This window comes from Lysobacter sp. CA199, from assembly GCF_052078715.1.
Taxonomy (GTDB): Bacteria; Pseudomonadota; Gammaproteobacteria; order Xanthomonadales; family Xanthomonadaceae; genus Lysobacter.
Window position 1 is genome coordinate 12819 of record NZ_JBQJIL010000016.1, and the last position, 53504, is coordinate 66322.

Genomic DNA, 53504 nt, shown 5'->3' on the forward strand with positions numbered 1-53504 from the left:
GCAAGCCACGACCGGACGGTCGCAGCTCGCGCAGCTCCTACCCCAAGACATCGCCGCATCGACGCGCCTCGCCGACCCCAACCCCCGCCCCTTGTAGGAGCGGCGCAAGCCGCGACCGCGAACCCACCCCCACCAACGAAGCAAGCCACGACCGGACGGTCGCAGCTCGCGCAGCTCCTACCCCAAGACATCGCCGCATCGACGCGCCTCGCCGACCCCAACCCCCGCCCCTTGTAGGAGCGGCGCAAGCCGCGACCGCGAACCCACCCCCACCAACGAAGCGAGCCGCGACCGGACGGCCGCAGCTCGCTCAGCCCCTACACCTACATCAAAACATTCGCATCGGCGACCGCCCCACTCAGCCGCGCTGTTGCCGACGCAGACCGAAGAACTGCAGTTCGGCGAACACCGCGACCACCGCCGCCTGCGCCAACACGAAGGCCATGCCCAGCGCGTTGGGCGCGATCGCGCCTTCCACCAACACCAGCACCGAGGCCGCGATCCATGCCAGGTTGACGCCGATGATGGTCCACACCAGCGGCGCGCCGATCTCGCGTCGGCTCAGCGTCCACAGCAGAAACGCCAGCCAAGCCATCAAGATCCAACCGGCGCCGCGCAGCCAGCCGGCGTCGATCGCCAGCCAGCCCGACAAGGGCCCGGCGGCGGCGAGTTGCAAGAGCCCGGCGGCGCCGGACACTACCGCGTCGGCGAGAATCACCCGGCGCAGCAGTTGCGAGGCGGGGGCATGAGTGGCGATGGCCATGATCGTTCTCCTGTGATCGTTCGTTGTTTAGGTCGAAGCCATCACACACCCGCCCGCACGGCCGGTCGATTACCCCACAGGTAATGCCACCGAACGCGGCGCTGGGCTATCTTCGCGGCATGAACGAACAACGCCCCGTGGGCGAGCTGCTGCGCGATTGGCGCCAGCGTCGCCGCCTGACCCAGTTCGATCTGGCCGAGTTGGCGCAGATCTCGACCCGCCACGTCAGCTTCATCGAGACCGGCCGCTCGCTGCCCAGCCGCGCGATGCTGCTGCGCCTGGCCGACCGTCTGGACGTGCCGCTGCGCGAGCGCAACCAGTTGATGACCGCCGCGGGTCTGGCGCCGATTTACGCCGAGCGCGCACTCGACCATCCGGCGCTGCGCGAGGCGCATGCGGCGATCGAGCTGGTGCTGTACGGCCACGAGCCGCACCCGGCGCTGGCGGTGGACCGGCACTGGAATCTGATCGAACACAACCGCTCGCTGGTTCCGCTGCTCGCAGGCGTCCCCGACTTCCTGCTCGCGCGCCCCTCCAACGTGTTGCGCGTCGGCCTGCACCCGGAAGGCCTGGCGCCGCGCATCATCAATCTGGGCGAATGGCGGGCGCATCTGCTGCATCGCCTGCGCCATCAGATCGACGCGACCGGCGATCCGGCGTTGTCCGAGCTGTACCAGGAATTGGCCGCCTATCCCGCGCCGGACGACTTCGACGACAACGACGTGCCCGCATCCAGTCTGGTCGCGGTGCCGTTCCAGGTGCGCAGCGAACTCGGCGACCTGTCCTTCATCAGCACCACCACCGTGTTCGGCACGCCGATGGACGTGACCTTGTCGGAAATCGCGATCGAGTCCTTCTTCCCCGCCGATGCCGCCACCGCACGGGCGATGCGCACGCTGGCCGCCAGCCTGGAACCCTCGCCCACCGCTTCGCACTGAGGCCGGCGCGTGCGGCGGAATATCGACGCGTCCACTCGCGAGCGCTTGCTCTAAGCGGCGAGCGGCAGATCGGCGCAACCACGGCCGCATCACCGCGATCGATCCGCCGTACCTGTTCAGTTACACCTGGAGCGAAGACCACGACGCGCCCTCGGAAGTCAGCTTCGAACTCAGCGCCCAGGGCGCGCAGGTACGGCTGGTGGTCACCCATCGCCGCCTGGCCGGCCGCGACGAAATCATCAGCGTCTGCGGCGGCTGGCACACGCACCTGGGGATTTTGATCGCACGCTTGTCGGGACAAACCCCGGACGGATTCTGGCGCACCCACACCCGGCTGGAAGCCGAATACGAACAGCGCATAGCCTGATCCGCCAAACCAGCGTAGCCGCCACCCCACTCCCACACCCCCGACTGTAGGAACGGCGCAAGCCGCGACCGCGCCCTGCCCACCACCGCGCAACTCCGAAGTCCCGCCACACGGCTTACCAGCGATCCAACGCGTCACAACCGCTAAGCTGTGCGCCTGATCGATCAACCCTGCGAGGCCGCGCGTGTCTTTCCCTAGTTTCCGCTCCCGCGATCCAAATCCGGCCCGTTCGCCCTCGGCGTTGCGCCGCACCGTCCGCGCAGTGCCGCTGGCGCTGGCCTTGGCCGCCTGCGTCTTGAGTCTGTCCGCCTGCGACAAACCCGCCGCGCAAGCCGAACAGGCCGCCGCGCCCAAGGTGCTCAACGGCCGCATCGCCCAGTTCCAGACCATCGACGAACGCGTCGGCACCGGCGCGGTCGCGCAGCCGGGCCAAGAAGTGATCGTCCAATACAACGGCTGGTTCTACGACGAGAAGGCGGCCGACAAGCGCGGCAGCAAGTTCGACAGTTCCTACGACCGCGGCAAACCTTTCAGCTTCCTGCTCGGCGCAGGCCGGGTGATCCGCGGCTGGGACGACGGCGTGGCCGGAATGCGCGTGGGCGGCAAGCGAGTGCTGATGGTGCCGCCGGACCTGGGCTACGGCGCCGCCGGCGCGGGCGGCGGAGCGATTCCGCCGGATGCCTCGCTGGTATTCGAAGTCGAACTGTTTGGGATTGTGGGGCAGTGAAGTAAGGCTCAGAAGCGAATCCCCCTGCCCCCTTTTTCAAAGGGGAACAGCAACAGCTACTGCCAAGGAGGGGGCGATGGCTGGGCCGCTCGCTCGCGGACCGTTCGCCCTGATCCCTATCGGGATAAATGGAAGGGAAGTTAGGGGATAACCCGGACTAGGCCGGATGAAACCGGAAGAGAACGGAGGCCAAATTGTAACGGCGTTACACTATCCGAAATGCCGAGAGAGCCGCAGGGGAAGGGAAGCTCATGACTTGTGAACCGCATTGGACCGCCTACGTCTCAGCGATCGCTCAGCCCATTGTCGCCCTGCTGGTCGCTTGTCTCGCGGCTTGGATCGCGTATCGGCAGTACCGTACTGCACGTAACAAGTTAAAGCTCGATCTGTTCGACAGGCGATTTCTGGTGTACGAGGCCGCCCGAAAGGCTTTAACCCAAGCTTATGGCCACGGAAAACTAGAGCCAAGTCAGCAATTTGAATACCTCAGCAGCGTTCAGGCGGCACGGTGGCTTTTCGGTCCCGAGGTGCAGGAATACTTGGAGACGACGCTTTGGCACAAGTTCGTCGATCTCGAGTTGTACAACTCGTTTCCCCCGGCCAAGTATGCAAGTGAGCGCGCGAAGTTAATGAAATGGCTCATCGTCCAGCCTCAAGAACTCAATAAAATATTAGGTAAGTATCTGATACTTACGGATTGACCCGGTATTTTACTGCGCGGCCACATACCGAGAAGCGCGGGCCACGCTTGACCACGAGGACCGGGTCTCGGTTGACCTCGCGGCAACTGCATTAGCATCCGCCAGATCGCGCCGGGGAAGAATCGGGTAGCCTTTCGCGAGGCTAGTCAGCGGCGCAAATTTGAGTTGAGCCCAGGAGGGTCTTATGCGAGCCACGGTTCTAACGATAGTTCTTGCTGCGATCTCCGGCCCACTTAGCGCCGCTGATCTCCCGGACTACGCCGGCATGTACCAGTCATGCATTAATCGATTTGGCGGATCGAGCAGAGTCGCAGACGGCAATTGCTCTGTGGAGGTATCAGACCAAGCCAAGCTTGAGATCACTTACCTGTACAAGCGGTTGCACGCCCAACTGTCCAAGGAAAACCCGCAACTTCTCCCAAAACTGGAGTCGTCACAGAAATCTTGGATCAAGTATCGAGACGAACATTGCAAGCTTGAATCATCGCAGACGACGGCCAGCGGGGAAACGTGGAAATGCGACATGCGCCTTAACGTGGACCGCGCAAGAGAACTTCGAGTGTTCTTCTAACTAAGGTCAGCGCTCTATTCGTCTGGCGGGCCAGATCGTCTCTGCTTCCGCTTAGCCAACCAGAGTCCGATTCCCATTCCCAGCACCAATACGATAGAAAAGGTCGCGGGATCGGTGACCAGTGCAATATCCAAGCGGCGGACCACCGCCAACAACAAGACGCTAGCAAATCCAATAATCGCAAGCATTCCGAGTGATTTCAGGAAGTGGCGTAGGAACGGTCGCTCGCCAAACGCTAGGACGGCCGCGATTACAGGGAGAAGCAACAAGCCGAGAGCGTAGTTGTCACCGGCATGGCCGGAGGCGGCCGATGCGGCGCCTGGGGTAGCGCCGAGAGTTACCAGCAGTAACCGTGAGACCTTCATCGAACGTTGCCCCATTTTGCCCCCAGGAATGGCAGAGGTTAGCCATACCGCCACTGGCGAAACAAGGCCGGGCGCCTATGCTGAGAACAGGCCGCCGTCCACCCCGTCAAAGAGGTCCGGCTGCGTCCGGTCCCGGCGCCGCATGCGCTTGATGACCTGATAGACCCACTGGATGGACAGCCCGTACTCACGGGCCAGTTCCGGGGCATTGCGCCCGGTGAACCGCCGGTAGATTTCGGCGTGGATCGGCAGCACGCGCAGGGCCACGCCCTGGGGTACGTACAGGCTCTGGCCGCCCCAATGCTCGGCCATGCGCTGGCCTAGTTCGTGACCGATCAGCCGCGCCGCCTCTTCATTGCAAACGTCATGCTCCAGCAACAGGCCGCGCGCCTGCGACGCCACGTCGCTGAAAAAATCTAATGCGTTTGGGCCGCGATCACCCTTGGCCATCGCTCACCCCGCTCGTCCTGTGCAGCCATGCTTTCAATTCCTCGATTACCCGGCTGGCCTGCTCCGTGTTCAGCCAATTTAGCGTGTCGATCCCCGTCATGCGCTTAACGAACGCACCAAGCGCGGCTTCGGAGGAATTGCGGACAGCGCTGACCGCATGCAGTTGAAGCCACAGTGATCGGATTTTCCGGGATTGCGGATCGTTGGCCTGGCGGCGATCGTCGCCGGATCGGCCGCTCCGAGCCACGAAGCCCCGAGAGCGAAAATGCGCGAGGGCTCGCTTAAGCCCCGCATCGGTCATGTCCGCGCACGATGCGTGCCCGCCGCCGGTGACCAACGCCATGCGGTAGGTCTCTTCGTCCAGCTTGAGCTCACGCTTGGCCACGTGGATCAACGTGATCAGTTGCTTGCGGCTGAGTTGTTGGGTCGGGCGGGTCATAGGCTGCTCATCAGTACCGGGCTACCACGCCCGGCAGACGTCGGGGGCGCGCGGCCCCCGACGTTTCGCGATTCACGCCACCGCGTCTTTCAAACCCTTCGCAGCCGAGAACACCGGTACCGTCTTTGCGGCGATATCGACGCTTTCGCCCGTCTGCGGGTTGCGGCCCTGCCGGGCGTTGCGGCGCTTGACGCTGAACTTGCCGACGCCGGGGATCGACACCTCGGCGCCGTGCTTCAGGCTGTCATGCACGGTCGCGACCAGGCCATCGAGCAGACGACCGCAATCGGTCTTGGTCAGTTCGGTGCGGTCCGACAGGGCATTGATCAGGTCTTGCTTGGTCATGGGAAATACCTTCTTGATGTGGTGCTGGGGGAAGGGAGGCCGGCGGCGCAGCACCACGTCGCCGGCGGTAACTTAAAAACCGTGTTTCTTGGGCGCCTCGGCCCGTAGCCGTTGGGCGTCCTGTTCGCTGATCTGCTCGAACCGAAGGCGATGGGCGATGTCATACAGCTCGTTTTCCAGCGCTTCCCGGCGCGCTTGCGCATCGGACGTCTTGGGCTTGGGCTGCGCGACGGCGTCGGGGCGGCGCCCTTCGCGGACGCGCTGCTCGCGCTCGCGCTCGTTTTCTGCGTCGGCGCGGTCGGCCAGGCCGAACACCACCTCCAGCAAGTAGCCGTGGCCTTTCAACGGCAGCCGCAGGCTGCTCCGCCCTTCGAGCATCTGTTCGATCGCCTGTGCCCAGACCGCGAGCGACGCCGGCCGCGACACGCCGTTGCGCCGAACTTCTCCGCTGGCGACCAAGTCGCCAATCTCGACGGCCAACGTCAACGCCTTGTGCTGCGCCAGCGCCCGCTGTGCCGGCTTGTGCAGGCGCAGATACCCGAACAACACGCGCACCAGGTCCGCGTCCATGACGCCGAGCGCCGCCGCCAGGCGCTTGCCGTCCGCCTCGACCAGCCCGGCCTCGACGGGAAATTCGGCGAAACAGCACGGGCACGTCATCTGCACCATCACCGCGCGCCCGTCTCGCTGGCACGCATGCGCTGGTAACCGTCCAGCCAGGCGGCGCGCAGGCTTTGGTGCAAGCGATTGCCGACGCCATAAGGGGCGCGTTCCGGCATTCCCTCGCATCGGGCCACCGCACCACCGCGAAACGCATGGCGATGCGCCCGATTGCGATAGCCGACGCCGAACGTCCGATCAGCGACCCGCAACAGATAGAGCGCGGCAGAGCCTTCTGTCATTCCGCGATCTCCGGGAAGGTCACGCGGTTTGCATGGACCGGGTGGCATCGCACCACGCCGCGAACTTGCAGGTAGCGCAACGCGACGTCGATGAGTGCGCGATCGCACTCAAAAAACGCGTGGTCGGTGTCGTACCAGGTCACGCCGGCCGGGTCAGTCACGAAGCCGCAATTCACTTCGATATCGCTTCGGGCCGCGCTGTCGGCGATCTGGATGGCCAGTCTGCGCAGTTCCGACGATTCGGCGCCGTCAACGTCGGCGTCGGTCGGAGGTCGAGACAGCGGCCCCGGCTTCGATCGGGTATCCGTGGGCGTGATGGCGTGTGGCTTCTTCAACGCGTCCCCCTCAAGGCGGTCAGCGCCTCGCACACGGACGCCACGTCGCGATCTATCTCGACCGGGTTTTCGTCGGGCCAACGGTGGGCCAACGCGGCGCGGATCGCGCCGCGTTGGACATCGCTGACCGGCGGTGCCAGCCGTTCCGCCGCTTCGCGCAACAAGCGGGCAGCGGTATCCAGGTTCGAGGCTTCTCGCCCCATCTGGCTGACCACGGACTGACGATCCGGTGCGACGCGCTTAGCACGGGCCGCGACGGCATTCGCCTGCAGCGTAACCTTGGTGGCGTAGACGCCGAGCAGCTTGACGAAGGAACGGCGAGCGTCGGCCTGAGCGCCACGCAACAGCGAAGAGTTACGGATCAGCATGACGATCGCCCTCCTGCTCCCGGCGCTGGATGCGCTGATAGATTTCCTCGCGATGCACGGCCACGCTCTTCGGCGCAGTGATGCCGATACGTATCTGATTGCCGGTGACGCCAAGCACAGTCACGGTGATTTCATCGCCGATGTTCAGCGTCTCGCCGACGCGGCGGGCCAGGACTAGCATTCGGAATTCTCCTCGGTGAGGCCGGCGTCGCCGCGCAGCGCTTTGATGAACTTGTCCAGATCGGTGTCGGTGGCGCGGATGACGACGTCGTCGCCGGCGCTGACGATTTCCACGCCGATCTTCTTTAACGTGGTCGCGTCCAACTGCTGCAATGCGTCTTTGACCGGCTTCTCGGTGACGCGGATCAATGCGTCGGCTTGGTCGGTGAGGTGCTTGCGGATCAGCTTGACCGTCCGCGTTTCGTCCTGAATCGACAGGCCGCCCTTGCCTTTCTGGAAGCCGACCTTGATGCCGTGAAAAATGCGAGTGCGCGGCTTGCCGAACAGTTCGTGCGCGTTGCGCAGCAGCGTGTGCAGTTCGTCCTCGGCAGTGTTGAAGTCGTGCAACGCTGCGCGCACACGATCGAGATACTTTTCTTTGATTGCGTCGAACGCGGTGTTCATGGTGCCGATCGCTTCGCCGAGATCGTCGCGCAGGGCGGCGTATCGGCGGGCGGTCTCTTCGATTTGGGTCATCGTGGTCAAAGGGCGAATCCTTCCGGGGTGAGGCGGCGCAGTGCGCGGTTAAGGTCAAACGCTGCAGCGGTGAGGTGCTTGAGAAATTGCGGGGACACGCGGGCGTCGAAGGAGTCCACGACCAGGGCTTCGACGTCATCCAGCACGGCGTCGAAGCGAGCCCGCAGGCCCAGCGGATCGGGCGGCGGGTCGCATTGGCTCGGCGAAGTGACGGGCGCGAGGACGGCGGCGACGGCGGCGATGGTCTCGGCCGAAAGCACCACATGCGGCTGCGGGCGATTGAGCTTGATGACCGCCGGCGGCGACGGCTTCCACCACACCCAGCGTCCGTTACCGTCCGCTTCGCGATCTGCGTCGCCGCTGCGATACATCGCGAGCAATGCCGAACTCACGCGCGTCGCCGAGGCCTTGACGCTCAGCCGATCGCGCACTGCGGCCGCGGTCAATCGCTCGCCACCGGCGAGGATGAGTCGAACCTCGCCAGCCAGCGTGATCGCCTTCGGATCGCGAGCGACAGCCGGCGCGACGGTCGGAGTCGTCGCGGCTTCGGTTGCGCCCGAAGCCTGCAACGCTACGGGAGCGGTATCCGCCGCATGCGTGGACCGTGCAAGGCGATACGTCACCTTGCCGTCGTCAAGGCCCGATACCACCGCCCCGGAGTCCCACAGGTCCGTGAGGCACTTGGACACGTCGCGGCGTTGCGCATCCACGTAGTCCAGGACGCCCAGGATGTCATCGAGGGTCGCGGCACCGTGGCCGAAGCCCGTCAGTGCCTTCGTCACGGCTTGCGTTAGCGCAGGCTTAGCCATTCGCCGTCTCCCCGCCGCCGTGTGCCGCCGGTTCGGAAGGCAACTGCGGGAACACCCGCAGGGTAGAAGCCACCTCAAAGACGATGTGCGTAGCGCGTAGCGTCGTCGCTTGACTCTGCGCGTGACGCAACGCAGCGGTCGGGGCCGCGAACGATTCGGTGTCCACAACCCGCGCGGCGGGCAGCACTACGAAGATGTTCTTAGACATAGAGCGCACTTCCGCGCAGGCGACGCGGCTCAACCCACTGGACCCGGCAACCGGCCAGTTCAAACCCGCGCTGGATGCCGAACAGGCGATAGCGCCGATAGGTGAAGCCACACGCCGATTTCGGCGTGCGCAACGGGCGGGATCGAAGCGTGATGATCGGGCGCTGTTCGGTGATTTCGACGTGCGCAACGCTGGCGTCGGCGTCACTGAGGGCGAACAAGGCGCCGATGACGTTTCGCGCCTTTTCGTAGACCCGGTGTGTGCTGGGGTTCATGGTGAGGATTCCTTGAAAGAGGCGGCCCAACCGCCTCGGAGGGAGACAGGGACCGGCCGCGTGATCGATCGGCCGGTCGTGGCAATGCGGGTCAGATTTCGCGCACCACGTCGGCGGTTACGCGCGGGGCGCCGATCTCGGCGGCCAAGTTCATGCTGGCGGTCAGCAGGTTGTTGATCGCCAGCGGATACAGCATCGAAGTGCTGTCGCGCCCGCCCACGCTGCCGTTACGCCGGCCGGTAGAAACCGTCAGCCGTTCGCGCAGTGCATTCAGGCCACTTTCGTCGATGACGTCGCCCAACGGCTTGCCGAGGCGATCGAACTTGAATTTGAGGTATTCCTCCATGCGCGCGTCCAACGGCGCCAGTTCGATCATTTCGCAGCGCTGCACGACTTCGCGCACCTGGGGGTTCCGCTCGTCCAGCTTCAAGCGAAGTTCGTTCTGGCCAATCAGGATGATGCCCAGCAGCTTCTTGAATCCGTCCTCCAACTCGAAGAAGCGCTTCAGGTGTTTGATCGTGACGATGGGAAGGCTGTGCGCCTCTTCGATGATCAGCACATGCGATTTTCCGGCGCGGCTGGAATCACGTAGTACGCGGTGCAATTGACGAAAGCGCGCCTCCGGGCTGGACTTCGCGCCTTCCAATGGCGCGGCGCTGTTCAAGGCCGCTTCGGCGATATGCGTGGCCTTGAGCGTCTTGCCCTTCATGTCGTTGTCCTCCATCCCGAGGACATACGGCTCGATGATGACAACGTCCAACTGCTCGCGGTTGACGCGATCCATCAGGTCGCGGCGCAACGTGCTTTTGCCGGCGCCGCTTTCGCCGTACACCGCCAGGAAGCCGCCGTGTTTGGCCGTCTGGAAGATGGCCTCGCGGACGTATCGGATATCGGGGCTGACGAACACGTCGTCGTGACAGGTCACGTCCGCATCGAACGGATCACGGAACATGCCGAAGTGCTTCTTGGTGGCGGGGAACAGCGTTTGATGGCGAAGCAACATGGGAGGCTCCTGATTCGTGGTGTCGTCCGGGGTCGCGCTGCTTTGCGCTGTCGGCGTGGTCTGGAAAGCTGAGCGGATATCGGTCGGACTGGCGCCGTTGGCCAGCAAGAAGGCATTGGCTTTTTGGATCAGCGTGTCGCGCGGCGTGCGCTTGGGCCAAAGTTCGTGATTGACGATCTGCGCCAACGTCCCGCCCGAGAGACCCATCGCGTCGGCGAGCTTCTGCTGGGACACGCCGAGACGTTCAACAAGTGCTTTGATGTTCAGCACGGTTCACCCCCTGCTTTGACCAGGCGCAGCGGCGCGGCGACCCGGGTCGGTTTGGAAAGTTCGGTCGCGATGGCGGCGATCGCGTCCGCCGGCACACCGTCCGGGTATCGCTGCTGTAGCCAGCCGAAGTGTTCGCGCGTCCACGCATCGCCCAGCGCGGTTTTAAGTTGCTTCGCCGCGTCGATATGGTTCAGCGGCGCCAATTCGCGATGGCGGCCGTCGAGCCCCAAATCGCGGCCACGGCGCGGCAGGTACTCGGGCAGTGCCGTCTGATCCACGTCGGCCATGACGTCGAACTGTCCCTCGAACGCCGGCTTACGGACTTTGCGGGCGGCGTCCACCTCGCGCTCGGTATCAACCCCGTAGGCGTCGCGGTTGATCCGCGTGCGGCTGCGATCGGTGTCGGATTCGGGCATGGCGCGGTAGCGCTCGCCAATGACCGGCGCCGACAGCGGGAAGCCGTGTGTATCCCTGGCGATCGGCTCGACCGTGTAGAGACTTTCCTGACCTTTGGAATCGGTCAGCACGACGTCGATCGCGGGTGCCCGATAGGGGTTCACGACCACCTGAACCTTCTGCTTCGGGGCAACGCCTGGAATAAAGCGCAGGTCGTAACTGTTGCGACCGAACTGCTTGAAAGCGTGGGTGACGGTCAGGTCACCGCGCACGGTGACTTCGACCGGACGGGTCGTGACCAGGTCGCGGCAAAACTCCATCGGTGGCGCCAGGCGCAGCTGCTCCTCGCGAATCATGAGCCACGCGGCGTTGCGTGTGCGGCCGTGCCTGGTGTGCTTGGCGTGGCTGCAAAACGCCTTACGCCATCGCGTCGCCAGGGCGTTCAGCTGATCCAGTTGATCCACGCGCTGAAATGCGAGGCGGCCCTCAAATCCGCACTCGATCACGTCCTGGTGCTTTTCGACCTGGCCGTTTGCTCGGGGATTGCCCGGCAAGTGCGGGATATCGATCACGTTCAGCCGCTTGAGCAGATTGCGAAACAATCCGCTGGTGTTGGCCGCGCCCATGTCCATCATGAGGATGTGCGGAACGCCGTGGAACGGATCATCGGCGCTGCGGTACTGAATCGCGTTGAGAAACACTTTGATGATGTTTTCGGCCGTCTCGGCGCCGAGGACGTACTCCAGATAGAAGTTGCTGCTGGTGTGATCGGTGATGACATAGCGAATGACGCGGTCGCGCTCGATCCGGGCCACGTTCTGCGGCTTGTTCTTGTAGAACTCCTTTTCCTCCATGATCCGCACCCCGCCACGCGGCAGGTAAAAGATCACGCACACTGAGGCGTCGATCTGCCAGACATGGTTCGGATGCAGGCTGCGTTGGACCGTATGAGCGGACGGAATCGCCAATTGCGACGGATGGCAGTCATACAACCGCATGGCCCGCGCGAGCGTCGTCGGCGAGACGTTGATGGGGGTGACTTCCCCGGTCGCCGTATCTACGGCGCCGTAGCCGTTCGCCTGGAGGATCGGCAGCGTGTCTTTCATGGTCAGCGTGCGCTTGCCGTTGGCACGCTGCGCCATGCGCACCAAACCAGCGGCTTTGCGCGCAACTTCCTCGGGAACCGCGGTCGTGCCGCGATCGGCGCGCGTCTTGCGGTCGGGCGCGAGTCCGGCGTCCTCTAGCTTTCGATACACCTGTTTCACGCTGCACCTCAAGAAATTGGCGGCGGCCTCGACCAGCCCGCGTTTCGTTCCGTGTTTGGCCTGGCCCAACCGCTCGGCCAGTCCCCGCAGATAGTCCAGTTCGGCGAGGTCTGTCCGCATGGCGTCAGGCCCCCGCTGCGGCGCGGCTGTTCGGGGATTGATTCAGCAGATCGCCCATCCACGAAGGCGTTACCACTTCGGCGAAATCGACCGGGATCGTGTGCGCTAGGGCCACTTCGTTGATGCGCTGGAACAGCCACTGCACCGTCGTGGTCACCGCTGTGGCGAACGATTCCGAGGGGGCGCCTTCCAAGCAGTCGGCGACGTCCTGGGCAAATGGGGTGATCTCGCCGTAAAGCTTCATCGCGCTGTTCTGGAGCTTGGCCAGCAGCGCGCTCTCGGCGTCCTGGCGGTCGGCCTCCTGCCTGTTCGGCGCGCGTTTGGCGGTATCGGCTTGGGCGAGCTTTCGATCAAGCTGATTGATGCGCTCGTCCTTTTTGGCGAGCAAGCGGCTGTGCGTATCTTCGGAATCCTTTTCGGATTGGCGAGATTTTCGCAGAGCGGCACGAAGCTCGCTCACGGACATACGCTCGACGTCGTCCAGCTTTAGGCCGGCGACACTTCCGCCGCTCGACAGCGCGTCAAGATCGTCATCGTCCAACACCATCAACTCGAATAACTTCGATTTGGACTTGGCGGCCTCGACCAAATGCGTCGACGTCGACGCATTCGAGAACCGCACCGCTGCTTGCATCATGCGTTGGCTGAGCCGAGGCTCCATGCCAAGCGACTGCAGGCACGTGAGAAACTCGCCGTGCGGCTCGCATTCCTTCATGACCAAAAGGCAGCGGCCTACTTCCAGCGCTTCTTCCGCGCTGCGCTGCATGTGCCAGCGGGCTTTCTCGATGTAACGGCTGCGATCATAGGGAAGTCCGTCACCGAACTCCTCCGCGATCTGGCCGGAAATCACTGCCATCTGATTTTGTTGCTGGGCCGTTTCCGCCAGGGCGGTCTGAGCCGGCTCGATCGCTGCCACGGTTGGGTTTTTGGTGCGTGCCATATGGGATTCCTTCAACGATTGAGGCCGGCAGCAAGGCGCTGCTGGAACTCAGAAATGCGGGATTGAATGCGTTCGACGGCGCTGGCGTGTGCGAACGCGATCTGCAAGGTCTGCACGGAATGGGCGAAGCGGCCGTTGTCTAACTTGATGGCGAGCCCTTCTTCGATCAGGGTCGCGAGTGCTCGGGAAACGTTGGCCGGACTTTCGTTCAGACCACGTGCCAGATCGCCGTTGCTAATGCCTTCGATGGAATAGCCCTTGAGAGCTTTGAACACCCGGAGGACACGCTGCCCGGCGCTCGAAATTCCCGAAGTGCTGGTTTTATCCTTCGCCACAGTTGCGAACTCCTAATAAGGGGTGGTCAGATGGCGGCTTAGGACTGGGGCTTCAGGCCGAGTGCGACAGCGATCTCATGGGCCTTGCCGTAATTGGCAGGCGATCGACCGTTGACGACTCGGCTGACCTGGTCCGGCTTAAAGCCGTTCTGACGAGCCCAGTCGGAAAAGGTCCGGCCCTCACGGCGGAACTTGGCCTTCAATTGCGATGGGGTCATTTCGTTACCTCAGATGTTCAATTAATCCCGAAGTGGTAATTTAATTACCACCAAGGGAAGTGTCAAGGGGTCTTATGGAAGATTTTTTGAGCCAGTTGCTGCGGCTGAAGCAGCAGTTGTCCGTTCGGTCGGACAAAGAAGTCGCCGAGTTGCTAGGGCTTTCAGCCCGCGCATTTCACGGACGCAAGGAACGGGGGGCGTTCCCGAAGGAGGAGTTGCTCGTCCTAAAGCAGCGAATGCCGCAGTTGGATGTCGATTACGTGCTCTACGGCACAACTGCGGCCGAGCGGCTTGGGAACACCGAGCGATTGCTCGACTTCGTCAAGTTGGCTACCGACACCGTGACCACGCTTGATCTTCCCGTCGAAGATCAACGATCGCTGCAACTGGTGCTGTTCGCGATCGCTACTAAGAATTCGGCGATGGTTCGCGACGAGTTGGCGCGCTTGCGCGCAGAGGGCGAAGCGAGCGCATCACAAGTCTTCAATGAGCGGGTTGGTCAAGCGGCCGGCCGCGACATCACCAATCACGGCAAAGGAAAGAAGAAGTGAGCCAGATATTCAACGCGCCGGTCGGCCAGGCGGCCGGAAGAGATATCAACAACGTCGATGTGCATCACCACTCGCTGCACGCTTGGCAAGCGATGGATGGTCAAGAGCTTGCGGAAGAGTTGAGGATCAAGCGCAAGTCGTTGCGGACTGTGCAATATCGTTACTGGATGAATCCACAAATCTGGACGCCGATAGGCGCCGGCATGTTCATCGGTTGGGCGATCCTAATGCGCCTTGCGGAAGCGCAGCCCCAGGACCTCATGTTCTTGCTGCTGTTGATTCCAGTCCTGGCGTATGTCGTTTGGGACCGGGTGCGGCACCTTTGCAAGCAGGAACGATCTGCGATTCTTCGATTCCAGGACGATATCGCGCTGATCGAGAACGAGCTCTATTGCCGCAACGTTGAACGGCAGCACCGGAGGCGCGCATGAAGCCGGCGATCTTGTGCGCGTTGGTCCTGGGCCTTTCGGGATGCGGTGCTCAGACGCAATCAGCGCCGGAAGTTCACCAGGCCGGTGAGAACCCCAGCAGCGTCGCGACAACGGCAGCGCGAAGCGCGCCCGAAGCGGCGCCGGACTCTGCGCCGAGGGAGCAAGCCAGGCCCAACGCGGCAGAGACTGAAGCCTTCGTCAAAGAGTTGGACGGCGTCGTCGCTGAGTTTGGGTCAGTAGCGTCGAGCGGAAATCTTGGCGATACGGCCACGCTGAACGCACGCGTGAGCGCAGTCCGACAACAGTCACAACGATTCGGCACGCTGCTCGATGAAAGCCCTTATGCGGAATGCGTGCGGGCCTCAACGTTAGTTGAATCCAGCTGGCGTCACATAGAGATGCTGGCGAGCAACGGCACCTATTCTGGTTGGCGTGAAGCGATAGCCGACGATCAAAAGCAATACACAGCGGCTCGCAAGGAATGCCTGGCCGCACCGGAGAAACAGACGCAAGGCAGCGCTTAGTCTCTAAAGCGGTTTAGAGGAAGCCGCCCCAGGTTCCCCGCATCGTAGCGGGGAACTCCACAAGGGGGCGGTGATGCCGCGCAAGATCGACCACATTGTTATTCACTGTTCGGCGACGCCGAACGGCAGTCCGCTATTCCGTGGCCTGCCGGGGCAGCCCGGCTACATGGCCCCCGTCGATGTCATCGACGAAATGCACCGCACTCGCAAACCGCCGTTCAAGCGCGGCATGGAATGGCGGCGCCGCGTCAATTCTCGCTTGGGTGCGATCGGCTACCACTTCATCATCTACACCACCGGCGCCGTCGCGACCGGTCGTCATCTGGACGAAGTCGGCGCACACGTCGCCGGCCACAACGAGCGATCCATCGGCGTCTGCCTGCTCGGCACGAGCGGCTACACCCAGGCGCAATGGGACGCGCTAGCTACGCTCATCGCAACCCTACGCCGCGACTATCCCGCCGCGCGCATCTGTGGCCACCGCGATCTGTCCCCGGATAAAAATGGGGACGGTCGGATTACGTCGATCGATTGGCTGAAGACCTGCCCAGGTTTCGACGTCGCCCGGTGGTTGTCTCAGGGCATGACACCGGACGCGGCGAACATCCTGAACGGAGGGCTGTAAGGAATGACGGCCTCATCAAACGTCACTGCGCTCAAGAAGCCGTGGCATCGCAGCTGGACGTTGTGGGTGAATTTATTGGCTGCAGTATTGGTGGCGTTGGAAACCGGACTGGATGTGCTGCGCCAGATCGTGCCTGGCAACTTCTACCTATACGTCGCGCTCGTCCTTCCTCTCATCAATGCCGCGCTGCGCGTCGTAACCACGCAAGGTCTGCATCTGCCCGCCAACGTGAACACCTGGGTAGCGCGGCTCTCCGGTCGCCAGGAGGATGCGCCGTGATCGGTGTCGTCCTTTCCTGGTACGGCGGCTTGCCTGCCACCGTGCGTAATCGGCTCGGGCGGGCGCTGCGCTCGCTCGCAGTCGTGCTGCTAGCTTCGGCACTGTTGGTTGCGGGCTACCTGATCGCCTTCCGTGATGGTCAGGCGTCGGGTCGCCGCGAACGGGCGGCCGAGATCGACGCGCTGAACGCCGATGCCGCTCAGCGCGAAGTCGTTCAAGTTCGCGCGCTGGCCAAGGCTCACGCACAAGCCTGGACCGACTACAGCGCACAAGTCGAGCGCGGCAACCGCCTGGATGCGCGGCTGCAAGAACAGAAAGACTTCGCTGCGCGCGACCGCGCCCAACTCCTTCGGAGAATCGATCGTGTCACCCGTGAATATATCTCGGCACCTGGTGCCGCGCCCCAATCCCTTCCCGCTGCTGTTTTTACTGCTGGCTTCGTGCGCGACTACAACCTCGCCCTCGGCGTTTCCGCCCCGGAAGCCATCGCTGCCGCCGGCATTGGCGACGCGACCCTCCGCGCCGCCGGTGCTGATGCCGAACTACTGGCGACCGCGCTTCGACCCGAAGACATCCTCGCCCACATCGCCGACTACGGCGAACGCTGCCGAGGTATCGAAGGACAGGTGAATGCCCTGATCGACGCGGCGCAGCCCCAAGAGGTGAAGCCGTGAACTCGACCGCAATCGGTTTCTTTGTCGTCGGTTCCCTCTTTATCGCGGGCGTCGTCTGCGTTGCGATCTTCGCAATCTGTGACTGGCGGATGTGCCGGAGCATTGCCCGCATCCCGGTCAGGTACTCCGAACCCGTGGCGGGCAATCCACGCCCGGCCACCTACGAACGCGCTGCTGTCGCCGATACCGGCGCCGGCCCGAGCGACCCGGTGTTTGCCTCCGGGTCCTGGCCGCATACGCAATCAGCCGCCTGGTGGCCCGTCTATGCCGATCACAGCGTTGAGCCGTGTTGTGTGGCTAGCGACAGCAGTAATTGCCGGGCATCAGAGCCGCCGCCTTGCCCGGAGATCGGATCGTGAAAGTCGAATTCGACATCGGGCATTTGATCACCCTGGTGATCTTCATCGTCGGCTCGTATGGCGCGATCGCCATGATCGCCCTGAAACAGGCTGAGCGTTGGCTGACCACGCGTCTGAGCGCGATCGACGAAAAGATGGGCGACCGCTTCGACACGCTGTCCGAACGGATGGACGGCTTCGAGACGCAAAGTAATCGGGACCGAGATGAATGGCGTCAGATCGAGCGCGCGTTCCTTGAATTCAAGGCCGACCTACCCATGCGATATACGCAACGCGAGGATTTTATTCGCGGGCAAACCATCATCGAGGCAAAGCTCGACGCGGTGATGAGCAAAGTCGAGCTGGTGCAGATTCAGGGGGCAAGGAATGGCAATTGATCACGCGAAGGTTCGACGCGAAGGGCTGCGTTGGCTGATTTTATCGGTCCTTGATCGGGGCCGGCCGGTGGGCGCACCGGAGGAGATGATCCTGGACATCGTGCGCGAAATGTACTTCGACACGAACCAGCTGGAAGTGCGTCGGGAATTGGACTATCTGGAAGATCGCAAGCTGATCGAGATCGAGCGCAAGCCAATCGGTCGCTGGCACGCGGCGCTGACGCATCAGGGCGTGGACTGCGTCGAGTATGTGGACGAGTGCGGGCCTGGCATCGCGCGTCCGCCGAAGTATTGGGCCAGCTGACCCATGCCTAAGCGAAAGAAGGTGTTGAGCTGGCCCAAAGAGGTCAAGCAATGGCTGGACTCGGCCCTGATCGGAAACAACTTCAGCCGCTATCAGGAGTTGTGCGAAGAACTGCGTGTGCGTGGTTTCAGCATCAGCAAGTCGGCATTAGCCGACTACGGCAGCGACTTCCAGCAGAAGCTGGAAGCCGTGAAGCTGGCGACCGAGCAGGCCAAGGCATTCTGCGACGCCAGCCCCGACGAAGAAGGCGCGCTCGATGCGGGCCTGGTTCGTATGCTGCAGACCGAGTTATTTACGATTCTGCGCGAAATGAAAGGCGTGGATCGAAAGAACGTCAACCTGGCATCGATCACCAAGGCAGTCGCCCAACTGGTTCGCGCGTCGATGGAGCAGAAGAAGCACGCCCGTCAGGCGCGCGACCAGGCGCTGCGCGAGGCGGCCGACGCTGTCGGTGATGCCGCACGCGCTCAAGGCATGGACGAATCGCAGGTTGAGTTCTGGCGGACCAAGGTGCTGGGCGTCGGCTAATGGCAGCCGTCGCCCCTCTCAAAAGCACCTTACGAATTGTCGAATGGGATGAGCTGCCTGCGCGTGCGCGCGAGGTGCCCGCCGATCTGAATCCGCTGGCCGATGGCGTTTTGATGGCGCACCAGCGGGAATGGCTCGCGTTGAGGGCGGGCCTGAAGGTCTGCCCGAAAGGCCGCCGCACCGGCATCACCTTTGCCGAGGCCCTGGACGACACGATCCTCGCCGCGTCCCGTAAGTCCGCCGGCGGCAAGAACGTGTTCTACATCGGCGACACCAAGGAAAAGGGACTGGAGTTCATCGGCTACTGCGCCAAGTTCGCTCGGGTGATCGCCCAGGCGCAGGGTCAGGGCGTGTCGTCAATCGAAGAGTTCCTGTTCCAGGATCAGGACAAAGACGGCCGTACGCGGGAAATCACGGCGTACCGCATCCGCTTCGCATCAGGCTTCCAGATATCGGCGCTATCGTCACGTCCGGCCAACGTGCGCGGCTTGCAGGGCAAGGTGGTGATCGATGAGGCCGCGTTCCATGTCGACGTCGAAGGCGTCCTGGACGCGGCGTCGGCCCTGTCAATTTGGGGTGGCGAGATCGTCGTCATCTCCTCGCACAACGGCAAGAACAACGCGTTCAATCAGTTGGTCAAAGACGTTGAAGCGGGCAAGTACGGCGACGACGCGGTGGTGTTTACCGTGACCTTCGACCAGGCCGTGGCGAACGGGTTGTACGAGCGCGTCTGTTTCATGCTCGGCGAGCAGCCAAGCGCCGAAGGCAAAGAGCATTGGTACAAGGATATCCGGGCGAAGTACGGCCCGCGAAAGTCCGCCATGCGCGAGGAATTGGACGCGATACCGCGCGATGGCAACGGTGTCTGCATCCCCGGCGTATGGATCGACGACGCCATGTTGGAAGCGCGTCCGGTATTGCGATTGGTGCTCGATGATGGCTTCGTGGAAAAGCCGGAAAGCTGGCGCCGCGCCTGGTGCGAGGACTGGATCAAGCGCTATCTGTATCCACTGCTGGCACTACTCGATCACGATCATCGGCACGCCTTCGGGCAGGACTTCGCTCGTCATCGCGACTTCAGCGTGATCTGTCCGATCGCGATCCTGCCCGATCGCCGCCGCAACGTGCCGTTCGTGATCGAGATGCACAACGTCCCGACGCGCCAACAGGAACAGATCCTGTGGGCGATGATCGAGCGGTTGCCGCGATTCGCCGGTGGCGCAATGGACGCCGGCGGTAACGGCGAAACCCTGGCCGAGTACACCGCCGATCGCTTTGGCCGTGGGCGTATCCATGAGATCAAGTTAAGCCGCTCCTGGTATGGCCAGTACATGCCACGAATGATTGGTGCTTTTGAAGACGGGGTGATCGATCTGCCGCGCGACGAAAACCACGCCGCCGATCTTCGCGACCTGGTGGAGGTGGACGGTATCCCGATGGTGCCGACATTGCGGCGCGACGACTTGAAAGACCCGGACATTCAGCGTCACGGCGACTTCGTCATCGCGCTCGCGTTGGCCTGGTACGCCACGCTTGAACTGAACAAGGGACCGGCCAAGGTGCGCTCGCGGCGCAAGCGCCAGGTGGTCCAACTGCTGAAGGGGTACGCATGAGCGCCAAAGGTTTATTCATCTCACCGCACGAATTCGTCAGCTTCGCCGACCTGAAGCGGCCCAACAGCGGCGAACTGGCGCTGCGCGGCCGGGGTGCGGCTGCGATTGGCAGCGGCGGTCATCTGCCCAATCCCGATCCTGTGCTGAAGAAGCTCGGCAAGGACGTGACGGTTTATCGCGATCTGCTCGCCGACGCCGCCATCGGTGGATGCGTGCGGCGTCGAAAATCCGCCGTGCGTTCGCTGGAGCGTGGCATCGATCGCGCCGGGACCAAGAACCGTGTCGCGAAGGTCATCGACCAGATGCTCGATCGGCTGGGCATGTCGAAACTGATTTCCGAGATTCTGGATGCGACCCTCTACGGCTATCAGCCGTTGGAAGTGATGTGGGCGGCGGAAGATGGCTTATGGCTGCCGGTTCGGGTCGTCGGCAAGCCGCCCGAATGGTTCACGTTTGGCCGCGAAAATGAACTGCGTTTGCGCACGTCGAGGGAACCGGCGGCCGGCGAACCGGTACCCGATCGGAAGTTCCTGGTGGCAACGCAGGAAGCCAGCTATGCGAACCCCTACGGCTTCCCCGATATGTCGCGCGTGTTCTGGCCCGCCGTGTTCAAGAAGGGCGGCCTGAAGTTTTGGGTGGCTTTCACCGAGAAGTACGGCTCGCCGTTCTTGGTAGGCAAACAGCCGCGCGGCACCAATGACGAAGAAACGGATCTGTTTCTCGATCGCCTAGCTGACATGGTGCAGGATGCGATCGCGGTTATCCCGGACGACAGTTCGGTCGAGATCATGGACGCCAGCGGGAAGGGCGCCAGCGCCAGCGTCTATCGCGAGTTGCTGGAGTTCTGCCGCTCGGAGATCGCTATTGCATTGCTTGGACAAAACCAATCCACCGAGAAGGACAGCACGCGGGCTTCGGCCTCCGCTGGCCTGGAAGTGACTGAGGACATCCGCGACGGCGATGCCGAGATTGTTTGTGAGGTGATGAACGAACTGATCGGTTGGGTGGTCGACGTGAACTTCGGCGACGCTGAGCGCCCGAAGTTTGATATGTGGCAGCAGGAAGACGTAGACGTGCGCCTGGCCGAGCGCGACGAGAAGCTCACCAAGGCGGGCGCCAAGCTAACCAAGGTCTATTTTCAGCGCCGCTATGGCCTGGCCGACGATGAAGTCGAGATCGCAGCGCCCGCGCTGCCGGCGTCCAGGCCGGCGCTGGACTTCGCTGACGTCGAGACCTTTCCCGATCAGGATGCCTTGGACGCCGCGCTCGATCGTGTGATTGCGGCCGATGACTTCGCCCTGGCGATCGAGCCGGCGCTGCAGCCTTTGCTGGACGCGGTCGATGGCGGTCTGAGCTCGACGGACTTGGAGGCGCGCTTGGTCGGGCTGTATCCGGCAATGGATGGTGCCGAACTGCAGGAGCGCGTCGCACGAATCATTTTCGTCGCGAATGTATGGGGCCGGTTGTCGGCGGACGCGGAAGCGGCTGAGGGTTGATCAATGCCGAACGCCACCACGCTCGCTGCCTGCATGGCCCTGCCACCGAAGGAAGCCATCGCGCTGCTCCGCAAGAAGGGATTCAAGATCAGCTTCGATTGGGAGGAGGTTTGGCAGGACGCTCATGCGACGGCATTCACCGTCGCCAAGGCGACGCGGCTGGATATCCTTGAGGACATTCGTGGCGCCGTGCAGCAGGCGATCGAGAACGGCCAGACCTTCCGCTGGTTCGAGAAAGAGCTGACGCCGGTGTTGCGGCGCAAAGGCTGGTGGGGCAGCAAGATCGTGACGGCACCGAACGGCGAACAGCGCAGCGTCCAGTTGGGCAGCCCCTGGCGATTGTGGACGATCTACCGAACCAATCTTCAAGCCGCCTATCAGGCGGGGCGTTACCAGCAACAGATGGCGAATGCGGACGATCGGCCCTATGGCCGGTACGTCGCGGTGATGGACGCGCAAACCCGCCCCGAGCATCGCGCCTTGCACGGAACCGTTGCGCTGCTGGCCGGCGACTTCTTCCGCAGCTACTACCCGCCCAACGATTTTGGCTGTCGCTGCCGTGTTACTGCTTTGACCCGCGATGAGGCGGAAGCGAAGGGAATCACCGATATGCGCGGCCGGCTCGGTACGACCCGGAAACTCGTTTCCCGCCGCACCGGTGAATTGCGCGAAGTCGCGACATACCGCACCCGCGATCCACTCACCGGCCGCGATACGACCATTTCTCCCGGTGTCGGCTGGAGCTACAACCCGGGCGCCGCGCATTGGACGGCGGACCCGAATCGCTACAGCGGCGATCTCGTTGATCTGGCCGGTCGGGAATTGGAGCGGTGAACGACAAGTGGCTCGACGCGCGGATTGACGACGGCCGTGTGATCGAAGCACTGGATCGGCTCGAACGCGCGGGCCTGGATCGGACGCCAGCAATGCGCAAGATCGCCGGCACCCTCGCGGCGGAAACCGAGAATAATTTCGAGGCTCAAGGACGGCCCGACTGGCAGCCGCTCGCGGAGGTTACGCTGCAGAAGCGGGCCGACCGTATCAACAACGGCTTGGATGGAAAGCGCCGGCGGCGCAAACCCATCGAACCTGACGCGGGAAACTTCGCGATGCTTCAGGAATCCGGTCAGTTGGCCGCGTCGGTTACGACAGACTTCGATGCAAATACCGCCATCGTAGGTAGCAACAAGGTCTACGCGGCGATACAGCAGCTAGGCGGCCAGGCCGGACGCAATCGCAAGGTCACGATACCGGCGCGGCCGTATCTTCCCGTGCAAGCCGATGGCAGCTTGCAGCCCGAGGCCGAACGCGCGGTCCTCGACACGCTGTTGCGTCATCTCGTTTCGGCGGTCGACTAGAACGCGCTACAAGGCGCGTGCAGCCCCGGGTACGAACGGCGTCACCGCCGGAGGGGCGCGTCGCGCTTAAAAACCCTTTGCAAAGCTTTTCGTCGCCGTTCTACTCCGGCGACGTCGCCCTATCCGCCGATCGATTTGCCACTGAGTCACGTCGTCGGCTATTTGCCGAGAAACACTTCCATTGGAATTCTCGGAGGGGGCTAGCCGCTGCAATGCATCGACCAACGCGACCGCGTCGATGCCGCCGACTCGTTGGTTTCTGAGGATCAGTCGCTCGGCTTCGAATGCGATAGGGTCTACCTCGCCCTGATCGTCCGTAGCAGCGAGCAGTGCAGCGATGTCGCGGGTATCCACCCGATCTGGCGGGCTATTCATGATGAGTTTCTTTACCGAAATTCGGGGTAGTCGCGGCGTAGGCGCGCCTCTGCAGAAACGACGAGCGGTTGGTCGAGTGCTGTTGATAGATCGCTAACCACAGACCACGGCGTGTCCACAAGGTTGTGCCCGGTTTGAAACTCCGGGAGGTGATCTCTGCGGCGCAGAGCCTGCACGGCGAGAAGTTCCACCGGGAACACACGGTCGAACGGGGCATCGAACTCATACGTCACATGGTCTGTGCTCTGTCGGCTGCGTGTGAGATGAAACTCTGCCGCTGCCTGCATGGATGCACGATAGATCGCCTCATCGTTGGTTCGCCATGCGTCTAGTAGAGCTTGGTACTCAGGAGTCAACGCGTTAACGGGCTCGTATGTGGTGCTAATAGCGAAGGCATCCGAAAACAGCCGGATCACAAATGCTTCAACTGTGCCCCGACCCCATCCATCACGAAACGATTCCCTCGGGTTGACCCGCTGATCTTTCTCGCCGAGGGCGATCAAGACGCGGGCGCAGGTTTCCGCCAGTCGCCACTGCGACAATATTGCAGGGCCAGCGGCGGATAGGCTGGGATGTTGGTGGATATAGAAAGGCTGCTGATCGCTCGGAAACGATCTTCCGGCTAACGATCGAAACTCCAACGCCCGAAATGCAACGCTCTCCTGAAACGCTTGCGAGAACTCAGGTGAGCTTCCTGTCTGAGCGAGGATGCACGCCTGAATCTCTGATCCGAGGGAAATCAATGGAAGGGTTAAAGGCCCAGGAGAAAACGATCCGGGCGCGTCGATGGAACGCTGTAATTCGCCAAGTCTTTTGGTGACATCCCCCCGCTCGCTGAAATGAACGGCCCACCATCGCTCGCACTCTTTGAACACCTTCTTCAACGAGGGGTGCCAGGCAAGATCGCTTTTATTCTTCGTTCTTTTTTCGGTCATCAACCCATCCTCGGGCCACCGCGACCCGGATCATCCGGCCCGCGTTGCAGCGCTTCTTGTTGTGCAATCGCTTGCTGTTGGTTGATCTGCTCAACCTGCGTCAGGTTCTTTTCCGCTGGCTCCTGGGCGGCTTGTTGGGCGTTCACATGAACGTGGAAGTGCGGGCCTTTATCTCCGTGTGGGGAGTACACCGCGAAGACGTTCGTCTCGCCCGTAGGAGCGTTTCCAAAGGCTACGGAGTCGATGCGCTTCATGAGCGGATCGGCCGTATATGAGCGCAACAGCGCGGCGGTTACGTTCGCGCACTGCTCTTCGTTACCTCGCCCATCAGCAAGCACCGCCTTGTGAATCTGCTGGAACTCGGCGTGATCCTGAAAGCGCTCAAGCGCAGGCGCTTGGCCGGTGTGCCTAGGGCCCGGAACAACCCAATCTTCGACCTTCCGATCGAACAGAATCTTGCCGGTGCCGGGCTCCAGGCTCATGTTCATCTGAACCCACTTGGCATTTACAGAGACCGTCCCATCCGGGCTTGTGATTTCCCCTCGAAGCTTGGCCGCAAGTTCCTGCGTCCCAGGCATTTGGTTGTGAGCTGCCCATTTCTCCAGACCCTCGACTGCGCTGTCCAATCTGGAAGCAATGAATTGAGCTGGATCGCCATGCTGTGCAACGGCAATTCCCTTGGCCGATGACTTAACCTCAAAGAACTCCAGATCACCGCCTTTGTTACGTCCGACGATGTCGATTCCGTGGCCGGAGTTGTTCTTGATGGTGACGATGTCGGTATAGCCATCCTCCACCATCTTGTAGGTCTGAATGGCTTCCGCGATATCGCCTAGTAACTTACGCGGCGTCAGCTCACTTAGGTGTGTTACGCCCTGTGCCTTTGTGATGCCTTCGGTACTCTGCTTAAGAGCCTCCTCGAATTTAATTTCACCGTCGAAAACCGTCTTGTCCATCTTGAGGACTTCGGTCAAATCCTTCGGCGATAAATGGCCGCTCCGCAACAGCCCTTGGACATTACCCGTTGCGTGCGCTGCCTTAACGATTCCTTCGAGTTTGCCGTGTTCTCGGGCTCGGCCAATCAATCCTTCGGCAATGTCGTCGGCGCCTTCCGCGAGTTGACCGCCTTTCTTCAGGCCCCGATTAACATCGGCCAGCGTTTCACCTAACGCGTGGATCGCTTCCGCAGAATGCGCGACGCGCCCCGCATCGTCGCCAAGCGCGCGGGCGCCCTTCGCGAGATCCCCGGCTTTTCCGACTACATGGACCTGCACCCCGCTCGGAGTTACTTCACCTAGCGCATGCGTTAACGAAGCCGCGTGCTCGGGAACGACAGCGTCTATCGCGTGCAAAGCCTTCGCAAACTTGCCAAGTTTCGCCGGAGGAACCGCAAGCGACACAATTTCGACAGCCGCGGCACCGGCAGTGCCGCCCACATACTCATCGACCTTGCCTTGTTGGCGCGCGGACTCGTATCCGGCTTTCCATTTGTCGATCGCATCACCGACCGCCTGGGAAATATCGTTTCCAGGCTTGCTAGGGTCGGCTATCACGTCGGCGGCGTACATTTTCGCCATGCCGAAAACGATCTTGCGGTAGTTCTCGTCGGTCGCCATCTGCTCGCCCATCTTGGCGAGATCGATGAAGCCACCCAACATTTCCCCGGTATGTACCACCGCACCTTTGGTGGCGCCGTAACCGAATTGCACTTCACTAGCCAACTTCGAGGCGGCGGCTGCCGCTGCTCGTTCTGCCGTCGAGGCATTGGGGTCGTTGGCCGATTCGTTAGCCCACTGTTTGGCGACGGATAGGCCGTCGCTTGTTGCTTTGTCCAGTCTCTTGACGAGTTCTTCGCCTGCTCGCACTAGTTCAGCTGTGCGCTCCTGAGCCTGCTCGGCTATCCGTTCTTGCCAAGAGTCTGTGATGTTGGCGGCATCCAAGGCCTCCGCGAATCGGCGCTTCTCGGCAGGTGTTTCCAAGCGGCTATCAATCGCGTCCAAGAAACTATCGCGGTTGAAATGTCGGTAACCGGGGGCACGCTGCAAATCGTTGACGAGTGCTGCAGCATCGACGCCGCCGACCCGTTGATTTCGCAGGATGAGGCGTTGGGCCTCGAATGTCAGGGGGTCATACTGACCCTTCTCATCAACAGCCGACAGTAGGGCTGTGACATCGCGGGTATCTGTGCGGCGCAGGGGCGTTGCCATCTGAATGTCCTTATTCGGTAAGACTCACCCCGAGAATAGCAGGGCCGGCGAAACGCCAACGTGCCCGGGTTCACCCCCTGGAAATGTGACTGTTCGCAATTAAACCCGGGCGTTTATCGAGTCGGCTTGCAGCGCCTTTTCGGCACCGTTTCTGAGCCAAACATGACACTTGGCCGCCCGGATAATCTCTAAATCAGTTTAGGGGAAAGGGCGTCCGCCGCCGACGATAGTGGCGGCCATGAGCAAATCCCTGCAAATCATGACCCCGGGCCACAAGACCGATATGAGCGGTCAGCCCGTCCGTTTCTCCGACGACGATCTGCGCCGTTCGGCCGAGGCCTACGACCCGCAGAAGTACCGCGCCCCGTTGGTGATCGGCCACCCCAAGCACGACGACCTGGCCTACGGGCACATCGCCGGCCTGTCGTTCATGGATGGCGCCCTGGAAGGCCTTCCGGCCAAGGTGGACCCGCAGTTTGCCGACGCGGTTGAAGCCGGCCGGCTGCTGTCGCTCAGCGGCAGCTTCTATCACCCCGAATCCCCGAGCAATCCGGTCCCTGGTGTGTATTACCTGCGCCATGTCGGGTTTCTCGGCGCAGCGCCGCCGGCGAACAAAGGCATGCGCGCGCCGGACCTGAGTGCCTTCGCCCAGGGCAAGGTCGAGTTCGCCGACAACGAGACCGGCATCGTCCACTTCGGCGATTACGCCCACGGCTACAGCGCCGACATCTTTCGCCGCCTGCGCGATTGGGTTCTGACCAAGTTCGGAGCCGAGGACGCGGATCAGATCGTGCCGAACTGGCTCATCGAATCGTTGCGCGAGGCCGCGCTCATCGAACCCAACAGCGGTCCCGCGTTCTGCGATCCGCCCCGCATCACTCCGCAGGAGACCACCGTGACCCCCGAACAAAAGGCCGCCATCGAGGCCGAGAACACGCGCTTGAAGGCGCGTGTCCAGGAACTCGAACAGCGCGACGCCGGCACCGCGCAAGAGACCCAGCACACGCAGAACTTGAGTTTCGCCGATGGCCTGGTCACCGGCGGCCGGCTGCCGCCCAAGCACAAGGACGTAGTCGTGGCCTGGCTTGACCACAGCAGCGGCGGCGAGCAGACGCTCGAATTCGGCGAAGGCGAGGCCAAGCAGCCGCTAGCCGACGCGGTCAAGGCGTTTCTGTCCGATCTGCCGCAAAGCGTGAGCTTCGGCGAGACCGCCACCAAAACCGCCGTCGCCAAGGACGGCCCCGTCAATCCCCTGGTCGCCGACGCCGAGCGTCGTAGCGAACACCGTACGCGCTGACAGAGGCCCGCATGACCACCTTCACCCAACCCAAAACCCTGACCGATCTGCTGCTTATCGAAGTCGCCACCGGCTGGACCAAACAGCGCGGCACGTTCGCGGCTGGCGCCGAGATTCCGCTCGGCACGGTGCTGGCCCTGGTGAACGGCCAGTACCAGGCCGTCGATCCGGCATCGGCGGATGCCGCCGCCAAGAGGACGAACGCGATCCTGGCTGAAACGCTGGCCGCGAGTGCGGCAACGCGCAAGGGAACCGTCATCGCACGCGGCGCCACGGTCAACGAGGCCGCATTGCTGTGGCCCGCCGCGATCACCGCACCGCAGAAGGCCGCAGGCGTGGCCGAACTCGAAGCGCGCGGCATCGTCGCCCGCGCCGTCCTCTAAGGAAACCCGCCCATGAATCTGCAAGACCTTTTCACCACGGCCGCGCTCACCGACGCGATCAACAAGCTGCCCGCCGTTCCGACCAAGGTCGGCGCCAGCGGCCTGTTCGAGGACAAGGGCATCAAGGACACCACTGTCGTGATCGACCAGCGCGATGGCCGCCTGGTCCTGGTGCCGAACATCTCGCGCACCGCCGATCCCGAGCCCGCCGGCAAAGGCAGCCGTGTCCGCCGCACGTTCCAGACGCAGCACCTTCCGCTGTCCGGCAATGTGGCGCCGGTCGATATCCAGAGCGTCGCCGCGTTCGGCTCCGACGACGCGGTCGAGGCCCAGGCCGCCGTTATCAACGATGAACTGGAACGGCTCAAGAACAACATCGACGCGACCCGCGAATTCCAGCGAATCGGCGCACTTCGCGGCAAGATTCTCGACGCCGATGGCTCGGTGATCTACGACCTGTTCGATGAGTTCGGTGTCGCCAAGAAAACCGCCACGATTGCATTCGGCAACGAGGCCACCGACGTGCGCAAGGCGTGCCTGGACGCCAAGCGCTATTCCGAGAAGAAGCTCGGGGCCACACTGGTCACCGGCTTCCGCGCGTACTGCGGCCCGGCTTGGTTCGACGCCATGACGGCGCACAAGAACGTCAAGGCGGCATTCGAGGGCTGGCAGGCCGCGCAGGATCGCCTCGGCGGCGATCAGCGTTCGGGCTTTACCTTCGGCGGAATCGAGTTCATCGAGTACGACGTGACGGTTGGCACTCAGCGCTTCATCCCCGAAGACGTGGCCCAGGTTTTCCCGGTGGCACGCGGCGTGTTCAAGCTCTACAACGCGCCGGCCAACTACAACGAAGCCGTCAACACGCTCGGCAAGCCGTTCTATGCCAAGGCCGAAGAACGGCGCATGGGCAAAGGCTGGGAGCTGGAAGGTCAAGCCAACCCGCTCGCGCTGTGCCTGTTCCCCGAGGCGCTGTACGAAATGAAAGCCGGCTGATCTCCGATGCGCTATTGCACCTTCGCCGATCTGCAGCGCGCTATCCCGGCGCGCACGCTGGTCGAACTGTCCAACGACGACCCCACTGCTGACGCGCCGGATATCGCGATCGTCGAGGGCAAGATCGAAGGCGCCGAGGAACTGGTCGATTCGTACCTGCGCGGGCGTTACGTACTGCCGCTCGCGCCGGTACCGACTGTCGTCAAAGACGTGACGATTCATCTGGCGCGGTACGAACTGTATGCGCGTCGCCCCGAAGGCAACGATCTGCCCGACGCGGTGGTTCGTACCCACAAGGGTGCGATCGATCTGCTTGAGGAGATTCGCGACGGCAAGGTCACGATCGGCCACCCGGACACGCAGGCGGCGACGCCGGAGCCCGGGCAGACCAAGGTGCGCGCGCGCCGCCAAGCGTTCCCGCAAACCCTGCTGGATCGGTACTGATGGCGGCGACCCGCGAAATCCTCGACGCCTATGTTCAGCGGCTCCGATCGCGCATGCCGGGATATGCGGGTGAGTTGTTCCCGGAGGCGCCGAGCCAGTACCGCCTAAACCATCCGGCCGGCGCATTCCTGATCGCCTACGCAGGGAGTCAGTTTCAAGCTCCTGCGGACACCGAGTTCGTTGCGCAGCCGCGCGATCTGCGCGTCACGGTAACGCTGGTGTTTCGCCAGTTGCATGGACGCGACGGCGCGATCGATGCGCTCGACCAGGCGCGGCGGCATCTGCTGGGATTTCGCCCACCCGATTGCCGCAAGACCCGGGCGGTCGGCGAGAAGTTCATCGGCCAAGTCGAGGGGCAATGGCAGTACGCCCTCGACCTAGCCACCCAAACCGTTGCGATCGAGGACGCGATTCCCGACGTCGGGCCACTTCTGGTTCGGACCCATTACGAGGAAACCCCATGAAATACCGCTACAACGGCCCCACCAGCGGCGCCACGTTGTTGATCGATGGCGAACCGCACGAGGTCATGCTGTTCGATCAGCGCGACGTGGAATTGCCGGAAACGCATCCGTACACGCTGGGTCTGATCGCGCAAAAGCGCCTAGCCCCGGCCCCGAAGACGCCGGCCGCCAAGGCCGAAACGAAGAAGGAATCGCCGTAATGGCCGCTAATTTTCTGCACGGCGTCGAAACGATCGAGATCGAACGCGGCCCGCGCCCCGTGCGCGCGATCAAGAGCGCTGTCATCGGTCTGGTCGGCACCGCACCCGGTGGGCCGGTGGGCTCGTTGACGCTCACCCTCAACGAACGCGACGCGGCGCAGTTCGGCGCGCAGTTGCCCGGCTTCACGATCCCGCAGGCGCTCGACGCCATCTACGACTACGGCGTCGGCACGGTCCTGGTGGTGAATGTGCTGGACCCAGCGATTCACAAATCGACTGTGGCGACCGAACTCGCGCGATTTGACGCACGCGACAGACTCAAAACCTTGCACCCGGCGCTGATTAGCGTAGCGGTCAAGAGCAAGAATGGTCAGACCACTTACAACGCGGGTGTGGATTACAGCGTCGACAAGGCCACCGGTGAAATCACGCGACAGAAGGGTGGCGCGATCGTCGCCGGCGCGGATGTGGCGCTGGACTATGATCATGCGGACCCGGCGCGGGTCACCGCGGCCGACGTCATCGGTGCGGTAAACGCGGCGGGCATTCGCACCGGCTTGCTCGCGCTCAAGGACGCGTATCAGCTCTACGGATTCAGCCCGAAGATTCTGATCGCACCGGCTTACGGTACGCAGGCCAGTGTTGCGGCCGAGTTGGCCGGGATCGCGCAGCAATTGGAAGCCGTCACCTACATCGACGCGCCGATCGGAACCACGTTTGACCAGGCGCTGGCTGGTCGCGGCCCGTCCGGCACCATCAATTTCAGCACCAGCAGCGATCGCGTTCGTCTGTGCTATCCGCACGTCAAGGTTTACGACCCGGTGCTCAATGCGGAACGGTTGGAACCGCTGTCCCAGCGCGCCGCCGGCCTGCGCGCCTGGGTCGATCAGGAAAACGGATTCTGGTGGTCGAGCTCCAATCAGCAATTGGCCGGTGTGATCGGACTGGAACGCCCACTGTCCGCGATGATTTCCGACCCGCAGTCGGAAGTGAACCTGCTCAACGAAGTCGGCATCACCACCGTGTTCAACAGCTTCGGTACGGGATTCCGGCTGTGGGGCAATCGCACGGCGGCATTTCCGACCGTGACGCACCTGCGGAACTTCGAGAATGTTCGGCGAACCGGCGATCTCATCAACGAAGCCCTTCGCTTGGCCAGTCAGCCCTTCATCGACATGCCGATAACCCAGGCCCTGATCGACAGCATGACGGAATCGGCCAATGGATACGGCCGCAAGCTCATCGGCGACGGCGCGTTGCTGGGTTTCCAGTGCTGGTTCGATCCCGCTCGCAATCCCGACACCGAACTGTCGGCCGGTCATTTGCTGCTTAGCCTTCGCTACACCCCGCCGCCGCCGATGGAACGTCTCACCTATGAGACCGAGATCACCACCGAATTCCTCGCCACTTTCAAAGGTAGCTGATCATGCCGGGCAAGATTCAGATCAACCGAATCACCAACGCAAACCTTTACGTCAACGGCAATTCGCTGCTCGGTCGGGCCGAAGAGGTCAAGCTGCCGGACATCTCGGCGATCATGCAGGAGCATAAGGGCCTGGGCATGATCGGCAAGACGGAACTGCCCGCCGGATTCGACAAGCTTGAAGGCGAGGTGAAATGGAATTCGTACTACGAGGATGTCGGCCGCGCCGTGTCCAATCCGTTCCGAGCAGTGCAGTTGCAGGTCCGGTCCAACGTTGAGAGCTACGGACCGCAGGGGCGTCTTGAACAGATCGCCCTGGTGACATTCCTGACGGTGATGTTCAAGAAGCTACCGCTGGGTACGTACAAGCAACACGAAAACGCGGAATTCAGCAGCGCCTTCTCCGCGACCTACATCAAGCAAGTCATCAACGGTCGCGAAGTGCTGGAACTTGACTATTTCGCCAACATCTTCCGCGTCGGCGGTGTCGACCAGTTGGCCGAGTACCGAGCCAACATCGGCGGATAACCATTGACGACAACGTATGTAAAAACGGCCCGCAATTGCGGGCCGTTGTCGTTCAGCGGGAACTGCGCAGTTGCTGACATATCCTTTTTTTAGCTGCAGCAGCCGTGAATTCCTGCCAGGAGTCGAACGGAGTTTCAGTACGCGCCAGCGCATCGAGCCTCGCGCGCGCGATGTCCTTGAACTCCTCAGGCGAGTCGAAATTGATGCCGCCAATCTCGAACATCTCGCCAATCGAGACGAACCGCGTGTATTCATTTACAACAGGGTTGTATAGGTCGGAGTAGGGAATTCCGTAGGTAGCCATTTTCGTAATCCTCAGGTGATAGTGAGTGCTGCGGGGCCAGTTAAAGTCTCGATCGCGAAACCCGTCAAGTGTTTTCTGCAAGCTTGTAACGAGCCCATTACGACGGAGTACCGGCAGCGTTACGACAGCGTGGCGTAAGCGTTATGGGGCGACGCTTCTAAAGCGCTTTAGCTGATTGCTTTGCGCAGCTAAGCGACATTGACGCTCGAATCTTTCAATCACTTCGAGACGACGATATGACCGGCAACAACCCCAGCGACAACGCCGTGACCGCCGCGCTGACCACCTCCGGCACTACGGCCGTGCAATCCGATGCCACCATTTCGACCACGCCGGCGGCACCGACCGGGCCGAACAAGCTACCGCTGAAATTTCCGTTCACGACCGCCGGCGGCGTACAGATCAGTGCGCTGAACCTTCGACGCCCGAAGGTTCGAGACCTGAAGCAATCGCAACGCGACGGCGGTACGCAGGGTGATCAGGAAGTAGCGCTGTTCGCATTGATCGCCGGCCTGACGCCCGAGGACATGGACGAGATGGACGCGGCCGACTACACGACGCTGCAGGCGCGATTTCAACAGATGCAGAGCGGTTCGATCCTCTGATCTATTCGACGGCGCCGAATTGCTACTGGTGGCGTACCGCATACAGCCGGACGTAACCGAGGCTATGGATTTTGCCGACTTCGAGGAATGGTGCGAACGCGCCGCGCGAGAAGTAGAACGTCGCGCCAACGCCTATCGAAATGGGGATTAAATGGCATCGCGTGAACTAGCAGTTGGTGTGGTGATCGGGGCGACCGTCAACGGTGCCTTCCGATCAGCGTTTGCCGGCGCCAAGACGGTGGTCGGAGGCCTCGGGCGTGAGGTCGAAGCCCTGACGCGGAAACAGGACGCCTTCGGCGCGTCCATGAAACGCGGAATGCGGTCGCTATCCGATGGTTCGTTGGCGGCCCTGAATCGCGACTACGTGCGAATCGGCCAGGTGATCGATCAGGTACGGGCGAAACAAGAGCGCTTGGCCGCATCGATCGCGCGGGGCCAGCAACTGGGCCAGCAGCGCCAGCAAATAGGCGGGCAATGGATCGGCCTTGGTGCAAGCTCGGTCGCGTTCGGCGCCCCACTGTTCAAATCTCTGAACCTCTCGGGTGCGTTTCAAGAGCAGCTACGGGACATTCGCATCACCGGGCAGATGACGGCGGCGGAAGAACGCCGAGTCGCGCAACTTATTCGGAAGTCATCCAGCCGCTGGTTGCAACTGCAAGAGGAAGTTGCGCGCGGTACGTCGGTGCTGGTGGCAAACAACGTTCAGGAGGTTAAAGACCTTGAGTTCTATATCCCGTTGCTCGGTAAAGCGGCGACCGCAACGGGCGCGGGCATGGATGACCTGGGCGCGGTTATCGTCGCGGCAAAGAACAACCTCGCCATTGCGGCCGAGGATACCGAGCGGACCCTAAACATCCTCGCCTATGCGGGAAAGAAGGGGTCGTTCGAGATTCGCGATATGGCGCGTTGGCTGCCGATGCTATCTCCCGCTCTTGCCAGTATGGGAATGACCGGTAAGAGCGCGGTCGCCGAACTCGGTGCCGCGTTGCAAATTGCCCGCGTTGGTGCCGGCAGCAGCGATGAGGCCGCGAACAACTTTCGCAACTTTCTGAACAAGATTTTCGCCCCGGACACGCTGAAGGACTTCGACAAAGCCGGCATAAACCTGAAGGGTGAAGTGAATCGTCTGGTCGCGACCGGCATGTCCCCCATCCAGGCGATGCTGGAGATCGTGGATAAGTTCGTAAAGGCGAAAGGCCCGGGGGCTTCCGCCGCACTGGACCGCGCGATGTCTATCGCTGACGAAGATCAGCGCGGGACGGCACTTAGGCAGATTGGGCAGTCGTACAAACTCGGCACGCTGTTCCAGGACCAGCAGGTGCTGAGCTTCCTTCGCCCAGCGTTAGCGAATCGCGACAAGATGACCGAGATCAAGACCGGCGCGCTGGGCGCAGCAAACTCGGACATGTTGGGGCAGGACTGGAAGCTGCGAACTGAAACCCCAGAAGCAAACGCGCGCAAGTTCCGCATCGGCATGACCGAACTTGCGATCACCGTCGGTGACGCACTGCAGCCGGTCCTTGTCCAGTTGAGCAATGTCGTTACGCCGTTGATTGCGAAGTTCGGCCAATGGGCAGAGAAGAACCCCGGCGTGATCCGGGGCGTGGTGACGCTCGTTGGCGGACTGCTGGCCGCGAAGGGCGTTGTGCTGGGCCTGCGTTCGGTATGGGTCTTCGGCGTGCTGTCACCGCTCAATGCGGCAAACACCGTGTTCACGACGATCAGCGGCAAGGTCACCTTGTTCCGCTTGGCGATGGCCAGCAGTGGCAGCGGTGCGAATGCGTTCTTCCGCGTGCTGGGATTCGGCGAAGGCGGCGCCGCGCGCCTGGCCGCCGGCATCGGTCGCGTTGGCGCTTTTCTGCGCGGCCCGTTGCTGGCCGGGCTACGGCAGGCCGTTCCGTGGATCGGCCGTCTGTTCCTCGGCAGTAACCCGGTCGGCTGGATCATCACCGCCGTGATCGCGGTGGCGGCGGTGGTCTACAAGTACTGGCAGCCGATCAAAGCCTTCGTGATCGGCGTGTGGCAAGGCGCAGGCGCCGCGCTGCGGCCGGTGTTCACCGAATTCGCCGCCGTGGGCAAAACGCTATGGCAAGCCGTTGCGCCGCTGAAACCCGTTTGGGAGGCGATCGGCAACGTCCTCGGTAAGGTGTGGCGATGGGTCTCGGAACTGTTCACGCCAGTGCAATCCACCGCGCAGGAACTCAAGGGCGCTACTCAGGCCGGTCAGCGCTTCGGCCAGGTGCTGGGCGCTGCGATCGGCGTGATGCTGTTGCCAATCCGCACGTTAGTGCGCGGTATCGGTTGGGCGGTGGAAGCGACCGCCGGACTTCGCGCGGGAGCTGTCGCCTTCGTCGGTGAGGTTCAGCAAGCCTTTGCCGGCGGTATCGGTGGCATCGGCCGATTGCTACTGCGGTGGTCGCCGCTGGGCCTGTTCGTGCGCGCCTTGCAACCGGTGCTGTCGTGGTTCGGCATGCTATGGCAGAAGTTCACCGGCTTCGGCCGGCGGATCATCGACGGCCTGATCGGTGGTATCACGCAGAAAACAGGCGCCTTGAAGGACAGCGTGACGCGCCTGGGCAGTAGCGTGTCGGGCTGGTTCGCCCAGCGGTTGGGTATCCGTTCGCCGTCCCGTGTGTTCATGGGATTCGGCGCGAACATCGCCGAAGGTGCAGCGCTCGGCATTCGCAACCGCAGCCCGCAGGCCGCCGGCGCAGCCGATAGCTTGGCCAGGCGGGTGGCCACAGCCGCCGCTACCGCCCGCACGATGGCAGGCGCGTCCGTGCCAGGTGGAATGCAACTGACCTTCAGCCCACAAATCCATCTACCGCCAGGCACACCGGCGCAGATGCGCGGCGATTTGGATGGCGCACTGCAACTGTCGTTTGAGCAGTTCAAACGCTGGTTCGAGCGCGTCGAACACGACCGCAAACGACGGAGCTTCTAACGTGTACGCGCTGCTGGGCGATATCCAGTTCGAGGAACGCGCAACGCTGCAAGGGTTCGACACCCAGGCCGGCGCGGATTTCGCCGAACACGCGCTGATCGGCGCCAAGCCGAGCCTGCAGCACACCGGCACGCGTTTGGAGGAGCAGCAATTGCGGATGGCGTTCCACACCCATTTCTGCGATCCGGGCGCCGAACTGGCCAAGCTCCGCGCCGCGTTGAGCGCGCATGAGGCAATGGCCCTGGTAATGGGCAACGGCGATTATTTGGGCTGGTACGTGCTGACCGAACTGAGAGTGACTCGCCAGCACACGCAAGGCGACGGCACCGTCATTGCGGCCGAAGCTGAGGCGACGTTGCGTGAGTTCACCGGAGACCCGGCCCGGCCACTGCAACCCCCGGCCGTGCGGCCCAAGCTCCCGCCGACTACCGCCCTACAGGCCGCCGTCGCGCCGTCCGTGCGCGATGTCACCGGCGCCGCCGCGACGCGCCAGGCGCTGGGCGCGGCGGTTACGCTGGCCACGCAGGCGCGTTCTGCGCTGCGCGTTGCCGGTGACGCGGCCCGGTTCGCCGGCTCGTTGCGCGCGAATCCCTTGGCCGCGTTGGGCCAATTGCCCGACTTGTCCCGATCGCTGCGCCAGGCCGTTACGCCGCTGACCGGCGGCGCCGAGGCTTTTGGCCGGTTGCTCGGCGTGACGTCGGATGCCGGGCCGGTGCTGGCCGCGATGCAGGCCGCCCAGGCGGCGGTCCAGAACGCGCGGGCGGCGCTGGACGGCGGCGTCAACGCCGGCAACGTCGCCGGCGTACTCGACGTCGTCGCCGGCACATTGGGCACCGCTTCGACGGCTATCGAGACGGCCTCGCCGAACTTGAACGCCATTACGTCCCGCCTGATCGTTCGAGGCCCCTGATGTTTCTGACCCATATCACCACTGAGGGCGAGCGCTGGGACCAGCTGGCGTACCGCTATTACGGCAATGCGTTGCAGTACGAGCGCATCATCGCCGCGAATCCGGACGTCGCAATTACCGCCACCTTGCCCGCCGGTCTGGCGCTGTCCATACCGGTGATCGAACAGCAGCCACTGCAAACGGAGTTGCCGCCGTGGATGCGCTGATCGATCGAACGACGGCCGCTGTTCCTGCACCGGCATTCCGGCTGATCTACGGACAGAAAGACATCACGTCGGACGTTTCGCCGTATTGCGAGCGGGTGACCTTCATCGACCAGCTCAGCGGCGAATCAGACGAGCTTGAGGTCGAACTGGACGACACCGCCGAGCGCTGGATCGGTCCTTGGTACCCGGGAAAGGGCGACCGCCTGACCCTGGAAATGGGTTACGCCGGTGCGCCGCTGCTGCCGTGCGGCGTGTTCGAGATTGACGAGATCGATTTCCGCCGGCCGCCGACGACGCTATCGATTCGGGCCTTGGGTGCGGGCGTCTCCAAGCCGATCCGCACGCGCGCCAGTCGCGCGTTCGAGGATATGACGCTTGCACAGATTGCCGAGCGGATCGCCCGTAAAAACGGATTGACCGTCGTTGGCGACATCCGTTCGGTTCGCATCGATCGGGTAACGCAGTACCACGAACGTGATCTGCAATTCCTGGACCGGCTTGCGCGCGAGTACGGCTATGCGTTCAAGGTCAAAGGCGATCGTCTGGTGTTCACGGCGCTGGCCGCGTTGCAGGGGCCATCGGTCGTGCGAACGCTGGCACCGGGCGACCTAAGCGGGATCTCGATCAAAGACAAGATTCGGGGCGTCTACGTCGCCGCACGCAACCGTTACCACGACCCGAAGCGCCGGCGCCTGGTCACCGACACCAGCGAGAATCGCGGATCGACCAGCGCCGATACGTTGGAACTGTCGCGTCGATCGACCAACCGCGACACGGCCAAAGCCCGAACCGAGGCGGCGATTCTAGACAGCAATGCCGATCGCACGACCGCCACTCTGACCTTACCCGGCGACCCAGTTTTAGTCGCCGGCAACGGCGTCGAATTGACCGGTATGGGAAAGCTGTCGGGGATTTACCTGATTACGACGGCCCGCCATTCGATCGAGCGCAATGCCGGCTATGTCACCGCGCTGGACTTGCGACGGGTGAAGGAATCGGTATGACTTTTGACGAAACCCTCCGGGAAGGTTTGGCCACGCTGCGTTTCGGCTTCGTCACCGACATCGACGCGGCGGCCGTCTGCGTGCGGGTTCGGTTTCCCGACTACGACGATTTTCGTTCGGCCTGGTTGCCAGTGTTGGTTCCAAAATCGCAGAACGATAAGCACTTCGCGCTGTTCGATCTGGACGAACACGTCGCGGTCCTGCTCGATGCGCGTGGCGAGGACGGCTTGGTGCTGGGGGCGATCTACTCTGAGGCCGATCGTCCACCGGTTCAGAGCGCGGACAAGCACCATGTGCGCTTCGCCGATGGCAGCACGGTCGAATACGATCGCGCGGCGCATCGGCTGACGGTTCAGGCCGTCGGTGATGTCTTGGTCGAATCGGCGACGCAGATAACGCTGAAAGCCCCGCGTGTGGTGATCGACAGCCCCGACGCGCAACTTACCGGTGACCTGTCCGTGGCTGGCAAATTGCATTGCGCGGGCGACATCAGTAGCGACGGCAAGATCATCGACGTCGGTGGAAACTCGAACCACCACAAGCACTAGCCGCGCGGCGATTCTCTAAACCGCTTTCGTGGGGCCGGCGGGCGTATCTCGTCACGCTAACCCCATGCCGCTTGCCCCATCCACTTCTGTTCATTGGCAGCCCGCGCTGCACCGCGACGGCTTGGCCGAAGGCGTGGATGACGTCGATCAGGCGATCCGCATCATCCTCGGCACGCCCAAGGGCAGCGATCCGCATCGGCCGGAATTCGGTTCCAATCTTCAGCGATACCTGGATTGGCCCGCCGCGCGGGCACTGCCGCACCTGATCCGCGAGACGGTGACCGCGATTGAGCGCTGGGAGCCGCGTTGCCAATTGGTTCGCGTGGCGCACGGGGTCGATGGCGCAGCCGTTGTGCTTACCCTGGTTTGGAAAGCGGTAGACGGCCTGGAACGACGCACGGAGTTCCGCCCGTGAGCTTGGCCGAGCCGAACTTCATCCAACGCGACCCGGCGATCGTCACCGCCGAACTGATTGCGGATTACGAACGCGCCACTGGGAAAACCCTGTACCCGGCGCAGGTCGAACGCATCTGGGTCGATCTGATCGCCTATCGCGAAACGCTGGTACGCATCGGGATACAGGAAGCGGCGAAACAGAATCTGGTCGCATTCGCCCGCGCGCCCATCCTCGACTACCTTGGCGAAATCGTTGGCGTGTCGCGCCTGCCGGCACAGCCAGCGCGGACCGTCCTGCGATTCACGTTCGCTGCACCGTTGGTGTCGTCGCGCCTGATTCCGGCGGGCATTCATGTCGAGACCGGCGGCGGTGAGGTGACCTTCGCGACAGACGCGGATATCACCGCACCGATCGGCGCGGTAACGATCGACGTCGGCGCCGCCTGCATCCAGTCGGGGGCGGTCGGAAATGGCTGGGGCGCGGGCAAGCTCAACGAATGGCTGGACGCGCCGATTGCCGGCGTGGGCAGTGTGGCGAACCTGGCCACCACGCTCGGTGGCGTGGATGAAGAATCCGACGAGCGCCTGCGTGAGCGCATCAAGCTCGGCCCGGAATCCTTCAGCAACGCGGGTAGCCGTCTGGCGTATCGCTTCCACGCGCTCAAGGCCAGCCAGCGCATTGTGGACGTAGCAGTGTTGTCGCCGACGCCTGGCGCGGTGATGCTGTATCCGCTGTCGGCGGACGGGCTCCCGGACGCAACGCTGCTCAGCCTGGTGGAGGCTATTTGTTCGGCGGACAAGGTGCGGCCCTTGACCGATCAGGTCTTGGCGCGATCGCCGGTGCCGGTGAATTACGCCCTGGCCGCCGGCCTGGTGCTGTACGCGAACGTCGATGCGGCCACCGTGCTGGTTCAGGCACGCGAGGCAGCCGATCGCTACGCCGCCGACCGCGCGGCCGGGCTCGGCCGGGACATCGTGCCGACCCAGATCATCGCCGCACTGTCTGTTCCCGGTGTCTACGAGGTCAGGTTGACGATGCCGGCGGCTTCGCGCGTCCTGGCCGAGAACGAATGGGCGCGTTGCAGCGGTATCACGCTGACCTTGGCAGGTTCGGTCAATGGCTGACGCCGCTTTACTGCCGCCACCGCTGGCGCAAGACGAGCGCTCACAAGCGATCGCGCTGCTGGCTTCGCGCCTGCAGGGCATCGATCTGACGCCGGTGCTGGTCTATCTGATCGATACCGTCAATGCGTCCGCATTGCCCGTGCTGGGCGAGCAGTTCCACGTGATGGGATTCGAGGGCTGGCTGTTCGCCGACACCGATCTCGCCCGCCGGCGGCTGCTCAAGCGCGCGATCGAACTGCACCGCTACAAAGGCACGCGCTGGGCGTTAAACCAGGTGCTTGTGACGCTCGGCCTGGACGGGCGCATCCGCGAATGGTTCGAGTACGGCGGCGATCCGTTCCGCTTCCAGGTCGAGATCGACCTGGTCAGCCGTGGCATCGACGAAGACGCCTACAACGCCTTGCTGGCGTTGATCGACGAATACAAGAACGTTCGCTCGCACTTGGATGCGCTGCGGCTCTATCTCACCAATCGATCCCCGATTCCAACGCTGGCCAGCGTCGTGCTGGCCGGCGAAATCACCACCGTTCTGCCGTATGAACTCACCCATCTCGAACAGCACAGCCCCTTGTGGCTGGGGGCTGCGCTATGGGGCGTGGAAACGGCAATCGTCTTTCCGTATCAGGAGTAATCATGCCCAGCGAGTTCTACACCCTGGCGACCGCCACCGGCCGCGCCAAGATCGCCGCTGCGATCGCCAACCAGGCCCCGCTGCAACTGACCCATATGGCGGTTGGTGATGGTCAAAACGGCGGGTACTACAACCCGTCCGAAGCGCAGACGGCGCTCAAGAACGAAACCTATCGGGCGCCGCTAAACGCGCTGAACCGCGACCCCAACAACACCGCCTGGATCGTGGCCGAATTGGTAATCCCCGACGACGTCGGCGGCTTCTACGTGCGCGAGGTGGGCATCTACGACGCCAGCGGTGATCTGCTGTTCGTCGGCAAGTATCCGGAGAGCTTCAAGCCGACGCTCTCCAGCGGTTCCAACAAACAGCTTTATGTGCGCGCGGTCTGTGAGGTCGGCAACGCCGCCAACGTGACCCTGCAAATCGACCCGAGCGTGGTGCTGGCCACGCGCACCTACGTCGATACCAAGGTCATGGCCGAAATTGGCCGCCTGGACGCGAAGCTGTCCGCTCGCGTGGCCACCACGGTTCAAACCGCGCTGACCGGGTTGCAGACGATCGACGGCGTCGCCGTCGTCGCCGGCGATCGCGTGCTGGTGCGCGCCCAGGCCAATGCGACGCAGAACGGACTGTATGTGGCCGCCGCTGGCGCTTGGTCCCGCGCCACCGACGCGGACGCGGCGATCGAGGTCACGCCCGGCCTATTCGTCACGATCGAGGAAGGCACCGCAAACGGCGATTCGCTGTGGCAGTTGGTCACGGACGGCGCGATTACGCCCGCCACGACGCCGCTGACGTTTGAGATGGCGGCCGGCCGCACCGGCGTGTCACCTGCGGCCTATACCAAGGTCACGGTCAACGCGCGCGGCCAGGTCACCGCCGGCGTCAATCCGACCACGTTGTCCGGCTTTGGCATCACCGATGCGATTCCGATCGCCGGCGGCGTCACCGCCGGGCAGTTCAGCCTGGCCGCCGCGCCGACTCAAGGCGGCCACGTTGCCACCAAGAGCTACGTGGACGGCAAGATTCAGGGCTTGGACCCGAAGGAATCGGTGCGGGTCGCCTCGACGGCAAACCTGGCCTTGAACGGCTTGCAGACGATCGACGGCGTCGCCGTGGCCGCAGGGAATCGCGTGCTCGCCAAGGATCAAACCACAGCGAGCGAGAACGGCCTGTACATCGTCGCCGCTAGCGCTTGGACGCGATCCAACGACGCGGACGCGTCGGAGAAGGTCACCTCGCGCCTGTATACGGCCGTCGAATCCGGCACGCTCAACGGCGGTACGAGTTGGACCCTGTTGACCGCAGGCGAGATCGTGCTGGGCACGACCGCGCTGAATTTCGGATTCTTCGGCCGCGCGGGTGATCTGATCGCCGGCACCGGCCTGGTCAAGAACGGCAATCAGATCGACGCGGTCGGCTCGGCCGGCCGGATCGTCGCCAACGCGGACAACCTTGACCTGTATCAGTTGCACGCGACCGCCCCCGGTTGGTGGGCGAAATGCCGCATTGATGCGTGGGGCCGAGTGATCGAGTACCAGGCGCTCGGCGCGGGCGATCTGCCCGCACACGGCCACTCCGTTCCCGACATTGGCGGCCTGCAGAGCGCGCTCGACACAAAGGCCAATCAAAGCCACACCCATGACGGCAACGACATTGGCGGACGGCTTGGCACTGTCGGCAAGACCACCACGGACTGGAATACGGCGGTCGAAAACGGCTGGTGGATGGGCGTTGGCTCCGCAAACGCCCCGGGTGGCGGCTGGTATCTCGGGGAAGTTGTTCAGCACAACAGCGGTTGGATCACTCAGACGGTCTGGGATTTCTCCGGGGATTTTCGCGTGATGTGGCGCAGGCAGAAAGCGAATAACGCCTGGGGCGCTTGGGAGCGTTGCCGCATCCATGAGAGCGAGCAGGACGCGCGCTATTTCAAGCGAAGCGGCGGCGAGATCACGGGCGACGTGACCGTTTACCGGGCGCAGGCGCCGTCAAGCGGCGTGGTGTTCCTTGGCAACAGCGGCAGCCGTTACATCTTCTGGGACGGCGACAGTTACGAACTCGGCGGCCTGGGCACGATTTGGAGTTCGGGCAACTTCGATCCCAACAGCAAGGCCAACCTCAGCGGCGCCGCCTTCTGGGGCGCGATCACCGCCCCCACCATCGGCGGCACGTCTTCGGACGAACGGCTCAAGACCGACATCGAGGACTTGCGCGATTGCCTGGCCACCGTGCGCCGTCTGCGTCCACGCCGCTACAAGCTAATCGCGGACGGGTCGGAGGATTTCGGCTGGATCGCCCAGGAGCAGCGCGAGGTATGGCCGCAATCCGTCCACGAGGACGATGACGGGATGCTCTACGTCCGGTACGGCAAGGGCGAGCCAGTCCTGGCCGGCGCGATCACCGAACTGGATGACAAGCTCGACGCGGCGATCACGAAGTTGCACGCGCGCATCGAAGCGCTGGAAGCGGGCCGCTGACATGCCGACAGGACTGCAATCCAACGTCAACGGCTTGGTCGTGGCCGGCACCACCTATTACGGCTGGGTCGATCTGGAAACCCTGTTTCATGCGCGCGGCGCGACCGCCCCGGCCGCGAACATTTCGATCACCGGCGGCGGGCGCAACCTATCCGATTGGTTTTATCCCCGCACCGCCGGCGGCACCACGCTGGAAGTCGACACCGGAATCAGCCACGCCGGCAGTGACGTGCGGCATCTTTACGCGAAGCGCGGCTCGGTCAGCACCGGTGGCGGTGGTGGTGGCGGTTGCTTGCCGATCGACACGCCGGTGCTGATGTGGGATCAGGGCAGCAAGCCGTTAGGCGATATTCGTCCGGGCGACTTGGTCATCGGCTGGTACGTACCGGGCATGGTGGACGAGTCGGAACCCGACTGGCGCGACTGGCGGCTGCCGCGCGGCCAGACCAGCCAGGGCGTGTTGATCCCCGTGACCGTGCGCATGGCCCTCCACAGCCGCTACCCGCGCCATTACCTCATCAATGAAGCCTTGCGCGCGACCTATGAGCACGTGTTCCTCGTGCTGCGCGGTGCGGAATGGGGATGGCGCGCTGCGGCCGACCTACGGCCCGGCGATGCATTCCTGGCCGATGACCGCCGGGAAATTCGCATTGATTCGGTGCGCCTGGTCGAGGAACCGCTCCAGGTCGCAAACATCGACGTCGAGGAGGTCGATAACTTCTTTTTCGTTGCGTTCGACGGCGTGTCGCTGTTGAGCCACAACCCGCAGGAGAAAAACTAGCCGCCGCTGCGGCATGTAAAGAGGGCGGCGTCGAGGTGTTGAAGCACCCCGACGCCACCGCAACCCGCAGTTGAAGCTGCGAGTCTTGGCCAAGGCCCCCTGCCGTGTGCGCACGGGCGGGTCGAAGGCTACCGATATTCCAACCTTCGTAAAAGACTTGCAGCAATGGAAAAAATCAGTAACACCGCCGCCGCTCCGCGCCGGCGCAAGACCCCGGGCGTCAACGGGTTTCGCTACCGCCCCAAGTTCGGCGTCATCGTCTTGTGCAAAGACGAAGCTCACCAGCAACGCATCTACGCCGATCTGAAGCAACGCGGCTTGAAGCTGCGGGTGGTGTGCGTATGAAGCTCGCGATCCGTCATTCCTGCGCCGACTTCGACAGCTACCGCGCCGCGCGCGTGAAATCGCTGTTCAATTGCGAGGACGCCGCCGCATTCCAGCTGGATGCGGAACTGCCGATCGAAGACGCGGCCTGGTCGGTCGGCGTGATCGTTGGGCCGTCCGGTAGCGGCAAGAGCAGCCTGGGCGCCGCCGTGTGGGGTGAGGGTGCTTTCTGGCATCCGCAATGGCCAGCCGACGCACCGATCATCGACGCAATCGACCCGGCTGGAGACTTCAACGCCGCCACGGCCGCGCTGGCATCGGTGGGCCTGGGCAGCGTGCCGGCGTGGTTGCGTCCCTACGCCGTTCTATCGAACGGCGAACGTTTCCGTGCCGATCTGGCCCGCCTGATCGCCGAAGCGCCACCGCGCGCCGTCGTGGACGAATTCAGTAGCGTCGTGGACCGCCAGATCGCTTGTGTCGGTGCGCTGGCCTTCGCCAAGGCCTGGCGCCGCACGCGCGGCCAGGCCGTGCTGTTGTCGTGCCACCGCGACATCCTGGATTGGATCGAGCCCGATTGGATTTTCGACACGGCCACCGCTCAGTTCGAGCGGGCTCCGGCCGGGAGCCGGCTTCGGCGACGCCCATCGTTCGAGCTCGAAATCGCTGAAACCAGCTGGGAGTATTGGCCCGCTTTTGAGCCGCATCACTATCTGAAGCTGCCCCGGATGATCGCGGCACGCTGCTATGTCGGCACCATCAGCGGCCTGCCGGTGGCGCATGTCGCCTTCTCGACGCGGCCGGGCCTGGTTGAGGCACGGGCCTGCCGCCTGGTCGTGATGCCCGAATGGCAGGGCGCCGGCGTTGGCCTACGCTTCTTGAACGCCATCTGCGAACGCTGGCGCCGAGGCGAGAATCGTTTCGGCCTGCCGTTGCCGACGCTTTTCCACACCAGCCACCCGGGTCTGTGCGACGCCTTGCGGCGCGATCGGAACTGGACGCAGGTCAGCGCGACGCTGGCGGGCGCACATAAAGGTAGGAGCGCGGCGTCTATGGCACTCAGCCAACAGCGCGGCCGTGTCGTCACCGTAGGCGGCGGCTTCGGCGGGCACTTCCGCGCCGTCCAAGGCTTTCGGTATTTGGGCCGGGAGGACGCTGCATGCGCGTGATGTTGGTGGGGCAGAAATGGCTCGGCGCTGAGACGTTGGCCTTGTTGAGGACCGAAGGCTGTGAAGTGACCCAGGTTGCAGCGCCGGCGAACGATCGGCTGGCCGTTGTCGCCGTGGAGAACGGAATCCCTTGTGGCGATCCCGGCCCGACATTACCGGCCGCGTGGGTGCCCGAGGGAACGGACTTGATCGTGGCGGCCCATGCCCACTGCTTTGTCACTGGCGGCGCGCGGGCGCGGGCGCGGTTGGGCGCGATCGGCTACCACCCGAGCCTGCTGCCGCGCCACCGGGGCCGGGACGCGGTTCGATGGGCGGTCCATATGGAGGAGCGGGTCACCGGCGGAACGGTGTACTGGATGGATGACCGGGCGGACGGCGGGCCGATCGCAGCACAGGATTGGTGCTTCGTCCGCCCCGGCGATGACGCCGCGTCGCTGTGGCGCCGTGACCTGGCACCAATGGGGCTGCGACTGTTCCGGCAGGTGCTGACCGATCTCCGAGCCGGGGTTGTTCACCGGGAGCAGCAGGACGAGTCCGTCGCGACGTGGGAGCCGTCGTTCGATCGACCGGCCCTCCGATCCGCGTCAAAACGGTAATTCCTTTACGCTATGTGCAACGCCCCGCGAGGCAATTTATCCCAGTCTTTGGGCGTCAAATTTCGCGGCGCGCATCATCGCCCCCTTTGAAAAGGGGGCCGGCGCCGACGCCGATCCAGCGCGGCGACGCCTTCGTCTGCACCGGGGGATTTGTTTTGCCAAGAACCCTCGCTCTCACGCCAGGCTTTTCAACGCCCCCGCCGCCAATTCGAACGATCGCAGCCGCGCGGCGTGTTCGTAGATGTTCGCGGTAATCATCAACTCATCGGGACGATGCCGCGCGATAAAGGCCGCGATGCCTTCGCGCACCTGCTGCGCATCGCCGACCACCGCGCAGGCCAGGGCCTGGGCGACGCCGGCTTTTTCCAACGGCGTCCAGAAGCTCTCGATGTCCTCGATCGGCGGCGGAATCAGCCCGGGCCGGCCGCGGCGCAGGTTGACGAAGGCCTGTTGCTGGGTGGTGAACAAACGCCGCGCCTGCGCGCTGTCGTCGGCCACGACCACGTTCAAGGCCAACATCGCGTAAGGCGCGGACAAGCGCGCGGAAGGCTGGAAATCGCGTCGGTACAGATTCAGGGCTTCGTCCATCGCATCGGGCGCGAAGTGCGAGGCGAACGCGAACGGCAGGCCCATCGCCGCCGACAGGCGCGCGCTGAACAAACTCGATCCGAGCAGCCACACCGGCACCTCCAGTCCCGCGCCAGGCACCGCGCGCACCGCCTGGCCCGGCTGCACCGGTTGGAAGTAATGCAGCAACTCGGCCACGTCCTGTGGAAAGCTGTCGGCGCCGTCGTAATAGCGGCGCAAGGCGCGCGCGGTGGCGTGGTCGGTGCCGGGCGCGCGGCCCAGGCCCAGGTCGATGCGGTCGGGGTACAACGACGCCAGCGTGCCGAACTGCTCGGCCACCTGCAGCGGCGCGTGGTTGGGCAACATGATGCCGCCGGCGCCGACCCGGATCGTCGAGGTGCCGCCGGCGATATGGCCGATCAGCACCGCGGTGGCGGCGCTGGCGATACCGGGCATGTTGTGGTGTTCGGCCAGCCAGTAGCGGGTGTAGCCCAGCGCTTCGGCGTGGCGCGCCAGATCCAGACTGTTGGCGAAGGCCTGGCGGGTGTCGCTGCCTTCGGTGACGGGGGCGAGATCCAGGACGGAGAACGGCGGCATGCGGGGCGACTCGGGGGAAGATCCCCTTGATCTGGGGGCCGCCGCGCACGATTCCAGCTGCCGGTTCGGGCCGGGAGGGATCGGCTGTGTCGCCCGAATGGCGGCAATCCGACTGTAGGAGCGGCGCGAGCCGCGACCGCGACATCTGGCTTACGTCGTATGCGCGAGGTCGCGGTCGCGGCTCGCGCCGCTCCTACAGTCGGAACTGGGGCATCGGGTCAACCGCTCAGAACAGATCGAACTTCAAACCTTCGCGCTCGTTATCCCAGATCGTGCACACCACCCACCAGCGCCCATGCTCATGGCACAGCTGGATGCTGTTGGCGCCGCGCTTGAGCAATACCGGCGAGTCGGCGCTCGGCCGCGCGTCGTATTTGCTCCAGACATGGGCGATCTGGCCGAAACGCTCGATCCGCTGGTCGGTCTCGACCTCATAGAAGTCGTTGTCGGCGAAGAACGCCGTCACGTCGGCGATGTATTGCTCGGTGTCGAACACCGCCGCGCGGGTCGAGCCGTCGGCCTGGACTACGGTGCGCAGGCTCAGATTGCGCGGATGGCACAGATAGCGGAAACGCGCCCAGTCGCGCGGCGCGCCGGCCGGGCCGGAGATGCAGGCGTAGATCGCCCGCACCAGTCGGCCGATGTCCTGGGTGTCGTCGATCCACTGCTGGGGTACGGCCCGATCGGAATGGCTCATGAGGCGACACGCTCCTGATTGAGTAGGGTCGGAACCGGCGAACCCGCCGCGACGCGGCGTGAGCGGGCTTATTCGGAACGGGATTATCCGGGCATCGGCCAATCGGCCAGCGGCGCGATCAGCCAGTACAAGCCGCCGATCACCACCAGCCACATCGCCGACTTCAACAAGAACCCGACCAGCTTGAAGGCCAGGTACAGGCCGGCGACGACGGCGATCAGCGCAACGATGTCCATGCCAGCTCCGGCGATAAAACGGTCCCGAGCTTAGATCAACCGAAGCTACGTACGCGAGCGCAGCCCCCGAAGCCCAACACCCCAAGCCTCCCGCCATGGCGTGTCAGCCGCTTCGCTGACAACGCTCGCGAGCGCCCCGGAAGCCCGAACGCCCTTCATCCTCTCCCCGACGAGCCGCTCCCGCGCGCCCCCCGCCAGCCAACCGAAATAAAAAAATCTCGACAAACCGACGAACGGCAGGAACAATTTCCTAACATTTGGGTCTACCGTTCCGATCGATACATGAACGCGCAAAAAGGCGCGCTTGAGCGGTCAGAACGTCGCTACTCTTGGGGACCGGCTGAGCAACGGATCGCTCGGCCCGGCACTGGCCACCGCACCACGGATCGGAACGCCCGCAATGCAAACCACCTCGCCCCCGACGCAACCGGCTCCCGATACGGAGGCCGGCGCCGCCGGCCGCCCCAACGCCTGGACGCGCGCCCACCGCGCCGTGTTCGGCAACCTGTCCTGGTCCCCGCCGCCGTGGCTCGGCGCGCTGTTCGCGCGCATCCGGCAAAAGCCCAAGCTGTATCTGGGCAGCGTGCTCGGACTGATCGCGGTCGGCTCGCTCGGCTACTGGCTCGCCACCCGGCCCAAGCCGGTGATTCCCGGCGCGCTGGCGATCGAGCTGCACACCCCGGAACTCACCGACTACAGCCGCAAACCGGCCAAGGTCGACACCTTGCGCCTGAGTTTTTCCGACTCGGCCGCGCCGCTCAAACAGATCGGCTCCGCGCCGGCCGGGGTAAGCCTGACGCCCGAACTCAAGGGCGCGTGGAACTGGGAAGACGACAAGACCCTGGTGTTCACCCCGTCCGGCGACTGGCCGGTCAAGGCCAAGTACGCCGTCGAACTCGATCCCAAGCAGACCGTCGCGCCCAAGGTGCTGCTGCAGGAGCGCCAGTTCGAATTCACCACCGCGCCGTTCAAGGCCGACATCGCCAACAGCGAGTTCTATCAGGACCCGCAGGACCCGGCGCTCAAGAAGGGCGTGTACGAACTCAAGTTCTCCCATCCGGTCGATGAGGCGCAGTTGCAGCGGCGGGTCGCGCTGTCGCTGGCCGACGGCGCCGGCACCGCGCTGGCCGCGCCCAAGTACACCCTCACCTACGACGACAGCCGGCTCAAGGCCTGGGTGCATTCCGAACCGCTGACCCTGCCCGAGAACGGCGGCACGCTGAAGCTCGAACTCGCTCCCGGCGTGGTCAGCGCGCTCGGCGGCGAAGGCAGCGCCGACAAGCTCAGCGCCAGCGTGCGCCTGCCCTCGCTGTACAGCGTCAGCATCGACAGCCTCGACACCAGCCTGGTCGAGAACGAGCGCTTCGAACCCGAACAAGTGCTGGTGCTCAACTTCAACAACGCCATGCGCGACGCCGACGTCGCCGGCGCGGTGCGCGCCTGGCTGCTGCCGGCCAAGGATCCGCGCCGTCCGGCCAAGGAACAAAGCGGCAACCACAGTTGGTCGCGCGACGACGTCGACGAGAGCGTGCTCAAGGCCGCCACCGTGTTGCCCTTGAGCGCGGTGCCGACCGAACGCGAGTACATCGAAACCCACAGCTTCAAATTCCAGGCGCCGCCGGGCCGCCATGTCTACGTGCGGGTCAACAAGGGCCTGAAGGCCTTCGGCGGTTTCATCCTCGGCAGCAACTACTCGTCCGTGCAGACCGTGCCCGAGTATCCCAAGCTGCTGCGCTTCGTCGGCGAAGGTGCGCTGCTGTCGCTGCGCGGCGAACGCCGGGTCAGCGTGGTCTCGCGCAACGTGCCGGCCGCGCGCCTGGAAATCGCCCGCGTGCTGCCCGAGCAGATCCAGCACCTGGTGTTCAACAACAGCGGCAGCTACGCCAAGCCGACCTTCTACAACCTCGCCGCCGACAGCCTGGTCGAACGCGAGGAAAAACGCCTCACCCTGCCCGCCGACAACCCGGCCAAGGCCCACTACGAAGGCGTGGACCTGGGTCAATACCTCAAGCCCAACCGCCGCGGCGTGTTCCTGCTGAGCCTGCGCGATTTGAGCGAGGACGATGCCAAGCGTACGGCCGAGGAAACCCTGGCCGACGACGCCGGTAGCGAGGAAGACAGCCGCCTGGTCGTGCTCACCGATCTGGGCATCGTGGTCAAACAAGCCATGGACGGGCGCCGCGATGTGTTCGTGCAATCGCTGTCCAACGGCTCGCCGGTGGCCGGCGTGCGGGTGCGCGCGGTCGCGCGCAACGGCGAAACCCTGATCGAGGCCGAGACCGACGCCAGCGGCCGCGCCCAGATTCCCTCGCTCAAGGGCTTCAAGCGCGAGAAAGAACCGGCGATGCTGACCGTCAGCCAGGGCGAGGACTATTCCTTCCTGCCGATCGACGACTACCGCCGCAAACTGGACTACTCGCGCTTCGACATCGGCGGCGAACCCAACGATCTGGAGGCCGGCGCGCTCAACGCGTTCTTGTTCTCTGATCGCGGCCTGTACCGTCCCGGCGACACCATCAACATCGGCATGATCGTGCGCGCCGCCGATTGGAAGCGCCCGCTGACCGGCCTGCCGCTGGAATGGGAGTTCACCGATCCGCGCGGCAACGTGGCCAAGCGGCAGAAGCTCCAACTCAGCGAACAGGGCTTCGAGAGCGCCAGCTTCGCGCCCAGCGAAAGCGCGCCCAGCGGTACCTGGCAGGTGCAGTTGTTCCTGCTCGGCCGCGACGACCAGCGCACGACCATCGGCTCGACCTCGGTGCAGGTGCGCGAATTCGCGCCCGACACCATGAAGGTCGCGGCCAAACTGTCGGCGGACAATCCCAAGGGCTGGATCAAGCCCGAACAATTATCGGCCACCGTGACCGCCGAGAACCTGTTCGGCACGCCGGCGCAGCAGCGTCGCGTGGAAGGCACGATGGTGCTGCGTCCTTATTTCCCCAGCTTCGCCCAGTACCCGGGTTATCAGTTCTTCGACCCGCAGCGCGCCAAGGAGGGCTACGACGAGGCCTTGAGCGATCAGACCACCAACGCCGAGGGCCAGGCCGAGTTCAAACTCGATCTGACCAAGTACGAGCGCGCCACGTATCAGTTGAGCTTCCTCGCCCGCGCGTTCGAACCCGGCAGCGGCCGCAACGTCGCCGCACAGACCACCGCGCTCGTGTCCAACAACGACTTCCTGGTCGGCATCAAACCGCAGGACGATCTGAACTACATCAAGCGCGGCGCCAAGCGTGCGCTGCAATTGCTCGCCATCGGCCAGGACGGCCAGCCCAAGGCCGTCGCCGGCCTGCGCGCGGTGGTGGTCGAAAAACGCTACGTCTCGGTGCTGACCAAGCAGGACTCGGGCCTGTACCGCTATGTCTCGCACGAACGCCGCTACGACCAGCGCGACGAACCGCTGGCTCTGGCCGGCGGCCGTCAGAACGTGTCGCTGCCGACCGACCAACCCGGCGATTTCCTGCTGGAAGTGCGTAGCGCCGACGGCAAGGTGCTCAACCAGATCGGTTACCAGATCGCCGGCGCGGCCAATCTGTCGCGCTCGCTGGAGCGCAACGCCGAGCTCAGCCTGAATCTGTCCAAGCCCGGCTACAAACCGGGTGAGACCATCGAGATCAGCATTCGCGCGCCGTATGCCGGCAGTGGGTTGATCACGTTGGAGCGCGACAAGGTCTATGCCCACGCGTGGTTCCGCGCCGACAGCAACGCCAGCGTGCAGAAGATCGTGGTGCCGGCCGATTTCGAGGGCAACGGCTACATCAACGTGCAGTTCCTGCGCGATCCGAACTCCGACGAGATCTACATGAGCCCGTTGTCGTTCGGCGTGGCGCCGTTCACCGTAGACCGCAGTGCGCGCACTCAGCCGCTGAAACTGGTCTTGCCGAAGGTGACCAAGCCCGGCACGCCGATGACCGCCGACCTCACTACGCAAGGCAAGGCGCGGGTGGCGCTGTTCGCGGTGGACGAAGGCATCCTGCAGGTCGCGCGCTACCGCGTCGGCGATCCGCTGGATCACTTCTTCCGCAAGAAGATGCTGCAAGTGGACACCGCGCAGATTCTCGACCTGCTGCTGCCCGAGTTCAGCCGCATCGCCGCATCGGCCGCGCCCGGCGGCGACGGCGAAGGCGGCATGGCCAAGCACCTCAATCCGTTCAAGCGCAAATCGGAGAAACCGGCGGTGTGGTGGTCGGGCATCGTCGATGTCGATGGCGCCCATCAGTTCAAGTTCACCCTGCCCGACCACTTCAACGGCCGCGTGCGCGTGGTCGCGGTGGCGGTGACGCCCGAACGGATCGGCGTGATCCAGGACGATGCGCTCGTGCGCGGCGATTTCGTGCTGACTCCGACCGTGCCGACCCACGTCGCACCCGGCGACGAGTTCGACCTGCCGGTCGGCGTGGCCAACACCATCGAAGGCGCGAAGAAGCCCTCGCAGGTGACGGTGAGCCTGCAATTGCCCGCATCGCTGAGCCTGGTCGGGGCCGCTCCGGCGCCGGTGAGCATCGCGCCGCGCAGCGAAACCACGGTGCGGTTCCGGGTCAAGGCCGGCAATGCGCTGGGCGCGTTGCCGGTCGGCATCCAGGCCGCGTCGGGGACGTACTCGGCCAAGCGCCGGATCGAGTTGTCGCTGCGTCCGGCCCTGGTCGCGCGACAGGACCTGATCGCCGGCCGCGCCGACAAGCGCAGCATCATCCAGCCGCTGCGTTCGATGTACGACCAGCGCGCCACCCGCCAGTTGTCGGCCTCGGTGTCGCCGCTGGTGGCGGTGGACGGCCTGGCCGCGTACCTGGGCGATTACCCGCACCAGTGCAGCGAACAGTTGCTCAGCGGCGCGTTCCCGGCGCTTGTGCTGGCCGCGCATCCGGAGTTGGGCAAGATCGTCGCGCCGGCTTCGGGCGATCCCAAGCAGGACATTGTCGACGTGCTGCGCTCGCGCCAGAACAGCGAAGGCGGCATCGGCCTGTGGACCGCCACGCCCGACGCCGACGACTTCGTCACCGGTTACGCCGCGCTGTATCTGCTGGAAGCGCGCGAGCGCGGCCAGGCGATTCCCGGCGATCTGCTCAAGTCGCTCAACGGCTATCTGGAGCAACTGGCCGCCGACCGTTCCGGCAACGATCTGCCTTCGCTGCGCAGCCGCGCGCTGGCGGTGTATCTGCTGGTCCGCCAGGGCCGCACCGCGAGCAATCTGCTCAGCGCGGTGCACGAGCAGATCAA

The 53504-nt window shown here is 63.6% G+C and carries 67 protein-coding genes and 1 other RNA gene (1 of these 68 only partly in view); 42 read left to right on the forward strand and 26 right to left on the reverse strand.

Annotated elements, in window-relative coordinates; all coding sequences use genetic code 11:
• Positions 1-358 precede the first annotated feature (358 nt).
• The gene (locus ACTOWJ_RS25830; RefSeq protein ID WP_441337493.1) at positions 359-763 is read right to left on the reverse strand and encodes a hypothetical protein; all 405 of its coding nucleotides are present in this window, start codon (positions 761-763) and stop codon (positions 359-361) included.
• Between the two features lie 119 nt (positions 764-882).
• Between ACTOWJ_RS25830 and ACTOWJ_RS25835 the strand changes: the two genes are divergently transcribed.
• The 5 genes from ACTOWJ_RS25835 to ACTOWJ_RS25855 all read left to right on the forward strand — a co-directional run bounded on the left by ACTOWJ_RS25835 (position 883) and on the right by ACTOWJ_RS25855 (position 4067).
• Entirely contained in the window at positions 883-1701 is an 819-nt protein-coding gene (locus tag ACTOWJ_RS25835) for a helix-turn-helix domain-containing protein (protein WP_441337494.1), read from the forward strand.
• A complete protein-coding gene (locus ACTOWJ_RS25840) occupies positions 1631-2068 on the forward strand; it encodes an SRPBCC domain-containing protein (RefSeq protein WP_441337495.1) in 438 nt (145 codons plus the stop codon). The genes ACTOWJ_RS25835 and ACTOWJ_RS25840 overlap by 71 nt, the downstream gene beginning before the upstream one ends.
• A 268-nt stretch (positions 2069-2336) precedes the next feature.
• Positions 2337-2795 carry an FKBP-type peptidyl-prolyl cis-trans isomerase gene (locus tag ACTOWJ_RS25845; RefSeq protein WP_441337660.1) on the forward strand — a complete coding sequence of 153 codons (459 nt, stop codon included), beginning with the start codon at positions 2337-2339 and terminating at the stop codon, positions 2793-2795.
• A 251-nt stretch (positions 2796-3046) separates the two neighbouring features.
• On the forward strand, positions 3047-3496 hold the full coding sequence (locus ACTOWJ_RS25850; RefSeq protein WP_441337496.1) for a hypothetical protein: 450 nt from the start codon (positions 3047-3049) through the stop codon (positions 3494-3496).
• A 265-nt stretch (positions 3497-3761) separates the two neighbouring features.
• Positions 3762-4067, forward strand: coding sequence for a lysozyme inhibitor LprI family protein (locus ACTOWJ_RS25855; protein WP_441337661.1), 306 nt, complete (start codon positions 3762-3764; stop codon positions 4065-4067).
• Between the two features lie 440 nt (positions 4068-4507).
• Here ACTOWJ_RS25855 and ACTOWJ_RS25860 read toward each other — a convergent pair whose 3' ends face one another.
• The 18 genes from ACTOWJ_RS25860 to ACTOWJ_RS25945 all read right to left on the reverse strand — a co-directional run bounded on the left by ACTOWJ_RS25860 (position 4508) and on the right by ACTOWJ_RS25945 (position 13805).
• A complete protein-coding gene (locus ACTOWJ_RS25860) occupies positions 4508-4882 on the reverse strand; it encodes a Mor transcription activator family protein (RefSeq protein WP_441337497.1) in 375 nt (124 codons plus the stop codon).
• Complete coding sequence (locus tag ACTOWJ_RS25865; protein WP_441337498.1) at positions 4869-5321, reverse strand: gp16 family protein; 453 nt, start codon at positions 5319-5321, stop codon at positions 4869-4871. Before ACTOWJ_RS25865 ends, ACTOWJ_RS25860 begins: the two co-directional genes overlap by 14 nt.
• An RNA gene (locus ACTOWJ_RS25870) (hammerhead ribozyme type II) lies at positions 5319-5392 on the reverse strand. Before ACTOWJ_RS25870 ends, ACTOWJ_RS25865 begins: the two co-directional genes overlap by 3 nt.
• Position 5393: 1 nt before the next feature.
• Complete coding sequence (locus tag ACTOWJ_RS25875; protein ID WP_441337499.1) at positions 5394-5666, reverse strand: HU family DNA-binding protein; 273 nt, start codon at positions 5664-5666, stop codon at positions 5394-5396.
• A 72-nt stretch (positions 5667-5738) separates the two neighbouring features.
• Positions 5739-6338, reverse strand: coding sequence for a hypothetical protein (locus ACTOWJ_RS25880; RefSeq protein ID WP_441337500.1), 600 nt, complete (start codon positions 6336-6338; stop codon positions 5739-5741).
• Positions 6335-6568, reverse strand: coding sequence for a hypothetical protein (locus ACTOWJ_RS25885; protein ID WP_441337501.1), 234 nt, complete (start codon positions 6566-6568; stop codon positions 6335-6337). Before ACTOWJ_RS25885 ends, ACTOWJ_RS25880 begins: the two co-directional genes overlap by 4 nt.
• Entirely contained in the window at positions 6565-6903 is a 339-nt protein-coding gene (locus tag ACTOWJ_RS25890; protein WP_441337502.1) for a hypothetical protein, read from the reverse strand. Before ACTOWJ_RS25890 ends, ACTOWJ_RS25885 begins: the two co-directional genes overlap by 4 nt.
• A complete protein-coding gene (locus tag ACTOWJ_RS25895) occupies positions 6900-7271 on the reverse strand; it encodes a hypothetical protein (RefSeq protein ID WP_441337503.1) in 372 nt (123 codons plus the stop codon). The genes ACTOWJ_RS25890 and ACTOWJ_RS25895 overlap by 4 nt, the downstream gene beginning before the upstream one ends.
• Positions 7258-7452: a carbon storage regulator CsrA gene (gene csrA, locus ACTOWJ_RS25900; protein ID WP_441337504.1), complete on the reverse strand. Its 195-nt coding sequence runs from the start codon at positions 7450-7452 to the stop codon at positions 7258-7260. The genes ACTOWJ_RS25895 and csrA overlap by 14 nt, the downstream gene beginning before the upstream one ends.
• The gene (locus ACTOWJ_RS25905; protein ID WP_441337662.1) at positions 7446-7967 is read right to left on the reverse strand and encodes a host-nuclease inhibitor Gam family protein; all 522 of its coding nucleotides are present in this window, start codon (positions 7965-7967) and stop codon (positions 7446-7448) included. The genes csrA and ACTOWJ_RS25905 overlap by 7 nt, the downstream gene beginning before the upstream one ends.
• Positions 7968-7972: 5 nt before the next feature.
• Entirely contained in the window at positions 7973-8776 is an 804-nt protein-coding gene (locus ACTOWJ_RS25910; RefSeq protein WP_441337505.1) for a hypothetical protein, read from the reverse strand.
• A complete protein-coding gene (locus tag ACTOWJ_RS25915; RefSeq protein WP_441337506.1) occupies positions 8769-8984 on the reverse strand; it encodes a hypothetical protein in 216 nt (71 codons plus the stop codon). Before ACTOWJ_RS25915 ends, ACTOWJ_RS25910 begins: the two co-directional genes overlap by 8 nt.
• Entirely contained in the window at positions 8977-9258 is a 282-nt protein-coding gene (locus tag ACTOWJ_RS25920) for a hypothetical protein (protein ID WP_441337507.1), read from the reverse strand. The genes ACTOWJ_RS25915 and ACTOWJ_RS25920 overlap by 8 nt, the downstream gene beginning before the upstream one ends.
• 91 nt (positions 9259-9349) lie before the next feature.
• Positions 9350-10531, reverse strand: coding sequence for an AAA family ATPase (locus ACTOWJ_RS25925; protein WP_441337508.1), 1182 nt, complete (start codon positions 10529-10531; stop codon positions 9350-9352).
• On the reverse strand, positions 10525-12312 hold the full coding sequence (locus ACTOWJ_RS25930) for a hypothetical protein (RefSeq protein WP_441337509.1): 1788 nt from the start codon (positions 12310-12312) through the stop codon (positions 10525-10527). The genes ACTOWJ_RS25925 and ACTOWJ_RS25930 overlap by 7 nt, the downstream gene beginning before the upstream one ends.
• A gap of 4 nt (positions 12313-12316) precedes the next feature.
• The gene (locus ACTOWJ_RS25935) at positions 12317-13252 is read right to left on the reverse strand and encodes a hypothetical protein (protein ID WP_441337510.1); all 936 of its coding nucleotides are present in this window, start codon (positions 13250-13252) and stop codon (positions 12317-12319) included.
• A gap of 11 nt (positions 13253-13263) precedes the next feature.
• Positions 13264-13587: a helix-turn-helix domain-containing protein gene (locus ACTOWJ_RS25940; protein ID WP_441337511.1), complete on the reverse strand. Its 324-nt coding sequence runs from the start codon at positions 13585-13587 to the stop codon at positions 13264-13266.
• Between the two features lie 38 nt (positions 13588-13625).
• Positions 13626-13805: a DNA-binding protein gene (locus ACTOWJ_RS25945; protein WP_441337512.1), complete on the reverse strand. Its 180-nt coding sequence runs from the start codon at positions 13803-13805 to the stop codon at positions 13626-13628.
• Between the two features lie 86 nt (positions 13806-13891).
• Between ACTOWJ_RS25945 and ACTOWJ_RS25950 the strand changes: the two genes are divergently transcribed.
• The 14 genes from ACTOWJ_RS25950 (at position 13892) to ACTOWJ_RS26015 (ending at position 22924) form a co-directional block, all read left to right on the forward strand.
• Positions 13892-14356 carry a helix-turn-helix domain-containing protein gene (locus ACTOWJ_RS25950; RefSeq protein ID WP_441337513.1) on the forward strand — a complete coding sequence of 155 codons (465 nt, stop codon included), beginning with the start codon at positions 13892-13894 and terminating at the stop codon, positions 14354-14356.
• A complete protein-coding gene (locus ACTOWJ_RS25955) occupies positions 14353-14787 on the forward strand; it encodes a hypothetical protein (protein WP_441337514.1) in 435 nt (144 codons plus the stop codon). The genes ACTOWJ_RS25950 and ACTOWJ_RS25955 overlap by 4 nt, the downstream gene beginning before the upstream one ends.
• Positions 14784-15311: a hypothetical protein gene (locus ACTOWJ_RS25960; protein ID WP_441337515.1), complete on the forward strand. Its 528-nt coding sequence runs from the start codon at positions 14784-14786 to the stop codon at positions 15309-15311. Before ACTOWJ_RS25955 ends, ACTOWJ_RS25960 begins: the two co-directional genes overlap by 4 nt.
• A gap of 73 nt (positions 15312-15384) precedes the next feature.
• Complete coding sequence (locus tag ACTOWJ_RS25965) at positions 15385-15936, forward strand: N-acetylmuramoyl-L-alanine amidase (protein WP_441337516.1); 552 nt, start codon at positions 15385-15387, stop codon at positions 15934-15936.
• A gap of 3 nt (positions 15937-15939) precedes the next feature.
• Positions 15940-16215 carry a hypothetical protein gene (locus ACTOWJ_RS25970; RefSeq protein WP_441337517.1) on the forward strand — a complete coding sequence of 92 codons (276 nt, stop codon included), beginning with the start codon at positions 15940-15942 and terminating at the stop codon, positions 16213-16215.
• Positions 16212-16889 (forward strand): hypothetical protein, encoded by a 678-nt coding sequence (locus ACTOWJ_RS25975; protein WP_441337518.1) that lies wholly within the window; start codon positions 16212-16214, stop codon positions 16887-16889. The genes ACTOWJ_RS25970 and ACTOWJ_RS25975 overlap by 4 nt, the downstream gene beginning before the upstream one ends.
• Complete coding sequence (locus ACTOWJ_RS25980; RefSeq protein ID WP_441337519.1) at positions 16886-17248, forward strand: hypothetical protein; 363 nt, start codon at positions 16886-16888, stop codon at positions 17246-17248. Before ACTOWJ_RS25975 ends, ACTOWJ_RS25980 begins: the two co-directional genes overlap by 4 nt.
• Positions 17245-17625, forward strand: coding sequence for a hypothetical protein (locus ACTOWJ_RS25985; protein ID WP_441337520.1), 381 nt, complete (start codon positions 17245-17247; stop codon positions 17623-17625). The genes ACTOWJ_RS25980 and ACTOWJ_RS25985 overlap by 4 nt, the downstream gene beginning before the upstream one ends.
• Positions 17615-17929 (forward strand): hypothetical protein, encoded by a 315-nt coding sequence (locus ACTOWJ_RS25990; protein ID WP_441337521.1) that lies wholly within the window; start codon positions 17615-17617, stop codon positions 17927-17929. The genes ACTOWJ_RS25985 and ACTOWJ_RS25990 overlap by 11 nt, the downstream gene beginning before the upstream one ends.
• Positions 17930-17932: 3 nt before the next feature.
• On the forward strand, positions 17933-18457 hold the full coding sequence (locus ACTOWJ_RS25995) for a DUF3486 family protein (protein ID WP_441337522.1): 525 nt from the start codon (positions 17933-17935) through the stop codon (positions 18455-18457).
• Complete coding sequence (locus ACTOWJ_RS26000; RefSeq protein WP_441337523.1) at positions 18457-20070, forward strand: hypothetical protein; 1614 nt, start codon at positions 18457-18459, stop codon at positions 20068-20070. The genes ACTOWJ_RS25995 and ACTOWJ_RS26000 overlap by 1 nt, the downstream gene beginning before the upstream one ends.
• A complete protein-coding gene (locus ACTOWJ_RS26005; protein WP_441337524.1) occupies positions 20067-21566 on the forward strand; it encodes a DUF935 domain-containing protein in 1500 nt (499 codons plus the stop codon). Before ACTOWJ_RS26000 ends, ACTOWJ_RS26005 begins: the two co-directional genes overlap by 4 nt.
• Before the next feature lie 3 nt (positions 21567-21569).
• A complete protein-coding gene (locus ACTOWJ_RS26010) occupies positions 21570-22400 on the forward strand; it encodes a phage head morphogenesis protein (protein WP_441337525.1) in 831 nt (276 codons plus the stop codon).
• Positions 22397-22924: a phage virion morphogenesis protein gene (locus ACTOWJ_RS26015; protein ID WP_441337526.1), complete on the forward strand. Its 528-nt coding sequence runs from the start codon at positions 22397-22399 to the stop codon at positions 22922-22924. The genes ACTOWJ_RS26010 and ACTOWJ_RS26015 overlap by 4 nt, the downstream gene beginning before the upstream one ends.
• Positions 22925-22990: 66 nt before the next feature.
• On the opposite strand, the gene ACTOWJ_RS26020 is transcribed toward ACTOWJ_RS26015, so the two are convergent.
• Genes ACTOWJ_RS26020 through ACTOWJ_RS26030 form a run of 3 tightly spaced genes read right to left on the reverse strand, consistent with a single transcriptional unit; the run spans position 22991 to position 26441 of the window.
• Positions 22991-23299 carry a hypothetical protein gene (locus tag ACTOWJ_RS26020; protein WP_441337527.1) on the reverse strand — a complete coding sequence of 103 codons (309 nt, stop codon included), beginning with the start codon at positions 23297-23299 and terminating at the stop codon, positions 22991-22993.
• Between the two features lie 11 nt (positions 23300-23310).
• Positions 23311-24234, reverse strand: a complete 924-nt coding sequence (locus tag ACTOWJ_RS26025; protein WP_441337528.1) for a hypothetical protein — start codon at positions 24232-24234, stop codon at positions 23311-23313.
• A complete protein-coding gene (locus ACTOWJ_RS26030; RefSeq protein ID WP_441337529.1) occupies positions 24234-26441 on the reverse strand; it encodes an XVIPCD domain-containing protein in 2208 nt (735 codons plus the stop codon). Before ACTOWJ_RS26030 ends, ACTOWJ_RS26025 begins: the two co-directional genes overlap by 1 nt.
• Before the next feature lie 238 nt (positions 26442-26679).
• Here ACTOWJ_RS26030 and ACTOWJ_RS26035 point away from each other — a divergent pair, with 238 nt between their 5' ends.
• From ACTOWJ_RS26035 to ACTOWJ_RS26070, 8 genes are read left to right on the forward strand one after another with little or no spacing between them, the layout of a single operon-like run.
• Positions 26680-27738, forward strand: a complete 1059-nt coding sequence (locus ACTOWJ_RS26035) for a hypothetical protein (RefSeq protein ID WP_441337530.1) — start codon at positions 26680-26682, stop codon at positions 27736-27738.
• 11 nt (positions 27739-27749) lie between these two features.
• Complete coding sequence (locus ACTOWJ_RS26040; RefSeq protein ID WP_441337531.1) at positions 27750-28121, forward strand: head decoration protein; 372 nt, start codon at positions 27750-27752, stop codon at positions 28119-28121.
• A 12-nt stretch (positions 28122-28133) separates the two neighbouring features.
• The gene (locus ACTOWJ_RS26045; RefSeq protein WP_441337532.1) at positions 28134-29114 is read left to right on the forward strand and encodes a major capsid protein; all 981 of its coding nucleotides are present in this window, start codon (positions 28134-28136) and stop codon (positions 29112-29114) included.
• 6 nt (positions 29115-29120) lie between these two features.
• Positions 29121-29558 (forward strand): gp436 family protein, encoded by a 438-nt coding sequence (locus ACTOWJ_RS26050; RefSeq protein WP_441337533.1) that lies wholly within the window; start codon positions 29121-29123, stop codon positions 29556-29558.
• Positions 29558-30022 carry a Gp37 family protein gene (locus ACTOWJ_RS26055; protein WP_441337534.1) on the forward strand — a complete coding sequence of 155 codons (465 nt, stop codon included), beginning with the start codon at positions 29558-29560 and terminating at the stop codon, positions 30020-30022. The genes ACTOWJ_RS26050 and ACTOWJ_RS26055 overlap by 1 nt, the downstream gene beginning before the upstream one ends.
• Entirely contained in the window at positions 30019-30222 is a 204-nt protein-coding gene (locus ACTOWJ_RS26060) for a hypothetical protein (protein WP_441337535.1), read from the forward strand. The genes ACTOWJ_RS26055 and ACTOWJ_RS26060 overlap by 4 nt, the downstream gene beginning before the upstream one ends.
• A 59-nt stretch (positions 30223-30281) precedes the next feature.
• Complete coding sequence (locus ACTOWJ_RS26065) at positions 30282-31646, forward strand: phage tail sheath subtilisin-like domain-containing protein (RefSeq protein ID WP_441337536.1); 1365 nt, start codon at positions 30282-30284, stop codon at positions 31644-31646.
• Positions 31647-31648: 2 nt separating this feature from the next.
• The gene (locus ACTOWJ_RS26070; RefSeq protein WP_441337537.1) at positions 31649-32173 is read left to right on the forward strand and encodes a phage major tail tube protein; all 525 of its coding nucleotides are present in this window, start codon (positions 31649-31651) and stop codon (positions 32171-32173) included.
• 52 nt (positions 32174-32225) lie between these two features.
• On the opposite strand, the gene ACTOWJ_RS26075 is transcribed toward ACTOWJ_RS26070, so the two are convergent.
• Positions 32226-32477: a hypothetical protein gene (locus ACTOWJ_RS26075; RefSeq protein WP_441337538.1), complete on the reverse strand. Its 252-nt coding sequence runs from the start codon at positions 32475-32477 to the stop codon at positions 32226-32228.
• A gap of 266 nt (positions 32478-32743) precedes the next feature.
• Between ACTOWJ_RS26075 and ACTOWJ_RS26080 the strand changes: the two genes are divergently transcribed.
• From ACTOWJ_RS26080 to ACTOWJ_RS26145, 14 genes are all read left to right on the forward strand, one after another.
• Positions 32744-33082, forward strand: coding sequence for a phage tail assembly protein (locus ACTOWJ_RS26080; RefSeq protein WP_441337539.1), 339 nt, complete (start codon positions 32744-32746; stop codon positions 33080-33082).
• Between the two features lie 151 nt (positions 33083-33233).
• Positions 33234-36026 carry a phage tail tape measure protein gene (locus ACTOWJ_RS26085; RefSeq protein WP_441337540.1) on the forward strand — a complete coding sequence of 931 codons (2793 nt, stop codon included), beginning with the start codon at positions 33234-33236 and terminating at the stop codon, positions 36024-36026.
• Between the two features lies 1 nt (position 36027).
• Complete coding sequence (locus tag ACTOWJ_RS26090) at positions 36028-36936, forward strand: phage tail protein (protein WP_441337541.1); 909 nt, start codon at positions 36028-36030, stop codon at positions 36934-36936.
• The gene (locus ACTOWJ_RS26095) at positions 36936-37142 is read left to right on the forward strand and encodes a tail protein X (RefSeq protein ID WP_441337542.1); all 207 of its coding nucleotides are present in this window, start codon (positions 36936-36938) and stop codon (positions 37140-37142) included. The genes ACTOWJ_RS26090 and ACTOWJ_RS26095 overlap by 1 nt, the downstream gene beginning before the upstream one ends.
• Positions 37130-38146, forward strand: coding sequence for a phage late control D family protein (locus tag ACTOWJ_RS26100; protein WP_441337543.1), 1017 nt, complete (start codon positions 37130-37132; stop codon positions 38144-38146). The genes ACTOWJ_RS26095 and ACTOWJ_RS26100 overlap by 13 nt, the downstream gene beginning before the upstream one ends.
• A complete protein-coding gene (locus tag ACTOWJ_RS26105; RefSeq protein ID WP_441337544.1) occupies positions 38143-38694 on the forward strand; it encodes a phage baseplate assembly protein V in 552 nt (183 codons plus the stop codon). The genes ACTOWJ_RS26100 and ACTOWJ_RS26105 overlap by 4 nt, the downstream gene beginning before the upstream one ends.
• A gap of 121 nt (positions 38695-38815) precedes the next feature.
• A complete protein-coding gene (locus tag ACTOWJ_RS26110) occupies positions 38816-39109 on the forward strand; it encodes a GPW/gp25 family protein (protein ID WP_441337545.1) in 294 nt (97 codons plus the stop codon).
• Positions 39110-39111: 2 nt separating this feature from the next.
• On the forward strand, positions 39112-40215 hold the full coding sequence (locus tag ACTOWJ_RS26115; protein WP_441337546.1) for a baseplate assembly protein: 1104 nt from the start codon (positions 39112-39114) through the stop codon (positions 40213-40215).
• Positions 40208-40846, forward strand: coding sequence for a phage tail protein I (locus tag ACTOWJ_RS26120; RefSeq protein ID WP_441337547.1), 639 nt, complete (start codon positions 40208-40210; stop codon positions 40844-40846). The genes ACTOWJ_RS26115 and ACTOWJ_RS26120 overlap by 8 nt, the downstream gene beginning before the upstream one ends.
• A gap of 2 nt (positions 40847-40848) precedes the next feature.
• Positions 40849-43323, forward strand: coding sequence for a phage tail-collar fiber domain-containing protein (locus ACTOWJ_RS26125; protein WP_441337548.1), 2475 nt, complete (start codon positions 40849-40851; stop codon positions 43321-43323).
• 40 nt (positions 43324-43363) lie between these two features.
• Positions 43364-44104: a Hint domain-containing protein gene (locus tag ACTOWJ_RS26130; RefSeq protein WP_441337549.1), complete on the forward strand. Its 741-nt coding sequence runs from the start codon at positions 43364-43366 to the stop codon at positions 44102-44104.
• Positions 44105-44269: 165 nt separating this feature from the next.
• A complete protein-coding gene (locus tag ACTOWJ_RS26135; RefSeq protein ID WP_441337550.1) occupies positions 44270-44449 on the forward strand; it encodes a hypothetical protein in 180 nt (59 codons plus the stop codon).
• Complete coding sequence (locus ACTOWJ_RS26140) at positions 44446-45594, forward strand: hypothetical protein (RefSeq protein ID WP_441337551.1); 1149 nt, start codon at positions 44446-44448, stop codon at positions 45592-45594. Before ACTOWJ_RS26135 ends, ACTOWJ_RS26140 begins: the two co-directional genes overlap by 4 nt.
• Positions 45585-46190, forward strand: a complete 606-nt coding sequence (locus ACTOWJ_RS26145; RefSeq protein WP_441337552.1) for a formyltransferase family protein — start codon at positions 45585-45587, stop codon at positions 46188-46190. The genes ACTOWJ_RS26140 and ACTOWJ_RS26145 overlap by 10 nt, the downstream gene beginning before the upstream one ends.
• Positions 46191-46364: 174 nt before the next feature.
• Here ACTOWJ_RS26145 and ACTOWJ_RS26150 read toward each other — a convergent pair whose 3' ends face one another.
• From ACTOWJ_RS26150 to ACTOWJ_RS26160, 3 genes are all read right to left on the reverse strand, one after another.
• Positions 46365-47354, reverse strand: coding sequence for an LLM class flavin-dependent oxidoreductase (locus ACTOWJ_RS26150; RefSeq protein WP_441337553.1), 990 nt, complete (start codon positions 47352-47354; stop codon positions 46365-46367).
• A gap of 226 nt (positions 47355-47580) precedes the next feature.
• Positions 47581-48051, reverse strand: coding sequence for a hypothetical protein (locus tag ACTOWJ_RS26155; protein WP_441337554.1), 471 nt, complete (start codon positions 48049-48051; stop codon positions 47581-47583).
• 83 nt (positions 48052-48134) lie between these two features.
• Complete coding sequence (locus ACTOWJ_RS26160) at positions 48135-48287, reverse strand: hypothetical protein (RefSeq protein WP_441337555.1); 153 nt, start codon at positions 48285-48287, stop codon at positions 48135-48137.
• A gap of 400 nt (positions 48288-48687) precedes the next feature.
• Here ACTOWJ_RS26160 and ACTOWJ_RS26165 point away from each other — a divergent pair, with 400 nt between their 5' ends.
• Positions 48688-53504 carry the 5' portion of an alpha-2-macroglobulin family protein gene (locus tag ACTOWJ_RS26165; RefSeq protein WP_441337556.1) on the forward strand. 1096 nt of this gene lie beyond the right edge of the window, so the window shows 4817 of its 5913 coding nt (coding positions 1-4817); it begins with the start codon at positions 48688-48690; its stop codon lies off the right edge, out of view.

Excerpts from the sequence above, each read along its gene's own strand:
- ACTOWJ_RS25875 (WP_441337499.1), bottom strand. The coding sequence starts at position 5,666 with ATGACCAAGCAAGACCTGATCAATGCCCTGTCGGACCGCACCGAACTG.
- ACTOWJ_RS26125 (WP_441337548.1), top strand. The coding sequence starts at position 40,849 with ATGCCCAGCGAGTTCTACACCCTGGCGACCGCCACCGGCCGCGCCAAG.
- ACTOWJ_RS26025 (WP_441337528.1), bottom strand. The coding sequence starts at position 24,234 with ATGACCGAAAAAAGAACGAAGAATAAAAGCGATCTTGCCTGGCACCCC.
- ACTOWJ_RS26075 (WP_441337538.1), bottom strand. The coding sequence starts at position 32,477 with ATGGCTACCTACGGAATTCCCTACTCCGACCTATACAACCCTGTTGTA.
- ACTOWJ_RS25915 (WP_441337506.1), bottom strand. The coding sequence starts at position 8,984 with ATGTCTAAGAACATCTTCGTAGTGCTGCCCGCCGCGCGGGTTGTGGAC.
- ACTOWJ_RS25840 (WP_441337495.1), top strand. The coding sequence starts at position 1,631 with ATGCCGCCACCGCACGGGCGATGCGCACGCTGGCCGCCAGCCTGGAAC.
- ACTOWJ_RS25830 (WP_441337493.1), bottom strand. The coding sequence starts at position 763 with ATGGCCATCGCCACTCATGCCCCCGCCTCGCAACTGCTGCGCCGGGTG.
- ACTOWJ_RS25855 (WP_441337661.1), top strand. The coding sequence starts at position 3,762 with ATGTACCAGTCATGCATTAATCGATTTGGCGGATCGAGCAGAGTCGCA.
- ACTOWJ_RS26150 (WP_441337553.1), bottom strand. The coding sequence starts at position 47,354 with ATGCCGCCGTTCTCCGTCCTGGATCTCGCCCCCGTCACCGAAGGCAGC.
- ACTOWJ_RS25850 (WP_441337496.1), top strand. The coding sequence starts at position 3,047 with ATGACTTGTGAACCGCATTGGACCGCCTACGTCTCAGCGATCGCTCAG.
- ACTOWJ_RS25995 (WP_441337522.1), top strand. The coding sequence starts at position 17,933 with ATGCCTAAGCGAAAGAAGGTGTTGAGCTGGCCCAAAGAGGTCAAGCAA.
- ACTOWJ_RS25965 (WP_441337516.1), top strand. The coding sequence starts at position 15,385 with ATGCCGCGCAAGATCGACCACATTGTTATTCACTGTTCGGCGACGCCG.
- ACTOWJ_RS26030 (WP_441337529.1), bottom strand. The coding sequence starts at position 26,441 with ATGGCAACGCCCCTGCGCCGCACAGATACCCGCGATGTCACAGCCCTA.
- csrA (WP_441337504.1), bottom strand. The coding sequence starts at position 7,452 with ATGCTAGTCCTGGCCCGCCGCGTCGGCGAGACGCTGAACATCGGCGAT.
- ACTOWJ_RS26050 (WP_441337533.1), top strand. The coding sequence starts at position 29,121 with ATGCGCTATTGCACCTTCGCCGATCTGCAGCGCGCTATCCCGGCGCGC.
- ACTOWJ_RS25930 (WP_441337509.1), bottom strand. The coding sequence starts at position 12,312 with ATGCGGACAGACCTCGCCGAACTGGACTATCTGCGGGGACTGGCCGAG.
- ACTOWJ_RS26135 (WP_441337550.1), top strand. The coding sequence starts at position 44,270 with ATGGAAAAAATCAGTAACACCGCCGCCGCTCCGCGCCGGCGCAAGACC.
- ACTOWJ_RS26140 (WP_441337551.1), top strand. The coding sequence starts at position 44,446 with ATGAAGCTCGCGATCCGTCATTCCTGCGCCGACTTCGACAGCTACCGC.
- ACTOWJ_RS26160 (WP_441337555.1), bottom strand. The coding sequence starts at position 48,287 with ATGGACATCGTTGCGCTGATCGCCGTCGTCGCCGGCCTGTACCTGGCC.
- ACTOWJ_RS25945 (WP_441337512.1), bottom strand. The coding sequence starts at position 13,805 with ATGACCCCATCGCAATTGAAGGCCAAGTTCCGCCGTGAGGGCCGGACC.
- ACTOWJ_RS25935 (WP_441337510.1), bottom strand. The coding sequence starts at position 13,252 with ATGGCACGCACCAAAAACCCAACCGTGGCAGCGATCGAGCCGGCTCAG.
- ACTOWJ_RS25910 (WP_441337505.1), bottom strand. The coding sequence starts at position 8,776 with ATGGCTAAGCCTGCGCTAACGCAAGCCGTGACGAAGGCACTGACGGGC.
- ACTOWJ_RS26040 (WP_441337531.1), top strand. The coding sequence starts at position 27,750 with ATGACCACCTTCACCCAACCCAAAACCCTGACCGATCTGCTGCTTATC.
- ACTOWJ_RS26035 (WP_441337530.1), top strand. The coding sequence starts at position 26,680 with ATGAGCAAATCCCTGCAAATCATGACCCCGGGCCACAAGACCGATATG.
- ACTOWJ_RS26045 (WP_441337532.1), top strand. The coding sequence starts at position 28,134 with ATGAATCTGCAAGACCTTTTCACCACGGCCGCGCTCACCGACGCGATC.
- ACTOWJ_RS26005 (WP_441337524.1), top strand. The coding sequence starts at position 20,067 with ATGAGCGCCAAAGGTTTATTCATCTCACCGCACGAATTCGTCAGCTTC.
- ACTOWJ_RS25970 (WP_441337517.1), top strand. The coding sequence starts at position 15,940 with ATGACGGCCTCATCAAACGTCACTGCGCTCAAGAAGCCGTGGCATCGC.
- ACTOWJ_RS25905 (WP_441337662.1), bottom strand. The coding sequence starts at position 7,967 with ATGACCCAAATCGAAGAGACCGCCCGCCGATACGCCGCCCTGCGCGAC.
- ACTOWJ_RS26085 (WP_441337540.1), top strand. The coding sequence starts at position 33,234 with ATGGCATCGCGTGAACTAGCAGTTGGTGTGGTGATCGGGGCGACCGTC.
- ACTOWJ_RS26060 (WP_441337535.1), top strand. The coding sequence starts at position 30,019 with ATGAAATACCGCTACAACGGCCCCACCAGCGGCGCCACGTTGTTGATC.
- ACTOWJ_RS26155 (WP_441337554.1), bottom strand. The coding sequence starts at position 48,051 with ATGAGCCATTCCGATCGGGCCGTACCCCAGCAGTGGATCGACGACACC.
- ACTOWJ_RS25960 (WP_441337515.1), top strand. The coding sequence starts at position 14,784 with ATGAAGCCGGCGATCTTGTGCGCGTTGGTCCTGGGCCTTTCGGGATGC.
- ACTOWJ_RS26020 (WP_441337527.1), bottom strand. The coding sequence starts at position 23,299 with ATGAATAGCCCGCCAGATCGGGTGGATACCCGCGACATCGCTGCACTG.
- ACTOWJ_RS26145 (WP_441337552.1), top strand. The coding sequence starts at position 45,585 with ATGCGCGTGATGTTGGTGGGGCAGAAATGGCTCGGCGCTGAGACGTTG.
- ACTOWJ_RS26095 (WP_441337542.1), top strand. The coding sequence starts at position 36,936 with ATGTTTCTGACCCATATCACCACTGAGGGCGAGCGCTGGGACCAGCTG.
- ACTOWJ_RS26070 (WP_441337537.1), top strand. The coding sequence starts at position 31,649 with ATGCCGGGCAAGATTCAGATCAACCGAATCACCAACGCAAACCTTTAC.
- ACTOWJ_RS26000 (WP_441337523.1), top strand. The coding sequence starts at position 18,457 with ATGGCAGCCGTCGCCCCTCTCAAAAGCACCTTACGAATTGTCGAATGG.
- ACTOWJ_RS25990 (WP_441337521.1), top strand. The coding sequence starts at position 17,615 with ATGGCAATTGATCACGCGAAGGTTCGACGCGAAGGGCTGCGTTGGCTG.
- ACTOWJ_RS25860 (WP_441337497.1), bottom strand. The coding sequence starts at position 4,882 with ATGGCCAAGGGTGATCGCGGCCCAAACGCATTAGATTTTTTCAGCGAC.
- ACTOWJ_RS25885 (WP_441337501.1), bottom strand. The coding sequence starts at position 6,568 with ATGACAGAAGGCTCTGCCGCGCTCTATCTGTTGCGGGTCGCTGATCGG.
- ACTOWJ_RS26105 (WP_441337544.1), top strand. The coding sequence starts at position 38,143 with ATGACTTTTGACGAAACCCTCCGGGAAGGTTTGGCCACGCTGCGTTTC.
- ACTOWJ_RS26055 (WP_441337534.1), top strand. The coding sequence starts at position 29,558 with ATGGCGGCGACCCGCGAAATCCTCGACGCCTATGTTCAGCGGCTCCGA.
- ACTOWJ_RS26120 (WP_441337547.1), top strand. The coding sequence starts at position 40,208 with ATGGCTGACGCCGCTTTACTGCCGCCACCGCTGGCGCAAGACGAGCGC.
- ACTOWJ_RS25865 (WP_441337498.1), bottom strand. The coding sequence starts at position 5,321 with ATGACCCGCCCGACCCAACAACTCAGCCGCAAGCAACTGATCACGTTG.
- ACTOWJ_RS26010 (WP_441337525.1), top strand. The coding sequence starts at position 21,570 with ATGCCGAACGCCACCACGCTCGCTGCCTGCATGGCCCTGCCACCGAAG.
- ACTOWJ_RS25895 (WP_441337503.1), bottom strand. The coding sequence starts at position 7,271 with ATGCTGATCCGTAACTCTTCGCTGTTGCGTGGCGCTCAGGCCGACGCT.
- ACTOWJ_RS25920 (WP_441337507.1), bottom strand. The coding sequence starts at position 9,258 with ATGAACCCCAGCACACACCGGGTCTACGAAAAGGCGCGAAACGTCATC.
- ACTOWJ_RS25835 (WP_441337494.1), top strand. The coding sequence starts at position 883 with ATGAACGAACAACGCCCCGTGGGCGAGCTGCTGCGCGATTGGCGCCAG.